This window comes from Deltaproteobacteria bacterium, from assembly GCA_016933965.1.
In the GTDB taxonomy this organism is placed as follows: domain Bacteria; phylum Desulfobacterota; class Syntrophia; order Syntrophales; family UBA2210; genus JAFGTS01.
Genome location: JAFGTS010000013.1, coordinates 57,672 through 115,342, shown reverse-complemented (window position 1 = coordinate 115,342; position 57,671 = coordinate 57,672). Strand labels below are relative to the sequence as shown.

The following is a 57,671-nucleotide window of genomic DNA, read 5'->3' as shown; positions in this document are numbered from 1 at the left end:
TCACGCATGACGCAGGTTCCACTGAAGTAGCGGACCGAATCGCCAAGTTTGTAAGCCGCCGGCCGTTTCATCTTCTGTGCGTCCTCTGCCGAAACCACCACCATGGCACATCCACCGTCACCCAGCACGTTGCTTTCCCGCTTGTGCAGCGGTGTATTGAGCAGATCGGAGGAGAGCACTTTTTCGACGGAGGGCACATCCTTTTTATAGAAGAACGAATTGGGGTCCCGTGATGCCCAGCTTCTGAGCGCCGTGACCACCGAAGCCATCTGTTCCGGCGTGCAGCCCGATTCATGCATGAACCGGTTTGCCATGAGGCCCATGATGATGTTGTACGTCGTGCCGTAGGGATATTCCCACTGGAGATCCACTCCCGCCTTGGCGAAAAAATTGATCTGATCCGCCAGGGGTATGGTGGAATGGACGGTCACGTGCTGTACCAGCACCGCTTTGGCTATACCGCTGTGAATCCACTGTTCGGCCATGCGCAGACAGTTCGAGGTTGAAGCCCCGCCTGCATTACAGCTCACCGTATCTTTGCACCCCTTGAGACCGAGTTCCTCGGGCAGCTTGCCGAAGGAAAGCTCCGCGGTTATCTTCGGCTGGGCCTGCGGCGAAACACTGACCACGCCTTCGATGTCGTTCTTGTGCAGTCCCGCATCTTTCACCGCCTCCATGCAGGTGTCGTAAATAATGTCCCAGTGAGTGCGTGTTGGCATATTGGCCGTTGGAACTTCGCCAATCCCGACAATGGCTATTTTCCCCTTGCTCATATGCAGACAACCTCCTTTGATCTCTGAATTGTTTTCATTGTATCGCGATAGATGCCCCGATATGACAGGATAGTTCTGTACTATATACAGTACTTGGTTGTCAATAATTATTTGCATGTTCTTATATTAATATTATTATCAGTATGTTACTGATATCTTCTTAATAGTGAGTATTAATTTTGTCACCATTATTAAAGAGTGTAACTGAATAGATGGGTACCGAAGAAAGGACTGGGTACATACGCATCTTCTGATACCGCAGTAAAAAGTCTTGACGGTCTTCAGCCTGAAATGAGAGGGGTTATGACGATATGGATGCACATCATTTATATAAGGAGGAATGACGGATGAAATCATACCGGGAGGAACTGTGGTTCAATATCCCCACGCGACGGGCCTTTGTCAATATCACCCCCCGGGTCGAGGAATGCCTGCGCTCGAGCGGCGTTCGGGAGGGCCTTGCCCTGGTGAACGCCATGCACATCACCGCCTCGGTCTTTATCAATGACGACGAATCCGGTCTTCATCAGGACTATGAACGATGGTTGGAAGAGCTGGCGCCTCACGAACCGATAGCACGCTACCGTCACAACCGGACCGGCGAGGACAACGGAGACGCCCATCTGAAACGGCAGGTCATGGGCAGGGAGGTCGTGGTGGCGATCACCGGAGGACGGCTCGATTTCGGTCCCTGGGAACAGATATTCTATGGAGAATTCGATGGGGGAAGGAGGAAACGGGTGCTGGTGAAGATCATCGGTGACTGACGTTTTGCAGTGAACCGCGGGTTTTCCCTTTCTGTCAGAGGATGGTACGCTTTCCGTTGTAGCGTTGCGTATCGTAATATTTCTCGACTTCAACGAGTCTCAGTTTGTCGACGACCTCCTTCAGGGGGACGGAGGTTATCTCTCCGTGTGAAAGGCTCACCATTCTGCCGTAATCCTCGTTCAGGATCATGTCAACGGCGGCGATCCCGAACCGGCGGGCCATCAGGCGGTCGCGGGCCGAGGGCACGCCCCCCCGCTGGAGATGGCTGAGAATGACGTACCGGGCCTCAAATCCGGTATTGCGTCCGATCTCATCGGCCACATAGGCCGCTATGCCGCCAAGTGAGCGGTGCCCGAAATCATCAAGTTTCGTGTCTTTCACAAACTCGCTCATCCCCTCGGGTTTCGCGCCTTCGGAAACGACAATGATACTGTACTGTATCTCCCTCCCTTCCCGTTCGCGAAGCAGGTCACAGACACGTTCCATGTTGAAGGGATGTTCGGGGATCAGAATGATGTACGCGCCGCTTGCCTCCCCGCCGTACAGTGCCAGCCACCCCGCATGGCGTCCCATCGTCTCAACCACGAATATCCTGCCGTGCGAACCCGCCGTGGTTCTCAGACGGTCGATCTCCTCTGTGATGATATTGACGGCAGAATCGAAACCAAGGGAATACTCGGTCCCCTCGAGGTCGCCGTCGATCGTCTTGGGAATACCCACGGTCCTGATACCCTGCCGGTACAGCATGTGAGCCACCCCGAGGGTGTCCTCCCCTCCGATGGCGACGATCACATCGATGCCGAGCTTTTCGATGTTTTCAAGGACCTGTTGTGACCGGTCATTTTTCGGATTGAAGGGGTTCGTCCGCGTCGTCCCGAGATTCGTGCCGCCCTGGCGGTCCCAGGCCCTGACAATTTCCTCGGTCAGCACCTTCAGGTGACGGCGGCGGCTTTCCTCGCTTTCAGGGTCCACCTCGATGAGCCCCCTCCAGCCCCCCATGACGCCGAGCACTTCAAACTTCTCAGATCGGTCCTCCTCGAGATGGAGGTCAAGGGCTGTTTTCGTTACCCACTTTACGGCCCCGTTGAGACCGGGACAATCCCCTCCCCCTGTCAAGACGGCTATCTTCATAAAAACACGGACCTCCCTTCCTACTCGACAAAGTGATGATTATCCTTTTCCGAAAAGGAAAATCGCAGCTGGTCCTCCCGATAGGGAAGTGATTCCCTGATCTCATCGGGAATGGTTCCCCATTTCGATTCGAACTGTTCGAGAGCGAGCCGCCGGCCTTTCAGAAAATCCGATACCTTGCGCCTCAGAAGTTCACGGTCCCGGAACATGGGGGACGCGTTCATCAGGTCCATGTTCGAGCGGTCGCTCTTGATGGGATAATGATACCCCAGGTGGTCCGGCTCCGATCCTATACGCAGTTGCGTCCGCATCACATCGCTGTAAGTCGCCAGAGACTGCCGCAGGGAAACCTTCATCTCGTGCTCCCCGATGGTCCCCGTGTTCGCCAGGTAACATTTGATCCGGTTCCGCCTGAGGATCTCGTAAAACAGCATGGCATGCTCGAGACGGTCTCCCGTCAGAAAGGGATCCAGAAACACCACGCGCTTGAACGTCCCTGCTTCCTCAGGATTGCCCCCCGTGCTCTCGATCGATTCCCCGTATATGAACTGCATCGTCGCCTGCTCCGGTGTCATCTTCGATATGACGTTCGCCAGGGGATTGCGCGTCAGCATGATGATAAAGTCCAGGCGGTCCGCCCGCAGGCCCTTGCTCGCCAGTCCCAGGTTGTCCCGCCGGATGACGGCCCGGCCGTTTCCTGTCTTGCTCAGGTCCATGAAATCCGGCATGTAAGGATATTTCGATATGGCAACGTTTTCCAGGAACGTGTCGGCGCTCAGCGCCGCCCGCAGGATCTCAGGCTGGTTTTCATCAAGACCTTCCGTCTTGATGTACACGCCGCCCATTTCAAAGGCCGCATAACTCCCGTCGAACCCGAGCGTGCCGCCGTCATCCCCTATCATCTCCGATGTCTCCCGGGGTAGCTTCGCCAGCTTCCGGCAGAGCGTCGTCGTCTTGCCCGTCGCCGTCAGCCCGGCAACCCCGGTCACCCGCTCCTGCAACTCAGGCCTTTCCGTCTCCAGGTCGTATATCCACAGGTTGTCCCTCCGGGCTCCGCAGTGCAGAAATATTCCCTGCCTGTCTATGGCCTTTACCCGCCATCCCTCGAACTGGAACACCCCTTTTTTCGCCTCTCCCAGATAGGTGCTGTTCCGGCATATCTTCACCTGGTCACCCCGGCGTTCACCCATCCACAACCGGATCGTCACGTCCTTCTCCAGGAGCTTTCTGACCTTGTTCCGTTCAAAGGAGTCATCGCTGAAAAATATCAAGGTATAGGTGGGCTCCTCCACTACCCGCGGCGCCGGCGTGTCCTCGAACAACAGCTTTAATCCGTAAGCGATCTGTATATACTGCTCCGGCATCAGAAAACGCGCCGTTACCCCATCGCGCCCGTCACCGATGATCGTGTCCAGTGATACCACCCGATCTCTCCGCAAGCGCTCAATGGCCTGCTGGGCAAGCCGTTCCTCTTCCTCGCCGAAAATATGGTCAACATTGTTCTTCGTAAAGGGCGCCGAGCGTGACATGGGTTCCGAATCGGCCGCCACCGACCCCAGGTTCGTCTGGATCACCCCTTCCTGCCGCAGGGAGAGCTCCTTCAACTGGTCAAGCCCCAGCCCCTCGAGCAACCGGCCCCCTTCACGGGCCTCCCGATAGATCGTCACCGCCGCTTCCTTGAAATAGTTTCTCATAACCCCCTGTTCTCCTCGTGTGATGAAGTTTGTAACTTTATGAAATGTAAAGAACTATGTCAAGAGGAATGACTGCCAGGGTAAAGTGGCAAAGCGACAAAGCGACAAAGTGTGAAAAGCAAAAAGAGTAAAGAAAAGTAGTTGCCTGATTCATCGGGCGCTTTTTAAAAAACGCCGACAAATCGGCATACTACGAAACAGGCCAAAAGACGTACACGGTAAATAATCGTAATCCGTAATCCGGAATCCTTCTAATCCATAATCCCATTAATCCTCAGGCATTAAGCCTTTTTATTCCTTGACCCCCGCTTTTCTTTTGTCTATAGGTTCCTCATGCCGCCAGACCACTGGAAGATAATAAAAAGTAAACGGGATTCGTCCTTTCGCGTCTTCAGCCTCAGGACGGACCGGGCACGGTCGCCGAGGACCGGCAAGGAACACGATTTTTTCATCCTTGAATCATCCTCCTGGATCAACGTCATCCCCCTTACCCGGGAGAATGACGTGGTCATGATCCGCCAGTATCGTCACGGTATCAGAAACGTAACCCTTGAGATCCCCGGCGGACTTGTGGAACCGGGAGACACGCCGCTCGACGCGGCCCGGCGCGAGCTTCGCGAAGAAACGGGGTATGAAGGGGAGGAACTGATATCCCTCGGGTTCGTTCATCCGAATCCAGCCATACAGAACAACCGCTGTTACACCTACCTGGCGACAAATTGTGTTCCCGCCGGCACACAGGAGCTCGACGAAAAGGAAGATATCGAGGTGATCACCTGCCCGCTCGATATTATTCCCCGGTTGATCCGCGACGGTGTCATCACCCATTCCCTGGTCGTTGTCGCCTTCTATCGATTTTTCATGGAATACCGCCTTCATCATGGAAAGAAGTGACCTCTACCGGTTCTGCCCGCTCTGCGGGGGTTCACTCGAAAAAAAGCAGATAAAGAAAGGTGAACCAGAGCGCCTTGTGTGCTCCCGGTGTTCATTCGTGTTCTATATAGACCCGAAGATCGCGGCCTGCACAATAATGGAAGTCGACGGAAAGATCCTGCTGGTGAAACGGGCGATCTCACCTTCCGCCGGCAAATGGGTGCTTCCCGGTGGCTTTGTCGATGCCGGTGAAGAGGTAGGGGAAGCGGCCGTCCGGGAAGCCTGTGAAGAAACAGGACTCGATGTGGCGATCCGCTCTCTTGTCGGCGTTTATTCATACTCCGGTGAATCGGTAGTGATCGTCGTCTACATTGCGGACATCACGGGAGGGACCGCGGAAGCACGGGATGAAACCCTGGAAGTGAAATTCTTCGCCCCATCCGAAATACCCTGGAATGAGATCGCATTCAGAAGCACCCGCGACGCCCTGAAGGACTATCTGAGGGGCAGAGGGGATTAAAGATTAGAAGGATTACGAATTACGATTATTTACCGTGTACGTCTTTTGGCCTGTTTCGTAGTATGCCGATTTATCGGCGTTTTTTAAAAAGTGCCCGATGAATCGGGCAACTACTTTTCTTTACTCTTTTTGCTTTTCACACTCTGTCGCTCTGCCCCTCTGTCGCTTTGCCCCTTTATCAATATTTCCTGTCATTTGTTCGGCTTTTCCATTATAATTTTTAACCGTTTGAATTGTAACCACTTTTCCAGTCGTATCTGAAGCCCGGCGCAAGAGGAGGAATTCGCGAAACGGCACCCCCCATCATTCGCCGCCGGGGGAAAGGAGAAAGGTTATGATGGATATCCTGTTCAAAAGGGCTTCTGAAAAAGCGGGGCTCCCCCCCGGCACCATCGTTCACGTGGGAGAAAAGAAATCGGAAACGGTGGAAATATCCCTTATCGATTATGACGCGACCTCCCACCGCGAGATGGACGTTAAAAACATTGAAGATGTCCTTCCCTTCAAGGAAACACCCGCGGTCACCTGGGTCAATATCGACGGTCTCCATGATGTCGACATCATCGAGAAGGTAGGCGGATATTTCAACATACATCCCCTGGTCCTGGAAGATATCGTCCACACGGGCCAGCGGCCGAAGTTCGAGGAACTTGAAGAATACATTTTTGTCATCCTGCGAATGTTCTATTTTGGCACCGATGGCGAATCCATAGAGTCCGAACAGGTAAGCGTGATCCTGGGACCGAATTACGTCATATCCTTTCAGGAAAGAACAGGGGACATCTTCAACGCACTGAGGGAGCGGCTTCGCAACGGACGCGGCCGCATCCGCCGGATGGGGGCAGATTATCTGGCCTATTCACTCATGGATTCGATCGTCGACAACTATTTCGTCATCCTCGAGCGATACGGTGAGCAGGTGGAACTGATCGAGGAAGAGCTCGCGAAACAGCCCGATACCGGAACCATGGCGACGATACACCGCCTGAAAAAGGAAGTGGTCATGCTGCGGAAGTCCATCTGGCCGCTCCGGGAAATAGTAAGCGGCCTCGAGCGAAGCGAATCGGAGCTTGTGAAAGAATCAATGAGCATATTTCTCCGGGACCTGTACGATCATACGATACAGGTGATCGACGCCGTCGAGGCATACCAGGACGTGCTGTCGGGACTGCTCGACCTGTATCTTTCGAGTATCAGCAACCGCATGAACGAGGTCATGAAAGTGCTGACCATCTTCGCCACCATATTTATTCCCCTCACCTTCATAGCGGGTATTTACGGCATGAACTTCGAATACATGCCGGAATTGAAGTGGCATTGGGCATACCCGGTTTTCTGGATCGTCATTATTGCCGTATCAGCGGTCATGCTGATCTTTTTCCGCCGGAGAAAGTGGTTTTGATCCGACACCACTGTTGTGAACAGAGACTCCCATGAAACGATCCACTAACAGCAACAGCATGCCCGGGAACGCCGCCGCCAAACTGGGCACCTTTGGGGGCGTTTTCACGCCGAGCATCCTGACGATCCTCGGCATCATTCTCTTCCTGCGGCTTGGTTATGTCGTTGGGAGCGCGGGCCTTGGAAAGGCATTGCTCATCATCGCCCTCGCGAACACGATCTCTATCCTCACCAGTGTTTCCCTCTCGGCGATCGCCACAAATCTCAAGGTCAGGGGAGGCGGAGATTATTATCTCATCTCGCGGACGCTGGGTGTTGAGTTCGGCGGGGCCATCGGCGTTGTTCTCTTTCTTGCCCAGTCCGTATCGATCGCCTTCTACTGTATCGGTATGGGGGAAGCGGTGGCCGGCATGTTTTCCGAAACCCCGCGCTGGCTTCCACAGGTCCTCGCCGCGGCGGCCGTGGCCGTTCTCTTTGTGTTCGCCTGGCTGGGGGCCGACTGGGCGACCCGATTCCAGTATGTCATCATGATCATCATGACCGCCGCCATAATTTCATTCTATGCCGGCGCCCTGGGCAACGTCGACGGGTCGCTCCTGGTTCGGAACTTGACACAGCCCGAGGGCGGTCCACCCTTCTGGGTCATTTTCGCAATTTTTTTCCCGGCCGTGACAGGCTTTACCCAGGGAGTGAGCATGTCGGGTGATCTAAAGGACCCGGGAAAGAGCCTGCCCCTGGGGACGTTTGCCGCCGTCGGCATATCGATCGTCATTTACTTTACCGTGGCCCTTATATTTGCTGCGGTCCTTCCCCTGCAGGACCTGAGCGGCGATTATGGGGCAATGAAGCGCGTGGCCACCGCCGGGTGGCTCATCAATGCGGGAGTTATCGCGGCGACAGTCTCATCGGCCATGGCCTCATTTCTTGGAGCACCGAGGATCCTTCAATCCATGGCGAAGGACCGCATATTTTCCTTTCTCATCCCCTTTGCCGAGGGATGGGGTCCGATGGACAACCCCCGCCGGGGCGTCATCCTGTCCTGCATCATCGCCCTGGTCACCGTAGCACTGGGAAACCTGAACATGATCGCACCCGTGGTCTCCATGTTCTTTCTCATTTCCTACGGGCTCCTCAACTATGCCACCTACTATGAATCGCGGGCCGGCAGTCCCTCCTTCCGCCCCACCTTCCGGTGGTTCGACCAGCGCCTGAGCCTTCTGGGGGCGCTTGCCTGCCTGGGCGTCATGCTGTCCGTCAATTTTATCGCCGGGTGCATTGCCGGCGGCGTTCTCTTCGGCATCTACCAGTACCTGCAGCGAACCGCGGGACCGGCACGATGGGCCGACAGCAAGAACGCCTACCACTTCAAGCTCATGAGGGACCACCTCCTCGCCATCCCTGAAACGATAGAACATCCCCGGGACTGGCGGCCGCAGATACTTGCCTTCTCCGACGACCCGGAGCGGAGGAAATGCCTGCTGCGGTTCGCGTCCTGGGTGGAAGGAAAAAGCGGTATCACGACGGCGGTCAAGATACTTGAAGGCCGGGGCAAAAAGATGGAGGAACGGAGGGCCGCGGCGGAAGAAGAACTCCGTGCCGATATCGTCGCCGAGGGCATCGACGCCTTCGTGAAGGTCATCACGGCAGCCGATTTCCGGACAGGGGCGGAATTGCTCGTTCAGTCCTTCGGGATCGGGCCCGTCAAACCCAACACGATCCTGCTGAACGGCCCCGAACAGCTCAGAAGTGTCAAGGAACAAAAACTTTACGGCAGGTACCTCACTGAAGCCATCCGCATGGGCTGCAACGTCCTGGTCCTTCATGTCGATGACCCGACCTGCGGTTCTGAAATCCATGAACCATCAAAACCCCGGCATATCGATGTCTGGTGGCGTGACGACGCCACGGGCAGGCTGATGCTTCTCCTGGCCTATCTCATGACCAGGACGGAAGACTGGGAGACGGCGCGGATCCGCCTGCACGTGGCGAGTTCCCCCGAAGAAGCCGGGGAAAACAAGAAACGGATCGGCGTCTTTCTCGACGATGTAAGGATCGCAGCCCGCATCATGATCGTGGAAAAGGCCACCATAGACAGGGTCGTGGAAGATTCCACCGGGGCGTCGATGGTATTTCTGCCCCTGGCGATCGGTAAAAAAGGGCCGGCGGGGCCATACGGCGTTCACCTGGAAACCATATTCTCAAAGCTTTCCACCGTGGTCCTTGTGACCGCCGCTGAAGATATCGATCTCGAAGCGCTCCCGGAAGAGGGTCCGAAGGCTGATCTCGCCGCCGCCCGCGACAGGGCGGCCGATGCCGAGAAAAAGGCCCGGGAGATGGAAAAACAGGCCTCTGAGGCGGTCGCTGAAGGAAAGGACCGCATCGCCGGCATCCGCACGCTGCTCGAAAGCGAGGAGGACACGGACAAGCGCAAAGAACTGGAAAAGGCTGTGAAGGATATTGAGGACCGCTTAAAGGAAGCGGAAAGTGTCGCCAGTGAAGCCCGCAGGGAGGCGGAGGAAGCAGCCGCGGCCCTTGAGGAACTGGACGGTCACCCCCCGGCGGAAAGTTCCCCGGGTGAGGCAAGGCCGAAGAACAGTTCATGACAGAAGAGGGAATGTCCTTTTGTCGACTGACATCTTCTATTTACTATCGGCGCTGTACCTGCCGGGAATTCGTTCATAACGGGGTGAATCCTCACCCCGTTTCAGTTTCCCGGCTGATTCCATGATCCCGGCGAAGCGCTTTTTCAACTCGTAGAACCCGTGCCACCAGGCGTAATCGGGCGCCATCATGGCGGCCCCCATGCGGGCCCGGCGCCCCTCGTGATGCCAGAACTCATAGAACTCCCATTCAAGTTCCTCATCGAAATAGAGCTCATCTGACAGAAGCCCGGCTTCATACAGTTCGTTCATAAGTAACCGGACGGGTCTGTAATATTCTTCATTGTAGTTTTCTACGACCCCATCCAGATTTCTGAAGTGATCATCGGCCCAGGTAACGGAATGGCACTGGAGGCAAACCCCTGTCATCTTTTTCCGCTCCTGCCACCAGTCCGTCCGCGCCGGGAACGGCCTGAACTCGGCAGGGCGGACGGTCAGGGGCGCCTGTGTCTCCCAGGACAAACGTTCCGTCACATTGTGGGACCGCTCCACGCCGGCGGCGGCCGACATGTGGCACGATGAGCAGGTGGGGGCACGGTAATCCCTGCCCGCCGTCCACGTGTTGTCCACCGGCGTCCATTCCCACAGATGACCCTCGGCATGATAGATGGTCCCATGCTTGGATTCATTGTAGATCTCTATCTGCGGATGATCGGGACCAAGGTGGCACTGATCGCAGGCCTCCGGTTTTCTCGCCTCGGCAATGGAAAACCTGTGTCGCGTGTGACAGCTTGAACAACATCCCCTGCTGCCGTCGGGATTGATTCTGCCGATGCCCACATTGGGCCAGGTGCCAGGAAGGGGCCTGCCATCTATGACTTCCACAAAGGTGCCATGACAGGTGTAACATCCGGTCGTCCGCTCAACGGCATTGTTCATGTCGTCATTCAACCAGGAATCGACGGTCCACATGATATCCCGCGTATGGGCATGCTTGCTTTTTTCGAACTGCGTTGCTTCCGCCGGGTGACAGCCGGCACAGCGTTTCGGTGAAACGACGATCGATATGGGGGACGTGCTGTTCTTCAGATGCTCCACGCTGATAAGATTCCTGTCGTTTCCTCCCCGGTGACAATCGTAACAGGTGACGCCGACGGCGGCGTGAACGCTCTTCTCCCAGTCGGCATACAAGGCGGGTTTGTTGGACTTGTGACAGGACAGACAGGTCTTTTCGGTTGTCACGGCGGCACCGGGCGCCGGCATGATATGCACCGGAACCCCCCACCGCCAGACGCTGATGCAGGCGGCGATGAGAAAAATGATAACCAGGTTCGTATAGGCCATGACCACGAAGACCTTGTGGGCCGTTCGCGATACCGCAGCGGGCCTGCCCTTCTCCGCCGCCAGTGTCCCCACGTATTTCACATTCTGGAATACTTCCGTCCCGTGAGGCGCTCCTTTCAGGGCCTCCGTCAGGTCGTTCCCCGCGGCGTGTTTGCCGAAATGACGGCCTCCCTTCCACTTTTCACTGCCCGACACATCATAAATGGCGTCTTCATGGACCACATAGGCGGCCCTTCCCTGAGTACCGTCGTAAAGTCGCAAGTCAGACGGCGTCACCGCTCCCGATGCCCGGGGAGCCGGGGCAGCAAAGACCTCGCGTTTCATTCCCCGGTGCACCACCGTTATCGCCGTGGCGGCTATCAGCACCATAATAAGGAAGAGAAGGATCTTTATGAACAGCATGAACCCGAATGTGTTATTGAAGAACTGTTCCCATCGGTCGATCCGGAACCAGGTCAGGTAGATGCCGGTGAGCGTGAGAGTAACCATGCAGGAAACACCGAGGATCCTCTCATATTTTGGTATGCCGCCCGTCAGCCGGGTGGGTCTGATAAAGATATGAATGTAGAAGATGGCGCCGAAGAATATGATCGCCGCCAGAAGGTGGATATAACCGATGACGAACCGGGCAAACCGGTGACCGGGAGATCGAAAGTGTTCGGACCTTTCCAGTACCTTTTCCGATATCGGGTACTCGTATCCGTTCCGTATATAGGCGAACCCGACAGAGGTGAGAGGACCGCCGAGGGCATCCTGATGGCAGTACGCGCACCCCTTTCCCGTCCGGGCGGCATATTCCTCCTTCGCAACGGCAGACTCCGTTCCCAGCCAGAGGACCGTAATAGATACCGCCACAATGAAAGACAGGAACCGACAGGATGTTTTCTTCATAACCCCAACCCTGAGCCGGTGCATGTTTTCTGAGGATATTGGAGGTCATCATACCGGCTCCCGCAGGATAAATCAACGATTATTGAACGTTACAACTAATTCTCAGACGGCCCATATGCTTGGTCCGGTATCAGTATCCGTCGTTGCGACATGATACCAGAGGCAGGCCCAGAGAACGGATCAGAGATCGGTTATTGTCACATGCGACAACTATGTGTCCCTCTGCAGCTTTTCCTGTATTGATGAACCTCTTTCTATGATATGTAGAGTCACAGTCCCGGGAAAGCAGTGGAATCATGGAGATCACGCCCCTTTCGAAAAACATGGAAAAATGGATACGGAAGCTTCATCAGAAGAAGTACCGTGATGAACAGGAAACCTTCATGGCAGAGGGAATGAATGCCCTTGCAGGAGCCCGCGAGGGGTCCCTCTACGAGGTGATGTCCATCGTCCTGGAACATGCCATGATCGACGAACTTGGAGAGGCGCTGCCCGGTGGGATTCCCCTCTACTCCTGTACCAGGAAGACCATGGAAACCCTCTCAACGGAAAAGACATCACAGGGGATCGTTTTGGTATGCCGGCTCCGACGTTTCTCTCTGGACGTTCTCAGCACCGGGGTCCCGCGGGTCCTCATGTACTGTGACCGCGTTTCGGACCCCGGTAATCTCGGAACCATCGTCAGAACCGCCCGGTGGTTCGGTCTTCGACAGATCATACTGAGTCCCTTCTGCGTCGACCACTATAATCCCAAGGTCATTCGATCGACAGCGGGAACGTTCTTCCAGACGGCCTTCATCGCACCCGTCGATCACACCGAACTTTCCCGATTCGCCCGGGAAAACGGCTACCACCTGGCAGCTTCCGTTCCCCGCGGCGGTGAGCCGCTTCAGTCCCTGAAAAAAGACGGCAAGTATATTTTTATGATGGGAAACGAATCGGAAGGACTTCCGCAAACCCTCATCAGAGAGGCTGCTGTCCGTATCTCGATCAACGGCGGAGATGATACTGAATCCCTGAATCTCGGCGTTGCGGCTTCCATCATCCTCTATGAACTGCTGGGCTGAAGGGATGTGCACCCCTTGAAACCTCGACCCCTTGACCCCTTTTCCGAAACTAAATGGCAGAAGAACCTGAAAATAGAAAATAACACTTGTCCCTCGATGATACTTTTGCTATATATTCGTTACTTGTAACGTTACTTGCTACGGAGAGGCACTCCATGAGCAGGGAAAAGGAACGACAGCGCCGTTGGCGCGAGAAGAAAAAAGCTGAGGGAAAAAAGTCAATAACCGTAATGGTTTCAGGACGTGCCCTGGAAATCCTGAACGCCGAGAAAGAGGCGTCTCAGGCAACGACCACGGCGGTCATTGAAAAGGCCCTTTTGAACCTCGCAAAGAAACCGGTGATTCCCGTTACACGTAACGAACCGGTCCAAGACGCCGGTTCGACCCCACATAAAAAACCCCTTATCGATGACGAGTTCCTGTCACGGGGGGAACTCAGCGGCGGCTACGGAAGTATCATCATGCAGGAAGGCGGCCCGCCACGGCAGGGTTTCCTTCCCCGTCTCTTCAAATCCCGCAAGAAGATGTACGGTTCAAAGACGAAGTTATGAAACGGGATTAGAGGATTACGGGTTACGGATTATATTATGGACTCGGCCCCATGTATCGGGCGCTTTTCAAAGAGTGACAAAGTGACATAAACATGAAACGTATGTGAAATGTACTTGCCTGATTCATCAGGCGCTTTTTAAAACGCCGATAAATCGGCGCACTACAAAAAAAGACCAAACGAGGTACCCATAAGAATAATCCGTAATCCGTAATCCCGCAACTCATCGGTACACTACAAAACCAGTATGTCATTGCAGATGCGCCGCAACCGGATTCGGCAATAACCCTCCTATCCTTTCATGACCACACCCTTCGGTTCTTCCTCAACACGATCCTCAGGTGAAGGAACACCCGCAATAGAGGAAATTTCCGAGAGTATCATGCCCGCCACGATCAGGGCGGCCCCGGCATAGCCGCGTGACCCGAAAGCCTCACCAAGCATTATGTGAGCGCAGAGCGCGCCGAAAACGGGTTCCATGCAGAATATGATCGCCGTGTGGGTTGGACTCGTGTATCGCTGCATGGAGGTCTGAACAAGAAAGGCGAATATGGTGGCAAAAATGACACAGATGATAAGTGCCGGAAGTATCTCGGGGTACCAGGAAAAAACCGCTTCTCGCTGGATGCCCGCCACAGCCGTGCTGAGAAACGCCACCGTCCCGATCTGCACCGTGGTCAGCCAGTAAACGTCACTGGACATCGCATATTCACCGGTCATGACCACATGCCCGGCGACGGACAGGGCACAAAAAAAGGCAAGCACCTCGCCCCGGCCAAAATGACCGTCACCGTTCGTACAGAGAAAGTACATCCCCATAGCCGCGATAATCACGCCTACCTTCATGCTCCATGTAACATGCTGCCGGAAGAGCAGAGAACCGACGATGGGCACGAAAACCACGTTCAGTCCCGTCAGGAAAGCTGTATTGGATGCCGTCGTGTATCGAAGAGCCATCGTCTGCAGGGCGAATGCGCCGAAAAGAAGCGCGCCGAGGACGATCCCCTGCCGCAGTGCCCGCATTGAGAAGGTGCGTCGCGCGGCAAAGCTGAGTACCAGGAGGATCGCGAAGGCCAGAAGGAACCGCTGGGAAAGGAAAAGAAACACCCCCACCCTGCTGATCGCCTCTTTGACGATGACAAAGGTCAACCCCCAGAAAAAGCTGGTCAGGAGAAGGAGAACATCCGCCCCGATCCTCTGTGTTCTGTGTACCATCATAGGAATCCACCCATGCCCCGTGGCAACAGGAAGCCCTATATATCCGAACGCGGCGGAAAAGCAACGAAATTATAACGGATTCATTTCAGCCGACGGTGGCGAATCCATAAATTCTGATGACCCCTAAGAAGTCGTAAAGCCTGAGTACGGGGTTCGGCTTCGTAAAAAGCTCCAGAGGCACGGCGTACGAATCCTGAGAAATGAGGCGTACTTAAGCGTACGTCGCAATGACGAAGGATGAAGCTGGGCACAGCATAGGGACCTTTTACGAAGTCGTCAATTCTGCATAATAGTCATATTATTGTCTTGACAGTGAATATCCTTAAATAGTAGTTGTTTCACCATTATACCTATAAGGAGGAAGATATGAGGGTTCATCGAATTATCATTGCGTTGCTGGTCGTGGCCGGCTTTATCATCTCTCCGATGATTGTCGGTCCTGTGTGCGCGGCGGAAAAAGTCATCACCGTTGCAACCGATGCCACCTGGCCGCCCATGGAGATGGTCGATGCGAACAAGGAGATCATCGGGTTCGACATTGACTTCATGAACGCAGTCGCGAAGGAAGGGGGATTTGCGGTCAAGTATCAGAATACCGCCTGGGACGGGATTTTCGCCGGGATCGCCGTGGGGAAATATGACGCCATTATCTCTTCAGTCACCATCACCGATGAACGACAGAAAACGATGGATTTCTCAATTCCTTATATCAATGCGGGCCAGGTGCTGATCGTTCCCAAGGACTCGAAGGCGGTCGTTCTTGCCGACATGAAGGGACAGAAAGTGGGCGCGCAGCTCGGCACGACAGGGGCTTTTGAAGTGAAGAAAAATGATGGCGTGGAGCTGAAGACCTACGATGAGATCGGTCTCGCCTTTGAAGACATGGCAGCGGGGCGCATCAACGGCGTTGTCTGTGACACGCCCGTCGCGGCCGACTTCGCTCTCCAGAAAGCGGAGTACAAGGAAAAATTCAAAATCGTCGGCACTCCCTTTACGGAAGAATATTACGGCATCGTCGTTCAGAAGGGGAATACGGAACTGCTCGATATGATCAACACCGGGATCAAGGCTGTCCAGGCTAAAGGAATCGACAAACAGTTAGAGGCGAAGTGGCTCAAGTAAAGAGAAAGACCGGCAAGAAGGAAGAACCGAAAAAAACAGTTATTGCAATCGGCGACGGCGCGGCGATCCCCAAGAGAGAGGACGTAGGGCTGTTCACCGCGTGGAGAGTATCATTCGCCGGTGCAATACTCATCGTCGCATATCTTGCTCTGACAAAACCGGACCCCTATCTGGCAATTCTCAAATTTTTGCCGGATGGGGTCCTGGTTACATTCGAGGTAACCGTTGAAGCGATCCTGCTCGCCCTGGTGCTGGGCCTTTTTACCGGCCTCGGGCGCATATCGAGCAACCGGATCATCAATGGTATCGCTTCGGTGTATGTCGAGGTCATCCGGGGCATTCCCCTCCTGGTCCAGCTTTTCTACATCTATTTCGCCCTGGGCAGGGTCGTGAACCTGCCCGCTACGGTCAGTGCCGTCATCGCCATGGGTGTCTGCTACGGCGCCTACATGGGCGAGATATTCAGGGCGGGGATCGAATCGATCCCCAAGGGACAGATGGAGGCCGCCCGATCACTGGGAATGAATTACTCGCAGGCCATGCGACACGTCATCCTGCCCCAGGCGTTCAAAACCATTCTGCCCCCCGTGGGCAACGAGTTCGTGGCCCTTCTCAAGGATTCATCGCTCGTATCGATCCTCGCCGTATCGGACCTCCTGAGGCGTGGTCGTGAATTCGCCTCTGAATCGTTCACCTATTTCGAGACCTATACCATGGTGGCCCTGATCTACCTCATCATCACCCTCTTTCTGTCAAAACTCGTCAGTATCATGGAGGAACGGATCGATGTCGGCAAATGACCGCAATGTCATGGTCAAGATACGGAACGTGTACAAGTTCTTCGGAAACCTGAAGGCGCTTGACAATGTTTCGCTTGACATCTACGACGGCGAAAAGATGGTCATAATCGGACCGAGCGGTTCCGGCAAGAGCACTCTGCTCCGTTCCATCAACAAGCTTGAGACCATCGACGGTGGACATATCATCGTGGATGGTGCCGATATCAGTGATCCTAAAACGGAGATCAACAGGGTCCGTGAAGAGATCGGCATGGTCTTCCAGCAGTTCAATGTCTTTCCTCACAAAACCGTCCTGGAGAACATCAATCTCGCACAGCTCGTCGTTCGGAAACGCTCAAAAAAGGAAGCCACTGAAATTTCGGTTGAGTTACTCAAGAAGGTCGGCATCCTGGAAAAGGCGAACGAATATCCCGGCAAGCTTTCGGGCGGACAGCAGCAACGGGTAGCGATCGCCCGCGCCCTGGCAATGAAACCGAAATTGATGCTGTTCGACGAACCCACCTCGGCACTCGACCCCGAAATGATCGGTGAGGTCCTTGATGTTATGAAGACCCTCGCGCGGGAAGGAATGACCATGATCGTGGTGACCCACGAAATGGGGTTCGCCCGCGAAGTGGCTGATCGTGTTCTCTTCATGGACTACGGCGCCGTCATCGAAGAGGGGACTCCCGAACACTTCTTCAAAAATCCCACCCAGGACCGGACAAAGCTGTTTCTGGACCAGATCCTGTAAGAGCGTTTTTCTTCTTTACGCGTAAAGCACAAACATTATTGGAAATTTATAGGAATCTTCAGTATAGTGCCCACAAGGTCTCCAGCGGTTCGCTTTCGGAAGTGAACCATATCGGCAATGCACCCTTACGCGTTTCGCTTCAAAAAGGTCGGTCATGGTGCAGAGTATCTTCGTGTTTGCAGCCGGTATCACCCTGTTCCTGCTGGGAATGGTCTGGCTCACCAACACGGTCCAGAAGAATTTCACCAGCAAACGCATTCGGGAGTATTTTGCCCTTTCCGTAAAGAGACCCGTCTACGGGATTATCACGGGGGCCCTGACGACGATACTCTTTCAGAGCAGTTCGGCCACATCGGTCCTGGCCGTGGGTCTGGTCGGCGCCGGCCTCATCAGCTTCTATCATTCGCTGGGGATCATTCTCGGCGCCGATATCGGAACGACGCTCACCGTCCAGCTCGTGGTATGGAAGATCACCGATATCTCGCCTCTCTTCATTGTTATCGGGAGCGGCATCCGATTCGCCGGCACGGGAAAATGGAAGCCGGCCGGCGAGGCCCTTCTCTACTTCGGGCTTATCTTTTTCGGCCTGAGCCTTGTCTCCCACGCGACGGAACCGCTCAAGAGCAGCGATTCCTTCATCTCTTTTCTCAGGAATATCGAGCACCCACTCTATGGCCTTCTCATCGGTTTCGCCGTGACGGCCGTCATTCAGTCGTCGGCGATCACCATTTCCGTTCTGGCCATTCTGGCATTCCATACCATGATAACCATTGACGCGGCGCTTCCCATTATCTTCGGCGCCAACATCGGCACGGCCGCCACGGCGCTTCTGGCAAGCATCACGGCCAACATTGAAGGGAAAAAATGCGCCGTCGCCCACCTTCTGTTCAAGCTGCTCGGGGCCGCGCTCTGTTTCGCCCTGTATCCCCTGTTCCTCGAAGCGGTGAAAGCGCTCTCTTCACAGACGGCGCAGCAGATAGCCTGCGGTCATATCCTTTTCAACATCATCATCGTGATCGTCTTCACTCCATTTTTGAAGCCCATTTCCATTCTTGTTGAAAAACTGATGCCGGGCAAAGGTGATCTGCTCCCTCTCTGGCCCGAGTTTCTCGATGAACGGCAGCTTCCCGACACCACCGCCGCCCTGGAATGCGCGCGAAAAGAACTGGAACGCGAGATCGTCCTGGCCCAGCGGATGAGCGGCATGGCGATCAGGCTTATCGACCGGTACAACGCGAACGACAGGAAGAGCATCAACCACATTGAATCCGTCATCGACAATCTTCGCCATGAGGTCGGTGATTATCTCTGCAAGATCCCCCTGGAGTCGTTGTCGATAGACGTATCACGGAAACTCTTTTCCTACTCAGCCATTACCGACGACACGGAACGCATCGCCGATCACGCCCTGACGCTGGCCGAGCTGGCCCAGAGGAAACAGCGGCGGCACATCTCCTTTACTGGCGAGGCCATGAATGACCTGCACGATATAGAAGCCCTCGTCCTGGAAAACATTGCAGACACGGTCTCGCTCATCCGGAAGAAGAAAAGCGAAATGATCGAAAGCATTTTCAAACGGGAAGACAGGATAGACGACCTGGTAAAGGACGCCCGGGCGCGCCACCTGGAACGGCACTACAAGCGCATCTGCGAGCCGGAAGCGGGGCCCATCTTTGTCGATATTCTCATACACCTGGAGCGCATCTCGGACCACTGTGAAAACATCGCCGAGAACATCGACGAGATCGAATGATCTTGATCATCCGGATACAGGGCACACAAACCTTGATCCCCGACTCCTTCAGTGTACGTCGCAGTGACAAGGGAGCATCAGGTCAGACGTCTCATGCAGTTGTCTTGTATCAGTGTTTCGACATGAGATAGGTCACGGCCTTGTCCAGGCCGTCCAGGGTCAGCTCGAACATGGGCAGGACCTCACGGATGGCTTCGATCGTCCATGTCGTGTGCCAGGCATGCTCGCTCCGGGGATTGAGCCACAAGGTATGGCTGAAGGTATCGGCGAGGAACTGGAGGTATTCGATGCTGGGTTTCCTGCGGCTCTTCTCTTCGAAATAGATGGAACCACCTGAATACATCAGCTCATAAGGGGCCATGCTGGCATCACCCACGATGACGATGCGCGTTTCCGGGTCCTTTCTGATGAACTCGAGCGTGTTCAACGGCTTGCGGTACCTGGCCGGGTCTTCCCAGACCTTGTCGTAGATCGTGTTGTGGAAGAAATATGTTTTCAGGTCCTTGAACTGGTTCCGGGCATAATCGAAGAGCGTCTGGACGACTTCGACGTAGGGGTCCATGGACCAGCCGCCGTTGTCGATCATGAGGATCACCTTGAGACGGTCCTTCAAACGCTTGTCAAAGATAATTTCTATCTCGCCGGCATTTTTCATCGTTTCATATATGGTCTTGTCGACATTGACCACGTCCCGGGGACCCGACGGGACCATCCTGCGCAGGCGCTTCAGGGCCTCGCCGATCTGTGACTGCGTCAGGGGCCCCTGCTGGGAATAATCCTTGTACCGCCGATCCATGGCGACCATGATGGCCGACTTGTTCCGTGAAACACCGCCGACCCGCATGCCGCCGGGATGAAATCCGGAATGCCCGACGGGAGAGGTGCCGCCCGTCCCGATCCACCGGTCTCCGCCGTGGTGGGCCTCGGTCTGCTCCTTGAGGCGGTCCATGAAATATTTTCTCAATTCTTCGGGCGTGAGCTTTTTGAGCGTTTCCTCGTCGATCCCCAAGGCAGCCGCCACATCGGCAGGATTTTTCAGCCATTCTTCCAGAAGTGCTTTGGCGATCTTGTCGAGCTCGTAATCCTCGGGGTCGACCATTTCGATGCCGCGAAAGTGATGGGCGAAGACCTGGTCATAGATGTCGAAGTAGCGTTCACTCTTGACGAGCAGCGACCGGGCGATGACATAGAAATCCTTGATCGACCGGATAAGCCCCATGCTGAGGGCCTTCTGCAGCCTGAGGAAGGCAGTCGGTGTTACGGGGACACCGTAATCTCTGAGACTGTAGAAAAAATCCGCGAACACGGTTGATTTCCTTAATAACGGCCGCGGGAAATCGCCTGCGCCGCCATTTGCAGATCCGGGCTCTTTTTAAAAAGAACCCCGAGATAGGGGACCTTGCCCTTTTCAAGTTCCGAAAGCCGGAAGTCGGGATCGGCGCTGAGAGCTCGTATCCAGTTGATGAGTTCCCTCGTCGCCGGTTTTTTCTCAATGCTGTCGATGCTGCGGAGCCGGTAGAAGAGGTTGATGCAGGCATCGGCGACGCGCCTGGTCAGATCGGGGAAGTGAACGCCCACGATCTGCCGCATCATTTCATGATCGGGGAAGGCGATATGGTGGAAGTTGCAGCGCCCCAGGAAAGGATCTGAAAGATCCTTCTTCGCGTTCGAGGTAATGACGATGACCGGACGGTTCCTGGCAGTGATGGTCTTGTCGATCTCAATGATATCGAACTGCATCTGGTCCAGGACGTCCAGCATGTCGTCCTGAAAATCCGTATCGGCCTTGTCGATCTCATCGATGAGAAGAACGGTTCGCCTGTCCGATACGAAGGCCTGCCCGATTTTCCCCATTTTGATATATTCCTCGATATTGCTCACATCACGGCTCGAATCGCCGAAACGGCTGTCGTTCAGGCGGGTCAGCGTGTCGTACTGGTACAGGGCATCGATCAGTTTCATGCTTGACTTGACGTTCAGAACGATCAGAGGCATGGCGAGGTTCTCGGCAATGGCATGGGCAAGCATGGTCTTTCCCGTTCCCGGTTCCCCTTTCAGGAGAAGGGGCATCTCCAGTGCCATGGATACATTGACGATCTCCGCCAGTTCATCATCAAGAACGTATTTCGACGCACCCTGAAACTTGTGAATCGCCGTCGTATAACTCATGCTCATCATCCTCACTCCGTGGTTTTTATCGTGGCGGAGGGGACAGGGTCTCTTCCGCCACGGTCATTAAACGAGTATTTATATCATTTCCATGACGGTCGCACAAGAGACACCGCCGCCGCCGCACAGCGTCGCGAGGCCGAGTGTTTTCCCTCGTTTCTTCATGGCGTACAGAAGCGATACCATGATACGGGCACCGGTGCAACCCACGGGATGTCCCAGGCCGATCCCCGAACCGTTCACGTTGGTGATCTCGCGGTTCAGCCCCAGTTCACGTTCACACCCGATGTACTGAGCGGCAAAGGCCTCGTTCAGCTCTATCAATTCGAAGTCTTCGAGCGAGAGATCGGGATTTCTCTTCAAAAGGTCTCTCACCGCCGGTACAGGGCTCAATCCCATGACCGAGGGATGGCAGGCGCCCCGGCCGGAGGCACGGATCTTCGCGATGGGTTTGAGTCCCAGTTCGCTCGCCTTATCGGCGGACATGATGACCATGGCGGCCGCCCCGTCATTGATCCCCGAAGAGTTTCCCGCCGTTACCTTTCCGATTTTCGGGATGAAGGCGGGCGGCAGTTTCTGAAGCTGTTCCATCGTAAGGCCGGGCCTGAAATGTTCGTCCTTGTCGAAAACGATCGGTGGCTTTCCCTTTTTCTGGGGAATTTCGACGGGTACGATCTCTTCCCTGAAATCACCTTCCACGGTGGCCCGCTCGGCACCGTTGTGACTTCTCAGGGCAACCTCATCCATCTCTTCCCGGCTGATATTGTGAAGCTGGGCGATGAATTCCGCCGTGTGACCCATGATGTAAGGCTTCCCGATGAAGAGTTCCAAGGGCATGCCCTCCTTGAGCGGTCCTTCCTCGGGATGGGGAATGAGGTGGGAACCGCAATGCAGGGCGTGAATCAACATATCATCGAGAGACTTGTCCTGGAGCCGGCACCCCCACCGGGCGTCCTGGGTCACATAGGGCGCACCGGACATGTGCTCAACACCGCCTGCAAGGATGATATCCGCCATGTCCGCCTGGATCATGGCCGCACCGCTCAGGACCGCCTCCATGGCCGAAATGCAGACCCTGTTTATGGTAACGGCGGGGACGCTGTCGGGGATCCCCGCCATCAATGCCCCCACCCTGCTCACGTTCAGGGCGTCAACCGGTTCTATGCAACATCCGAACCGGACATCCTCAATCATCGCCGCGTCGATTCCCGCCCGCCTGATCGCTTCCTTCATGGCCACACTCGCAATGCGGGGAGCGTTCACATCCCGCAGGGAGCCGCCGAACACACCGATTGCCGTTCTGCATGCTGAAACAATAACAACATCTTTCACCGTACTACCCTCCTAATCCGATTTTTCATTGATGACATCTGACATGCGACGGGCACTACAACTGGCCTGCCGCGTCGCTTCATATCAGAAAAAGGGGGAAAAGAAAAATATTATCTCAGGTGCCTGAGTGCGGGACAACATTGAAGTCCCCCTTTGAAAAAGGGGGATTGAGGGGGATTTGTAAATATAAATCCCTCCCGGCCTCCCTTTGCGAAAGGGAGGAGCAAAACATGATCCCGGTTCCCGAATCCCCAGACTTAATTCTTGACGTTTAACGTGAAGCTTTATATTGTTGCCGCGTTTTTCCATAATTCATACTGTTCTCACAGTTCAGGAGGAAATGATGTCCCCCAATCCACTGCATGCGATCATGAATCCCTCTTCCATCGCCGTTGTCGGCGCGAGCAATACGATCACAAAGATGGGCGCCATCCAGTGCCTCAATCTCATAAAAAGCGGGTTCACCGGTGAGGTCATGCCGGTGAATCCCGATGAGGAAACGGTCCTGGGGAAGAAGGCCTATCCGTCGGTACTGGACCTTCCCCATGCTCCCGATATCGCCGTATTGGTCATCCCTTCCCGGCTTGTGCCGGAAATTCTGGAAAAGTTCGGAAAGATAGGGACCCGTTTCGCCGTCGTCGTGACCGCCGGGTTTAAGGAGACGGGAGATGCGGGCCGCGCGCGGGAAAAGGAAATCGTTTCGATCGCCCGACGTTTCGGTATGCGCTTCATCGGCCCGAATTGCCTCGGTATCCTCAACACGCATCTGCCCTTCAACATCACCGTCATGCCGACGAGGATGTCTAAGGGGTCCCTCGGTCTTGTGTCGCAGAGCGGCACGTACGTGGCCCAGACCCTCCCCTATCTCTCCGGCAGGGGTGTGCGGCTCAGCAAGGCGATCAGCGTCGGAAACGAAGCTGATATCGATATCGTGGACTGTCTCGAGTATCTGGGAGAGGATGACGACACGCGGGCCATCGGTCTTTACATTGAGGGAATCCGTCGTGCCGGCCGTTTCCTTGAAGTGGCCCGGGAAATTACGAAAACAAAACCCGTCGTCGCTCAGTACGTGGGCGGAACAGAAGCCGGTGCACGTTCCGGTTCGAGCCATACCGGAGCCATGGCCGGTCCCGATTATGTCTACGACGGGTTGTTCGAACAGGCCGGCGTCATTCGGGTCGACACCATAGAAGAAGTATACACGATAGGATGGGCGCTTGCGGCGCAACCAGCGCTGAAAGGACCCCGGATCGCCGTCCTGACGAATTCAGGCGGCCCCGGCACGGCCATTGCCAATACCCTCAACCGTGGCGGTCTCGACGTTCCGGTGTTCTCCGAGGATGTTCAGAAAGAGGTCAGCCGTTATTTGCCGGGCAGCCATGCCAGTGCGAAAAATCCCGTTGACCTGACCTTTCATGTCGGTATGGACGCGATCTCCGAAAAGATACCGCAGATACTCTTCAACAGTCATGATGTGGACGGCATCGTTCTTCACGGGATCATGGATACCGGCCTCTTTACCGAGGTCTCACCCCTGGTGAAGGACCTTTTCACATTCGATGAAGAGGAATTCATCGACATGTCGAAAGTGAACCTGGACAACCTGGTCAACATGCCGCGAAGACATGGAAAGCCCCTCCTCATATCATCCTTCTTCGGAAATGACGATCATGCCACCAGGACCTTCCGGGAGAACGGCATTCCCACGTTCGATTCCCCTGAAAAGGCGGCCCGGGCGATGAACGCCCTGTACCGGCATCTTCTGATCAGGAACAGGGCGAACGGCACGCCGGATGGAGAATGTCCCGTTCCGGCGGAAGCTCGAAACATCATTCAGAATGCGAAGCGGGGCGTCCTCGATGAATACCGCTGCAAGAGAGTTCTCGACGCATACGGCATATCCACGACCAGGGAAGTCCTCGTGGAAACGGCCGATGAGGCGGTCGAACAGGCCCGTTCGATCGGTTTCCCCGTGGTCCTGAAGGCATGTTCCACGGACATCCCCCACAAAACGGAGCGGGGGCTGGTCCATCTGAACCTGAAAAGTGATGAGGCGGTCAGACGCGCATACAATGCCGTGAAGGGAGCCGTTCCTCATTCTCCCATACTGATATCGGAGATGGTGCGGGGTGACAGGGAATTCATGGCCGGCGTCAGTTATCATCCCGGGTTTCCCCCTTGTATCATGTTCGGCCTCGGTGGGGTATTGACCGAGGCGCTTCACGACAATACGATCAGGATCGCTCCGCTCGGGACGGAAGATACCCGTTCCATGATGGAATCTCTTGCGGCAAAGGCCCTTCTCGGGGCGTACCGGGGGATGAAGCCCGTCGACCGGGAGTCCCTCTCATCACTGCTGATCGCCCTCGGCCGGCTGGCCATTCACTTCCCCGAAATAGGGGAGATCGACCTGAATCCGATCATCATCGCCGACGGGAAGCCGAAGGTAGTTGATGCCCTCTTCATCCTGGAATAAAAGAGCCGTCCCACGATGTAAGACGGGACGGCCCTTTTGTACGGTTCTTTCGGAAATCAGGAAAATTTTTTCGAATCAATCGAAGGCCATTTCGGTCTTCCATTCCTTCCAGACATTCCCCACCAGGTTAGGACCGGGCTTCAGGGTCTTTTTGCCGGGTTTCCACCCGGAGGGCGTCGCCTCGGTACCCTTGCTGGCACGTACCAACTGGAACGCCTGCACCTGGCGGAACGATTCATTGATGTTCCTCCCGACAGGCGGCGTGAGGACCTCGAACCCCTGTACAATGCCGTCGGGATCGATTATGAACCGTCCCCGGGTCTCGACTCCGGCATCCTCGTCATAGATGCCGTAAATGGTTCCAACCTTTCCGCCGGCATCGGAAAGCATGGGAAAGGGAACCTTCTTTTTTTTCACCATTTTCGACAACTCATGGTCCACCCACATCTTGTGAACGAAAACACTGTCAACGCTCATGGAAAGTATCTCGACACCAAGCTTCTGGAAGTCACTGAATTTTTCGGCAACTGCCGAAATCTCCGTTGCTCAGACGAAAGTAAAATCACCCGGATAGAAGCAGAGAAGTACCCACTTCCCCAGGTAATCAGACAGTTTTACAGAAACGAATTTGCCCTGATGGTACGCCGGGGCGACAAAATCAGGTGCTTTCCTGCCGACTTTGATCATCGTCTTTGACTCCTCCTTTCCTGGTGCCTTCATGTCAGTTTCGGTTTCCAGTTCAACTGATTCACCGACCGGTCCGCCTGTGGGTCTTGCACAGCCGACCTTTATCTCTTCCCCCATAGGTACCTCCTTTCTTTATTGTTATGCTGGATTCCTTTCCATCAAAACAAAAAAAGCATTACGTGAAAGGACCTCACCCCCTTCAACAGCGTATCTCATAACCGCTGTTCTTTGTTGTCACAGAATACCTGCACGTTATAAGCCTGTCAAGATGGATGTGAGATGGATGTAAGGTTGCGGGATCATTCCTCGGGGAACGGGATGGTCAGTTCGTATACACCGCAACGGACCATGGCCTTCATGGGAAAACCTGTCTTTTCAAAGACCTTCAGCATGGGCTTGTTGTCGGTGATGACGTCCGCCTTGAACCCGGGAATGCCCCGTTTCCGGGCGACCCCGATGAGCATCGCCAGCAGATAGGAGCCGATCCCGAGACCCTGGAGTTTTTCGTCCACGATAAAGGCGACATCGGCATAGGGCCCGTCCTTGAGTTTCATATAACGACCCTCTGCCACGACCCGCTCGACACCCGAATCATCAGTGACGACGCCCACAACGGACATGGTGCGCTTGAAATCCACATTCACATATTCCTGCATCTTCATGTGGGGCATGATCGATATGGGGCTGAAGTAGCGATAATAGATGCTTCTGTCGGAAAACCGGTAAAAGAGGCGCCGCATGCCATCCTCGTCGGATGGTTTGATGGCCCGGAACCGAATGGTGGCCGTGTTGTTGAACGTATGAGTGCTTGCCACGTCATCGGGATAGAGATGCCCCGATTCGATGATGTACATCTGGTCGGGATAGAGAATGTTCAGGTCCTTCGCTTTCTGGACCAGCAACCGGCGGTCATCGGGATGGGCGATATCTATCAGGGCCAGGCATCGCTCCCGCACGGTACGTCCCTTCAGCGACGCAATGCCGTACTCGGTGACAATGAGGTCGAGGGATTGCATGTTCGAGAACTGACCGGGCAGATCGCGCACGGAGGATATGATATTCGACTCACCGCGCAGGTTACGGCTCGGAAGGGCAAAGACGGACCTCCCCCCACGCGACAGTTCGACCCCGGAATATATCTCCATTACTTCGCCGGAATCGAGCGTAACGTTCCCCTTACCGAACTGAAGGGCGATGCCGCCGGTCAGGTCAACTTTGCGGGCCGGGAGGATCTTGATAAACCTGTCATTGTCGCCGATGACGGCCGGGTTCGTCACCACCTCTATACCCTGGAACTCGATGAGCGGGTTCCTGTCGAGCCAGGCATACAGTTCCGGTGTTCCCTGCGCGTAGCAGGTAACACTCTTGTTCCGGAAGATGCGCTTGTTCCTGTTTGTCACGGCGCCGCTCTTGATAAGGTCCATGAGGGCGTCGGTCATCATGATCGAATGAACGCCGAGGTTCTTCTTGTGGGCAAGGCATTTCCAGAGGGCGTCAAATATGGGGCCGATGGCGAAGGATATGCAGCTGCCGTCTTCAACAACGGTGGCGATGTGCGCGGCGATCCGTTCGTGCACCTCCGAAGGGGGGATGCGCGGGAAATAGAGGGGCGGTTCCGTGGATTGAACGAGATAATTGAGTTCATTGACATGCACGATGGTATCCCCCATGGTAAAGGGGATCGCTTCATTGATCTCACCCACTACCAGTGAAGCCCGTTCCATTGAACGCCGTGCCATGTCAACGGCAACGCCGATGCTGCAAAACCCCTTTTCGTCAGGCGGCGTGATCTGAACAAAGGCGGCATCAATATCGATGACACCAGTGCTCACCATGAGGGGGATCTTTGAAAAGTAGCCGGGGATGTAATCGATCCTGCCCGCCGCGATGGCCTCGCTGGCGACCCACCCCGAGAAAAAGGTCTTCAGCCGGTATTTATAGTTATAATCCCTGTCGGTCGGCAGCGCTTCGCCAAGGCTCAGAAGCTGTATCAGTTCCAGGTCTCTCAGGTTTGTCGATTTTGATTCTTTGAGGTGCCTGACCAGGGTACGCGGCTCGGCGGCGCCGGTACCGAGAAATATCTTCATACCCGGCCGTATCTTTTCTATTATTTTTTCAGGAGAGACTACCTTGCGTCTCCAATCCGAGGGGTCATAGGCTGACATAACACAACTCCCGATCTTACGGCACGTGGAGGATCTCACTCCCAACACCTTGATATTATATCGTTTTCAGAAATACCGGGTTCCCGAAGAAACCCTACATTAAATATGCAATTCCCATGCCATGATGACCGGCACGTTAACTGAACGGGAGGAAAACCTAAATTAATGGACATCTTACGCAGGACTCAAAAATAACTATAGGCAATAATGAGTTTTTTCTGTATCATTCCACACTTACCCACACAAAAAGGAGGACCGGCTTATGGACGTAAACACCATCATCCCACAACTCAAGGAGTGGGCCGCCTTTTACGGGCTCAACATCATCGCCGCGATCCTGATATTCGTGATCGGGCGCTGGGTCGCCAAGGTTCTCAGGAAGCTCATCAGAAAGCTCCTGGAGAAGTCAAAGGTAGATGCTTCCATCATACCCTTCGTCACCAATCTCGCCTATGTCCTGATGCTGACGGTAGTGGTTATAGCTGCCCTCAGTAAACTGGGCATTCAGACCGCTTCCCTTATCGCCATTATCGGTGCCGCCGGTCTCGCCGTCGCCCTGGCATTGCAGGGCTCACTGGCGAATTTCGCCGCGGGGGTCCTTGTTCTCATCTTCCGTCCTTTCAAGGTCGGTGATTATATCGAAGCCGCCGGCATTGCCGGGAGCGTTGAGAAGATCGAGATATTCACCACCACCCTCAAGACGCCCGACAACCGTGTCATCATCATTCCCAACGCGAAGCTTTCCGGTGATATCATCATCAACTACACCGCGGAAAAAACACGGCGGCTGGACCTTGTCTTCGGTGTCAGTTATGGAGACGACCTTCAGAAAGTGAAAAAGGTGCTTCTCGACATTCTCGCGGCCGAGCCCCGGGTACTGAAGGAACCCGCCCCCATGGTGGCGATCGTCGAGCTGGCGGACAGCAGCGTTAATTTTGCCGTTCGACCCTGGATCAAATCGGCTGATTACTGGGACCTGTTCTTTGCCCTGAGAGAAACAGTCAAGAAACGGTTCGACGAGGAAGGCATCACCATTCCCTTCCCGCAGCAGGATGTCCACATGTATGAAATGAAGAAGGAGGCTTCTTAAACAAACTTACACATATCCCGAAACACACCGCTTGGAAACAGCGGGTTTCAGAGTGTTTTGCAGTCGAAGTAATACCGGGCGGTTTCCATCTGGCAGAGCTGTTTCCCCCCTTCGAAGAGCTGAACGATCTTGAGGTCCCGCCAGTGTTTTTCTATGTCCCATTCGCTGTCGGCACCATAGGCGCTGAGTATTTCCATGGCCCGTTCACACTCACGAAGACAGGTGTCGGCCACAAACATCTTGCAGGCACGTGATCGGGCAATGATCTCGTCGCTCCACCGCGGGCCATGGCGGTCGGGACGGTCAAGCACCGAGGCCAGGTGAAAGGCGGCAGCCCGGCAGGTTTCAAGGGCGGTCACTATCTCGGACAGTTCTGCGGCCACGGCATCATGTTCTTTCAGGGGCACCCCCCGCAGTGTCTTCCGTGAGCAGAAGTCATTGAGGATCTCATAGACATTGATCATGACCCCCGTGCAGACCTGAGAGGCGAGGCCGCCGAAGGCCATGACCTCCTTGAAATAGAGCGCGTCCAGGCCCGGTCCCCAGGCCCGGTACCACAGCGGCACCCGAACATCTTCAAACCAGATATCGCTGTTACGGTCCGCCGCCATTCCCGCCTTCTCATAAGGCGCGCCCTGGGTAACACCGGGCAGGTCCGCCGGCACATAGATATAGGCGATATCCCTGTCATCGTCCGAACCGGGATTGGTGGTGCATACCACGCCGAAGAGGTCCGCCGTTCCCCCCGTGTTGCTCGGCCAGAGCTTATGGCCGGTTATGACCCACTCGTCACCGTCACGAAGGGCCGTCGTTCGGATCGTCCGTCCCCGAAGCAGACCGATATTCTCTATATCACACCCGCCCTGCGGTTCCGTCATGGCGATCGCGGCAAAGCGCGGTTTATCGGATTTGAAGAGCGGCGCGAATTCGGCACAGAGCCGCCGGTTTATGTGGGGCTTTACGGTTATCATGACCAGGGGCCAGAAGCACAGGACCAGTGACATGCAGATCCCGGAATCGGCCCGGGACACTTCTTCAAGGAGCCAGCCCGCGAAGGTGGCCGGGGAATCGCTCTGCCCCAGGTTCCACCCCCCGAATTCCGCGGGGAACAGGGCCTTCTGGAACCCCATATCGGCAATGAGCGATTTGATCGCCGGCTCGATGATCTCGTGTTCCTTCCAGTCCTCGTCAAAGAGTCTGCGCTGCGGAATGACGACACGGTCCGCCCAGTTCCGCACCAGGCGTCTGACGTGCGTCTCCGCCGGTGACGCCGTAATGTTCTTGAGGAATGGATTGCGGTATCTCATTTCCCCCCCCGACCCGATCCCTCGATCCTTCCACCGTTCCTCTTTCAGGCCTTAACGGGCATGATGCGGCATTTTCGTTCGGGATCACAGCTCAGCCAGTTCTCGATCTCCGGCTTCGCGTATCGGTATCCCGTTTCGGCGATATCCATGAGTGATTTCCATTCCAGAAGCGAAAACTGCTCGACCGGAGGCTGGAGATAGAGATCGGCGTCCTTCATGGTTGTATGGGCCCGGTTGATGCTGCCCAGAAGTGTCGTTTGTCCCAATATCTGCAACATGCCGGGAACGGGAGGAATCTTCTTGAAGGGGAATAACCGGTTAAAAAATATTTTCCATGGTGACGGAATTTCTTCCATATCAATGGTCATGCTCCGTTCCTTGCCGACATCCACGGCGATGACGAAACCGTTACAGAGTTCCCGCATGATGTCCGCCGGGACATTGTTGAGAACGCCGCCGTCCACAAGCAATTCATTACCATGAATAACGGGAACGGCGATTCCCGGCAGTGAGACACTTGAGCGAACGGCACGCCAGAGGGGCCCCCTTCGGGAAACCACCACCTCTGCCGTACTGAGATTGCTTGAAACGCTGAAGTAATTTATCCACAGATCCTCGATCTGTGTATCTCCAAAGGTATTTTTCAACTGGTTGTCAAGCATCCTGCTTCTCATGATCGAGACAATCGGCAGGGTGTAATCGTTCAACGGATTTATGTCTATGAAGGACCGTTTGCATTTTTCAAGGCAGGTTTCGTGGTTCCACTGCATGGCGGGAAAGGCCGCAATGATCGAGCCCATGCTGGTTCCGCACACCATGTCGATGGGTATTCCCAGTTCCCCGAATGCCTTTACAACCCCGAGATGAGCGAAACCGCGTGCGCCCCCCCCTCCCAGGACAAGGCCGACCGCATTCCCCGTGATGAACCGTGCCAATCGTTCAAAATCTTCATCATGATCCCATCGAACGTGGTGATGTTCTGCAAAATCTCCAATATCAAGCCAGCGTTTTGTTCCGGAAGGTAAGGTATTGCCGTTCGGGTACAGTAGGACCAGGGTCTGGTGGAACGATGCGTCATCCTCTTTGCGTTTCCTGAGCAATGCACCTGATTCACCCAGTGCCGGGGTGTCTGCTGACCGCGCAACGATCATGACCCTATCGGCCCGATGGATGCATCGATCCGTCCAGTTCGATGCCGAGCGGTCAGCTTCGTATATTACATAGCGGAATCGCGCATCCTGTTCGTCAAGCCATATTGAGAGCCTGATGTGGAACGGGTTGTCCTTTGCCGTGTCTGAGATCTCTTTTGTTTCAAAGACACTGTTCAGTCGTTCGCTGTTCAGATGCAGCGTATCACCGTATTTCGACATTGCAGTGGTAAGACGAAGAACGAAATCGGACAGGGGAACATCGGGACCGGCGGCGATCAGTGCGAGGTTGAGTCCCGTCGTTTCCGGCATGGCTGAGGTGATCGTTTTTCTCAAACGGTCGATAATGATCTTCGTGATCGCCAGCATCACCTGCGGATTTTTGGACAGAATTCTTTCCAGTGTTTCTCTTGTCAACCCGGCAAGTTCGCTCTCACGCATTGCGTACACGGTGGCCGATCGGGGCGTTTCAGCAAAAACGGCCATTTCACCGACGCTTTCTCCTCTGAGAATGTAGCCAACCGTTCGTTCCCTGCCCTCGCTGTCCTGAGCCACCGCTTTCAGGCGGCCGCTGACGACGATATAGAGACTGTCCCCCGCTTCGCCCTCCCTGAAAAGGCAGTCGCCCGGTTCAAGCCGGATCCACTCCATCTCGGATTCGATCAAACAGAGAATTTTTTCATTCATGTGACCGAACACCGCGGTAAGCATCATGGCAAGTTCGTTGCGTCGCAACCGCCGTCGGGTGAGCTGGATCATTTCATGAACGATCCGGGGATCCTTTGCAGTGATCTCATCGAAAGACTTTTGAGAAAGTTTCGCCAATCGAGTATCTGTGAGGGCACGTATGCCTGCCGTCCGTTTCCCTCCTGCCAGGATCTGCATTTCACCGACCGTGCAATGCTCTCCGATCTCTCCCAGCACCACCTCGACACCACCACGCCGGCTTGTGAATGCCTGTAACCGGCCGCTTTGTACAATATACATGCCATCAGAAGGGTCACCTTCCCGGAAGAGTATTTCTCCCTTTCTCAACGTCACCAATTCAACGGCCGCTGCAATTTGCTCGAGTGTTGCTTCGTCGGAATCCTTGAAGAGTTCGGTGGCTTTCAGACATGCTACCTTATCGTCACCAGTTGAAACGATATGGTTGTCTTGCATCGACGTATCTCCTTGACGGTTTAACCTGTTTTAAACAAGCAAGGACCTGGTAAAGACAGGTAGAGCAGTCATGAATCGACGGGTGACACCATAAAGGGTTCGAGGGTTCGAGGGTTCAAGGCTTCGAAAGCTGCTTTTTCGAAGATAAACCTAATTTTAATTCAAATTAATGATGAAATATTGTGGAGTATAAGGAAAACAATTCATTCTTTCAATGAAATAAAAGCGTCTCGACGTTCCCCGGGTTCTGACGGGTTGTTTTCCCGTAATACGTCCCTGCGAGAAAACAACCCGTGTATACGTGATCTCTTATAAAGTGGTGTCCCTGTTCACCCGGATAATCCCGGTCTATTACTTGAATCCCTGTTCGATCGTCCTTTTGGCCGCCCGCTCCAGGATCTGGACCCCCACAACCATCATCTCGAACCGTTTATCCGACGTCTGACCGTGGTAATACCGATAGTAAATCTGCTGGGCGATCACCGCCAGGCGGAACAATCCGAAACAGTAATAGAAGTTGATATCGTGGAATGATAAACCGGACTTCTTTTCGTAGAGATCGACCCGCTCTTTCCTGGTCAATGCAAACTCAATGGGCTCCGGCATGAAGCGCATCATTTTAAGGTCGGGCGGATCGGTTTCCTCGACCTGGTATGCCAGGATATTTCCGATATCCATGATCGGATCGCCGATGGTCGACATCTCCCAGTCCAGCACACCGACGATCCTGGTGGGATCATCAACGTCCACGACCATGTTATCAAGCTTGAAATCGTTATGGATGATGGCCGCGCGGCCCGAATCGGAAGGCATGTTCTCATGTATCCAGGTCATTATGTCCTCACAATCCGGAGCATCGGGGGTGCGGGCCTGCCGATAGCGTTCGCTCCAGCCTTCAACCTGGCGTTTTACATACCCGTCGGGTTTCCCGAAATTTCCCAGGCCGATCTTTTTATAATCGACGGAGTGCAACCGCACGTGAACATCTATCATGTTTTCGTTCAATGCGCGTGCCTGATCGGGGCTGAATGTGACTCCATCAGGAAGTTTTTTTCTGATCACCATCCCCTTGATACGCTCCATCAGATAGAAGGGGCAGCCCATTATGGATTCATCATCCGAGTACACCAGCGGGGTCGGGCACCAGGGAAACACATCGCGCAAAGCATTGAGGATCCTGTACTCACGATTCATGTCATGAGCGGTTTTGGCCTTTCTTCCGATCGGCGGTCTTCGAAGGATCAATTCCTCCTCTCCGATCCTGACGAGATAGGTCAGGTTTGAATGTCCACCGGGGAATTGTTTGAGGGAAACATCCCCCTTCATGGACGGCAGAGAGTCTTTCAAAAAGGTCTTCAGCTCGCCGATATCGAGTTCTTCTCCTTTTCGTGCAGATACTGCCTCGTCAGTCGTATTCATCCACATCTCCTTGTCTTTCGCCATGAATGGATTTCCTTTACCGTATCACATTTCCTTGAGTTCTTTCTTTATCAGTTTTCCACCCGGGTTCTTGGGAAGCATCTGATTGATGAAGACGACATAGTCAGGCACTTTATAATCAGCTATTCGCCCTCTGCAGAAATCTTTTATTTCCTCCTCGGTAACCTGTTCCCCCGGAATCGGAAAGATCACGGCTTTGATCTTTTCACCCAATACGTTGTCCGCTACGCCCACCACGCCGACTTCCAAAACCTTGCTGTGCTGGCTGATGAGATTCTCAAGTTCCACGCAATAGACATTCTCTCCGCCGCGGCATATCATGTCTTTTGCACGGTCCACCAGGAAGGTATACCCGTCGTCGTCAATATAGCCAAGATCTCCGGTACGGAACCATCTTCTTCCGTCATCCCCGGTAATGAAGCTCTTCGCCGTTTCTTCAGGCAGATTCCAGTAACCGGGGCTGATGCCGGGACTGGAAGCCAATATCTCACCGGTCTGCCCTCGAGGTACATCGTTCAGGTTTTCGTCCACGATCCTCAGAAGGCTGTTTCCTGCGACTCCTCCCACACTCCCCGCCTTTTTAATCAATGTATCCCAGTCTCCCGACAGGGACATGAACCATCCGAGCGATGCCCCTTCAGTAAAACCATATCCGTTCCCGATCGTCGCGTCTGGAAAATCCTTGAACAGTTCTTTAAACATTTCCGGAGGCATCGGAGATCCTCCCTGCAGAATATATTTTAGATTGTTGGCCTTTACCAGCTCCGCATATCGCGGCTGTAAACGGAAGATCCAGAACATCGCCGTCACGATCACCATGAAGTTTATCCCCTCGTCTATCACGAGGTCCAAGGCCTCTTTGGGTTTAAACGTGGATATCACGACCGAACTGGTGCCCATCAAGGTGAAATTGATCAATGTATGCAGCGTGGTCACGTGAAAGAAGGGAGTCACGACCAGTTGTCTCCATTCATCAGGATGTGCATGGAATACTCCTTCGGCGACACTCATCGAATTCATGGCATTATTAACCAATGCGCGGTGCAGGATTATTGTGCCCTTAGGTTTGCCCGTCGTGCCGGAAGTATAAATGATGCTGCATATGTCCCGCTCACTCACATCGACCAGCAGTTCTCTTGAGGCCTTCTTTTTCATCAATTCCACGAACGGTTTTGCCTGGCCGCGCGCCTCGTCTCCCGTTACGAACACATGTTTGATCTCCGGTGTGGAAGTGATCACCTTCTGGATGCTCTCCCAGAGACCTGTCTCTATGACGGCGGCGATACAGCCGGAATCCATAAACTGACGTTCCGCTTCTTCAGGCGCCAGCCGTGCATTGATTATCACCGAAATGGCTCCGATCTGCGATAACGCCAGATAGCTCACGAATGCCTCGGGAACATTCGTCATCATCAGGGCGACCCGGTCCCCTTTGCGGATGCCATAGTCATCGTTCAGACAACAGGCGACGTTATTCACAACTTCATCGAACTCATTGAAAGACCACCGAATGCCGAAATCCGGGAAATACCACATTTCTTTGTCACCGTATTTTGCGACCCCGGCCTTCATGATCTCGGTAAGATTCCCGTATCTGCACGCCCATGCATCCTGAATCTCACCCTCGTAATTCACCGTGATGACGCCTGATTTAGGCCATTGTAAAGGTGGTTTTACATTCATAGAACTCTTTTTCCCCGACATTTTTCCCCTCCTTTTTATGATTGTACATTACATCCATGCGAACACCTCCGCTCCGGTATGGACCGGCCACATCCAGCCGGTTGCTGAAGGTTCGCATCGAATCCCCTTTTAGATGATCAACCAAGCGACCAGCTGACCATTCCTCACAGTTGTGGTGAGATGTCAAAATTTTTACAGTTACTGTTTTCCTTGGATAAACTAAACGGCATCCCTTCGAAAGGCCAGCCGGTACAGACATCAGAAACAATCGCTTAAGAGCCAAATCAGAAACGATGAGACATGGTTTGTACTTCCACAATATCAAGATGTTATGCAATATTAATGTTTTTTTCCGGATTGAAGTAATGAGTAAAACCAGAGGCATCATACGCGGCAAATTTTCACGTGTCAATAAAAATATCGAACGTTCGCTCTATTTTTTATTTCATCAGGGGTTCGGTTTTGGTCAGTTATTGACCGTGATCCGCCCCCACGAAAATGGTCCAAGAATCGGGGAGCCCTCAAAATGAAAAACCCTAACCTAACATGTGGTTCAGGTATCGGGGACGATTCACTTGAATAATATGAAGAAATGCATTATGTACAATTATGTATGAGGTAGGTGAATGTCGATGGAATCGATGTATCGGCGTCAGGAACTTTATCGGCTGGTAAAAACGGTATTTGTCAGGCACATGGCTGACCTTTCCATCATCTTTTACACCTGCACACAGAATTCAGCCACTATCCGCGGTGTTCTCCGCAAACTCATAGGAAGCGACTTTACAGCCCAGGAAGTAAAAGCGATCCTCGCAGATCTCTCACGTCTGCCCCGTCTTAAGAAAATGCGATTCGATCTGGAAAACTGGGAAATCAGCGACCAAGGAATTTCATGGCACATCAAGCTGACATGCCCCGTCAAACAAAACGTTGATGACCAGGAAAAAATAATCGTATTGGAATATCCATTCAACGGTAATTGATAAGTCCCGTGTAAGAAAGTGGCAGCAAGTAAGAAAAGTACAAATAAGGTAAAGTATGTTTCAGAGGTTGGAAATATGGTTGGAATTTTTAAAAACGAAAGGGGCCAGCTTTTACCTTGCTAACCCCTTGTTTCTACTGGTAGTCCCACGGGGAATCGAACCCCGGTTTCCGGCGTGAGAGGCCAGCGTCCTAACCGCTAGACGATGGGACCATGTTTTTGGCTGGGGGACCAGGATTCGAACCTGGGTTGCAGATTCCAGAGACCTGAGTCCTACCGCTAGACGATCCCCCAATACGAAACCGTCAGATCGGTATATTATTAAAGCGTTACCGATAGTCAAAGAGCGAAGAAAAGTCAAGGGAATTTTGGCTTTGTCATACACGGACGCTCAGAGTGTCGTCGGGCTTCCTCATTCTGCTGCGGCCGGTCTTATTCCCTCACGGTCACCTTCAAAAAGGCGTCTCCCCGGCGGCCCTCCTCGTCCTTCCCCCCGGCGCCGGCGAGCCTGAGCGTGACACCGCTTGCGACACCGGGCGGGATCGATACGTTGAATATCCGGCGCTGAAAGCCGGCGGGAATATTGACCAGCTTCTTCGCTCCCCGCCGGGCCTCGGCGGGGGTAATGACGATCGTTCCATACACGTCAAGGCCGCCGTTCCCTCCTCTCGAAGGTCTGACGACATGCAGGCGCGGTGTCTTCCTCCGGGTAACGACCCGTCCCAGGGGATCCCCCTTCCATCCCCCTGAGCGCGCGCCGGAAAGCAGTATGAGAACGATACCGAAGACAAAGCCTCCCACGTGAGCCCACCAGGCAACGCCTCCTCCTCCCATGGCCCCGCCGAAAAAGGCGCTGACGAACTGTATGACGAACCAGAGGGCCAGGAAAAAGGCAGCCGGTATTTCGAAGAAATAGGGAATGATGATCAGCGGCACGAACGTGAGCACCCGTGACCGGGGATACAGGATGAAATAGGCACCCATGACGCCGGCGATGGCACCGCTCGCCCCGACGGTGGGAACCGTTGAGTGCAGGTTGAGAATCCCGTGCAGGAGCCCCGACGAGATCCCGCAGAGCAGGTAGAAACCCAGGTAGCGCAGAGGGCCGAGGCGGTCTTCGACGTTGTCGCCGAAGATATAGAGAAACCACATGTTCCCGAGAAGATGCCAGAACCCCCCGTGAACGAACATGAAGGAAAGGAGCGAGAACGCCTGCTGGAAAAAGGTGTATCGCTCCGCAATGGCTTCAACGGTGTAGCGGGCAGGCACCAGTCCGTAATGGAAGACGAATTCCTGAAGGTCCGCGAGACGGGACGGTTCCAGAAGAAAAACGACGACATTGATGACGATGAGGGTGACGTTGACAAGGGGGTAGTGTTTCGTGGGGACCGTGTCTCGAATGGGGATCATGAACTCAGCTCCATACCGGTGATGGGATATCCATTCTGCTCACAGGCAATATCCACCCCGGGAGATCCCCTCGGCGGCGAGAATGCCTGAAAGGGCCGCGCCGACGATCCCCCGGCTCTTTCCCGCCCCGTCACCGGCCACGAAAAGACCGGGACGGTTCGTTTCCAGAAAGCGGCTCGTCGGGTAACGGGTGTCGAAAAACTTGATCTCCGGCGCATAGAGAAGCGTCGACGGATGGAGAATGCCGGGGACGATCTTGTCGAGCGTTTTCAGTGATTCCCAGAGATTATCGATGATCCGGGCCGGCATGCCGAGGGTGATATCGCCGGGCACGGCCCTGTAAGTGGCACGGCAGACATTGAAGTGGCTTGTTTCACTGTCAAACCGGGACCGCGAGCTCCTCCTTCCCTCACGAAAATCACCGACACGCTGAACGATGGGCCGGCCCCCGCCCAGGAGGTGAAACTGGCGGGCTATCATCTGTCCGAATTCGGTGGTATCCGAAAAGGGCTTTGTGAGTGAAACCGTGTTCAAAAGGGCAAAATTCGTATTTTCCGTCTTGCGCTTCCAGAGCGCGTCTCCGTTGATCAGCCGGAAGTCACCGTAGAACTCATCGCGGACCCTGCCGCCGGGATTGGTGCAGAAGGTCCGTACTCGGTCGTCGTGACGCCGGGTACGGAACAGAAATTTCGGATCGTAGACCGCATCGGTCACGGCATCGTAGAATTTGCGGTTCAGTTCCAGGCGGACCCCCACGTCGATGGGACCGAACTGGATGTCTATGCCGATCCTTTTCGCCACGTCCCGGAACCAGTACGCGCCACCCCTTCCCGGCGCCGCCACCACCGCGGCTCCCCGGTACCGGATGATCTTCCCCTTGCGACGGCAGGCAAGAACGTACCGTCCGTCCTTGATCTCTATGTCCTCCACGTCTGTAGCGGTGAAAAGGCTGGTCTTTCCGAGGAGCCCCCGCAGATAATCAACAAGTTTTTTGCCGTTGTCGGTCCCCCAGTGCCATTGTTCCGGAGCGATAAAATCGACGCCGTTCTCCCCGGCCGTTTTCCTCAATGATTCTATCTTCCGGCCCCTGTCGGGAAAGGTGACCTGGCGGCACAGGGGAAAGGCCGTGAAGATCTGTTTTACGTCGTTCATCAGCCGCAGCGCCTCGTCCCGGTCGAGTTTGAGACCATCGATATCGATGCCCACCCGGTGATCGAAATTGAGCTTTCCGTCGTTCAGGAGACCGCCGGCAGGATAGCTGTTCCGATCAAAGACGGCGATACTGCCCGCCCCTTTCTTTTCCAGCTGCAGGGCCGCAAAGAGACCGGCGGGGCCGGACCCGATGATCAATACGTCGAAGTCATGCACGGTATTCCTCCCTGAACGTTCTTTACGGTCTTCGAGACACGGGTGTTTTCATTATCCGACAAAAAGGTATTTATGTGAACCGATAATTGGCGGCTTCGCAAAACATCCACATGCTCCGTTGTGCGTCATCCTTCGCTATTTGAGAGGTCGCCGGTACCGGCAAAGGATACGTCGCGTGTGACACGAATGGGGATCCCCTGTTCATGAAGGTAGGATTTTATCTCGCCGACCCGGTAGTGCCGGTAGTGCACCATGGAAGCAATCAGGGCCGCATCGGCACGGCCCCCGGTAAAGACATCCCTGAGATGTTCCGGTTTTCCGGCACCGCCGGAGGCAATGATGGGAATGGAAAGCGAGCTCGACATCAAGGCCGTCAGCGTGAGTTCATACCCCTCGTTGGTCCCGTCGGCATCGATCGAATTGAGGCAGACCTCGCCCGCTCCCGCTTCCTGGGCGTGTTTCGCCCAGGCAAGGGCATCGATACCCGTCGGGGTCCTTCCACCGTCGATCCAGATCTCATATCCCGAGGGGATCGCGCCGGTCCGCTCCACCTTTTTGGCGTCCATGCCGAGAACGATGCACTGGCTCCCGAAGATACGGGCACCCTCGGAGATAAGTTCCGGATTCTGAACAGCCGCCGTGTTCACACTGATCTTTTCGGCACCGGCGTCAAGGACGCGGTGCATGTCATCGAGGGTCCGCACCCCGCCGCCGACGGAAAAGGGAATGAATATGTTCCGCGCGACCTGCGCAACCACATCGATGAGGATATCCCGTTTGTCCGATGACGCCGTAATGTCGTAAAATACCAGCTCGTCAACGCCCTGCTCGTAATACTCGCGGGCCATGGCGACGGGATCACCGATATCGACATTGTCCTTGAACCTGATGCCTTTCGTCGTTCGTCCTTCCCGGACATCGAGGCAGATTATGATCCGTTTGCTCAACATCAGCCGGTCCTCCCATCCCACCCGGCAAAGTTCTTCAGCAGGCGCAGCCCGCAAGGGCCGCTCTTTTCCGGATGGAACTGTACGGCAATGATATTGTCTTTCCCGATAACGGAAGGAAACATGGTCCCGTATTCCGTATCGGCGATGACGAATGCCTCATCATCGGGGCTGGGATAAAAAGAATGGACGAAATAGAACTGCTCCTCTTCACCGAGTTCTGCAAGGACCGGGTGAGGTCTTCGAAGCGCGATGTCATTCCACCCCATATGAGGTATCTTCAGGTCTCCCGGCGGAAACCGCCGGACATTCCCCGGGATGAGGCCGAGGCAGGGGACCCGATCCTCCTCGCTGTAACCGAGGATGATCTGCGCCCCCAGGCAGATGCCGAGGAAGGGGACGGCACGGGACACCGCTTCGTGGATCACCCTGTCCAACCCCCGTGACGCGAGGACCTTCATGGCCGATCCGGCGGCCCCCACACCGGGGAAAATGAGCCGGTCCGCGGAAAAGATATCCAGGGGTCTGTCGGTGACCCGGCAGGGAACACCCAGGTGGTTCAGGGCCCGTTCAACGGACGGGAGATTCCCCGCACCGTAATCGATTATGGCTATCACGGTTTCCCTTCCCCCTTTGCATCCAGTCGTCCGAGGATATCCCCGGCCACCACATCCACACCCTCGCCAAGGAGAAATCCCACAGGGAGCGCATCAAGATAGGCATCACGCCACTCTATGTTGCATTCATTGATATAGTCCTTGATTCTTCCATATTTTTCACCAAGGGCGCTCCGTTTCTCCACCGCGGTCAGATCCTCCCTGAATGCCACGTGCAACAGCAGGATAGAGGTAACATTCCGGCCCTCTCCCAGAAGGGGGACGATAAGAACGGGCGCCTTGTCCGACTTGCCGAGACCCGCGTATATTTCGCCGTCCTTTACAAGGGTCTTTTTCGTCCCCATCAGCGGCGTCGGCTTTTCAGCGCGCGATCTCATCGTCGAGGAAACACCGCCCCGGTCGGCAATGACGATGGTTGACGCATCCGTGGGGGTTCCCGTTTCATCGATGCCGCTCACGTGATAGAGGGTGTATCCCCTGATCTCCGATATGGCCTCCTGCAACCTCCGCAGGGTGAATCCTTCTCTGGTGGTGAGATTTTCAAGAGAGAAACCGCGCGTTCGAAGGAAATCGAACAGGATACCACGCACCATTTCTCCTTTTCTGCTCGTTCCCACCGTAACGGTCTTCGCCTGGTGCCTGATAGCGTCGATCGGGCGGGCCAGCTCGTCTATGGCCTTCCCCAGGCAGATATCGAGCATGTCCAGGGGGGACGAGGAGGGACGCCTGTCCTCGAACTCGTCCCAGAAATCCTCGAGGAGCAGTTTGCCGGCCGCGTACTTGAGAAGCAGTGTCATGTCCGAAGCGGTATCGACGGACATGGAGGAAAATTCCCCGGCTTTCCGGCGCCCGTGAAAGGCGGCGGAGAATTCATTGATCATCCGACGCAGCTCCCGATCCGCGAACTTTTCGAAGAGCGAAAACCCCTCGCGGTCTATCTCGTTGAGCCTCCGCATCAGGCGGGCACGGAAATCTCGGAAGAACTCCGCGTCCTCGTTGATGCTGCACGCGGCGTAATATCCCCAGAGGTGCCCCGCCAGGGTGTTCAGGATCACCGTCGTCGGATAGGTGGAAACCGGTACGGGAATTACCGAATCGGCCACGGCGTCGAACCGTGTCTCACCATCGGCGGCGATCACCACGACGGAGCCCGCGTGGGCTTTGAATATGGCAACGTCCTTGACGATATCCTCCGTAACAGGCTCCGGATTGCCCGCGGCGCAGACGAGGATCAGCGGCTCTGCGGAGAGATCTATGTGTTTCTTGTCCTCCACTATGTCTGAGGATATCGTTTTATAACAGAGCTCACTGAGCTTTATCCTGATCTCGTCGGCGGCGACCTTGTTGGGACCGCTTCCCACGGCGGCCCAGTACACTTTTTTCTTCACGGCCTTCCACGCGGACTCCCGGATCACGTCACTGCGCGACAGAAGGACCATCATTTTCTCCGGCGCCACCTCAAGGTTCGAAAGTTCCCGGGCGATCCGTTCCTCGGACATGACACCCAGAATACAGGAGAAATTGAGCGCCATGATGTACCCGGCCACGATCTGCGCGTAAAAGGCCTTTGTCGACGCTACGGACATTTCGATATCCCTGCCGTCACTCGTGTAGAACACACCGTCGGCGACATGGGTTATGTCCGATTGGCGGCGGTTTACGATGGCGATGAGACGCGCCCGCCGCTCTTTCACCATGGCCGCGGCCCGGTTGGTATCCGTCGTTGTTCCCGACTGTGTTACGGCGATGACGAGGGTTTGTGAGAGATCGTCATCGAGGGAAAACCCGCTCAGTTCCGAGGATGTGCCGGCCTCAACGGTGATATCGAGCCCCCGCAGGTACCGCCGGAAGGAATCCGCGATCGCCGCCGCCGCGACGGCCGCCGTGCCCTGTCCGATGACACGGATGTTCTTGATCGTTCCCGCCCGCAATGCATCGACGAGATGCCTTGGCAGAATATCATCACCGAGGTTGAAGGATACCGATGCGGCACCCCGCCCGTCTCGCGATATGAGATATTTGCCCCGTAATGTCTTTCTCACCGACAGCGGCGATTCCATGATTTCCTTGAGCAGGTAGTGGGGATATTCTTTCCGGTCGATATCCCGGGTGGTGATCTCCGCCCGCTTTATCGTTTCCTCCGACAATTCGATGGGATGGCCGTCGTAACAGCAGGCCTGGATCGGCACCTCGCCATGCCCGGTGTCCCTTGACAGGATAAAGATCTGTCCTCTCGTTCTTTCGTCACCCGGTATGCGCTCCCGCTCACCGTCCATCTTGATGAATGATGATGTCAACTCCACCAGGCCGTACAGTTCGGACGCGAAGATGTATTGACCGGGTGACATCCCGACGTACAGGGATTGCCCGCTTCCGCGAAGCGCCAGGAACACCGAATCCGGCTCCAGGTTGCTTTCCACGGCGATGGCATGGGACCCTTCGAAGTCGTTCACGGCCCTGCGGAAGGCTTCGCGAAAATCGTGTCCCTTCAGGAGATAGCGTTCTATCCGCAAGGGGATGATCTTCGTGTCCGTCGTTATGTTCCTGCCGATGCTGTCGGGCTGCTCATGTTCCAGCTCTGCCCGAAGGTCGCTGTAATTATCAATATCGCCGTTCAGGACCGCATTGATCGTCCAGGCACCCTTTCCGTATCGCGGATATTCCCTGACCGCCGCTCCGGGACCGGCCGTCGCCGTTCCATTCCGTGGGGCAACATAATTGTTGATGGGGTGGCAGTTCTCCTCCGTGATAGAGCCCACCGAGGCCCACCGGGTGTGGCCCAGGTACCGGTCCGAAACGCGAGGGTCGTTCAGGAAGATACGGAGGATCTCATCGGAACCGATCCGCTCCCGCAGGTAACCTCCGTTCTCTCCAAGCCTTCCCGTTACCGCCGCCTTTTTATAGGTAAAACCGACGATCGCCGTCCGTGTCTCCCCGTTGCAGTCCGAAACGTGAATTGAGCCATCCTTCAGATCACCCGGCCGCGTTCGTTCATCCCACTGGGCACCGAGGCCTCTCTCGTGGATCATCTCGATTATCCCCGCGAGGATCGAGCCGTCTGGAACACCCAGGGTAAGCTGTACCCCGGCCGAGTCCCTGCCCCTCACTTCAAGCCGGTCCAGAGCGTTCAGGAGCAGATTGACATTACGGTATTTCCTGAAAGCGGCAGGCTTCATGTCACCGGCCTTCCGGGCGAGATGTCGAACCTGTTCCAAGCCGTCGAGAATATCCTTCTCCAGCCCCCAGGCGAAATCCTTCAGCATCATGAGCAAGCTGTTAATGCGCTCCATGTCGGCCGTGGAAAAGGTCCCTGCCTTCTCTTCGATACGCTTCTCTTCCTCCTGAAGAAAGATGCTCACACGGCGCGAAAGCCCCGCCAGCGTTTCTTCAGCGTCCGTCGAGAAGAAAATATCTTCCAGGGCACCGTTACGTTTCAGGGCCAGCACAACCCGTTCCAGGGAGAGAAGGACCGAACGTCCACCCAGGTATCCGTCACCGGCACGTTCACCCACTCCTTCCAGGCCGTTCGCGAAAACCTTCTCAAGGATGCGGTCGAGCTCGTTCAGAAGTGCCGTTCCTCCCGCGGCCGCCGTCCCTTTCACCGTCAGGATGCCAACCAGCCCGCAGGGGATCAGCTCCCGTTGCAGGGGGAATATTATAAGCGCCTTCGGCGGTAAGCGGACGGGGTCTCTTCCGAGGTGTATCGTCCACCCCGTCAGAAAGAGCCGCAGTCCATGCAGCCGGTTTCGGATCGCCTCTATCATGGTAATTGCCGCAATTCTCATGTCCTCTCGATCATCTCACTTTGCCGCGGACCGGGCATATGCAAGTGACGCCTCGATAAAACTGCGGAAAAGGGGATGGGGCTTTATTGGTTTTGACTTGAACTCGGGATGGAACTGGCACCCCAGGAACCAGGGTTGATCGGCAAGTTCAATGATTTCCACCAGGCGTCCGTCGGGAGATGAACCGCTGATGTGAAGCCCCTTCTCCACGAGCCTGCCCCGGTACTCGTTGTTAAATTCATATCGATGGCGGTGGCGTTCGCTGATCTTTCTCGTTCCATAGGCGTCAAAGGCAAAGGATTGTGTTTCCAGAAGGCACTCGTAGGCACCGAGACGCATGGTCCCGCCCTTGTCCGTTATCTTCTTCTGCTCCGGCAGGAGGTCAATGACGGGATAATCGGTCTGAGCGTCAAACTCCGAGCTGTTAGCCTTATCCATATCGCAGACCTTCCGGGCAAACTCGATGACGGCCATCTGCATTCCCAGGCAGATGCCGAAATAGGGCACCTTATTTTCGCGCGCGTACGTAATGGCCTGCACCATCCCCTCGATGCCCCGTTTCCCGAAACCGCCCGGCACGAGGATACCGCCGGCACCGGTGAACTGGTCCGTGATCCCTTCCCGCTCGATCTGCTCCGAATCGACGAAATGGAGTTTCACCTTGCAGTTGTTCGCAATACCCCCGTGTATAAGGGCCTCATTGAGGCTCTTGTATGAATCGGCCCAATCGACATATTTGCCGACGATCGCTATTGTCACCTCGTGGGAAGGATTCTTGATCCGCTCTACCAGGCGTTCCCAGGCCCCCAGGCGGGGCTGCCCCGTCCAGATGTTCAGGAGATCGACTATCTTCTGATCGACACCCTCCTGGTGATAAATGAGGGGGACCTCATAGATGCTTTCCACGTCCTTGGCTGTAAAGACGGCCTCCACCTCCACATTGCAGAAAAGCGATATCTTTTTCCTGATATCGAGGGAGAGAAAATCCTCCGTCCGGCAAAGGAGGATATCGGGCTGGATACCGATCTCGCGGAGGGCCTTCACGCTGTGCTGCGTCGGTTTCGTCTTTACCTCCCCGGCCGATTTTATATAGGGGACCCAGGTAAGGTGGATGAAGATGGCGTTCTGCCTGCCGATCTCATTCCTGAACTGGCGGATGGCCTCAAGAAAGGGAAGGCTCTCGATATCTCCGACGGTACCTCCGATCTCCACTATGGCAACGTCAAACCCCGTCGCGGCCTCCCGGATATAATCCTTTATCTCATTGGTGATATGGGGGATCACCTGGACGGTGCCGCCCAGGTACTCACCCCGCCGCTCTTTCGTTATAACGGAGAAATAGACCTGGCCCGTCGTCAGGTTGTTGCGATGGCTCATGGGCGTTTCCGTAAACCGCTCATAATGGCCCAGGTCGAGGTCCGTTTCAGCGCCGTCGTCGGTAACGAACACCTCGCCGTGCTGGAAGGGGTTCATCGTTCCCGGGTCGACATTTATGTAAGGATCGAGCTTCTGATTCGTCACGCGCAGGCCGCGGCATTCAAGAATGGCCCCGATCGATGCGCCGGCAAGCCCCTTGCCGAGTGAAGACAGAACACCACCGGTAATAAATATGAATTTTGTCCTCATGTCACGTTCCTTCCGCGGTTCTCCTGGGGCGGTCATCGAAACATCACCCGCCGTTCTCGGTTCCACCGGGAACCGCCGCCCACGTACATTCACGCGGCGGTATTCACGTAAAAAAGGGCTTCAGAAGCCCTTTTCCTGCTCACCTTCATCCAGGTATCCCGGCTGTATGGCGCCACGCGGGCATATACTCACACAGGTATAGCAAAGCGTGCACCGCGTTGAATCGATGGTGAATATCTCACCGTTTCGAGACAGCGCCTTCTGGGGACAGTTCTCTATACATTTATCGCAGAAAATGCAAGTGCCGCAGCTCATGCATCGATCGATCTCATCGGTCTCCCCGCCGAAATAGATGGTGTTGACCCGTCGTCGCGGCAGGGGCACCGAGGCGGGACACACAAAAGGTTCACCCCTGAGAAGGGCATGCACCTCCATGGCCGCGAGCCGGCCAGAACCGACCGCGTCCGTGATGAGACCCGGTTTCCGGATGTCCCCGCAGGCGAAGATTTTCGGGTCGCTGCTCTGAAACGACAGGCTTTCCGTCACAATATGCCCCCGGTCGTCGAGCATCACCGAATCGGGCAGATACGTCGCATCGGGGACCTCACCGATACTGAAGAACACCTCATCGGCCTCTATCGATGAACCATCGGCAAAATACATGTTTTTTTCATCAAGTTTTTCTATCCGCCGGGGCCAGAGGATCTCCGTACCACGGGCCTTTGCCTCCTCCAACTCCTTTCCGAAGGCCAGGGGCTTCTGAACATCCAGGGCCGTCACTTTTGCCGCACCGAGCCGCCAGGCCTCGCAGGCGATGTCCATACCCACGTTTCCCGCACCGATGACCACGACCGATGCACCCTTGAGGTCGAGGGGATTCCCCTCGTTGATATCCATGAGAAACCGGAGACCTGACCTGATCCTTTCTCCACCGGGATATTCGATGCGCTTGGAAAGATGGGCGCCCGTCGCCGTCACGACAATATCGCTCTGCCGGTGGATCAGGACGAAGGACTCCCTGTCGACCGTGCTTGCCGTGATAAATTCAATGGGGAGCGACCGGATTCGTGCGATATCGCGGTCGAGGACCTCGTCGGAAAGCCGCTCACGGGGAATTGCCCTGCGCACCTTTCCTCCCAGGTCGACCGCCGCATCATAGACCCTGACGCGGTATCCCCGGCGGGCAAGCTGCCAGGCCGCCGACAGGCCCGCGGGCCCCGCACCGATTATCGAAACCAATTCCTTTCTGGGCTCTTCCGGTGTGGCGGGGTTGAAGTCCGGATAGTAGCGCCGCGCCAGCTCCTGAAGCTCGAGGGGGCCGTCCAGGGCGTTCCGGCTGCACGCCTCCATGCACAACGCAGGACAGGCGGTCCCGCAGACCGACATCCGAAAAGGTGTATATTCGTCCATCAGTTGCTGGGCTTCCCGTACCTTCCCGTCCTTTATCAGATTCAGGAAAACGGGCGTCGGTATCCCGGTGGGGCAGCTGTTCGTGCAGGGAGGGGTGAGGTTGATATGGCGGGGGGCCTGCGTCTTGATGTTCATGCCGGGCGTGTAAAGACTCGCAAAGGGACGGTGCCCCTTTTTCGATATCTTGACGAAGTCGCCGGGAACGACCCCTGTAAGGTCAACATCCATGTCACGGCCGTATTCTTCAAGGACCCTTCTGAGGAATTCTTCGTCTTCACCGTTCATGTCGGTAAAGACGGCACCCGGGCCGAGTTGGTGGGACCGTACCGTTCCGCGGATGTAAATGGCACCGCCATGGATGCCGGTCCCCACACTGTGGCCGACGGGGGAGACATCTTTCCGTTCCTCAAGATTGAGTACCACCACCCTGCCGCCCGCCATGTACTCGCCGCAGTAATCCTTGGCGGTGCCGCCGATGACGAGCCAGGGAACGGCATCGAGATATTCCTTCATGTGGATCGCCGCGCGGTACTCCACATCTCCCTCTATGAATATCTTACCGCCCCGCATCGAATGACCGGGTATCTCGCCGGCCTTCCCGTGGATGACGATCTTGCCACGGTTCATCGTATTGCCCACGCCGTCCTGGGCATTTCCAAAGACGGTGAGGGTGGGACCGTTCATGAAGGCGCCCAGGTCCTGTCCCGGCGTTCCATACACAAGAAAAGTGGCGTCACCGCTCAGGCCGCCGCCGATGTACCGCTGTCCCAGGACGTTCTTCAGAACGATCTGCTTCTCGCCCCGTGCGATCGACTCCCTGATCTGGCGGTTCAGTGCCTTGTAATATAAGCCCTTTGCCTCGATGGTCAGCATGTCATGCTCCGGCGTGCTTCACGCCGAGTATTCTTAATTCTTCCTCGTTCAATCCCACACCGCGCAGCCGGTCGCGGTTGCCGCGCAGGGCCTCGATCGCGCTGATCCCCATAGACCCCATTAATTCCTTTATCTCCTCCCCCCATGCGTGAAGGAGGTTCTTCAGCGCCGCAGCGGCTTCCTCCGTATCGATCCGCTCGGCCAGTCCCGGCCGGTTCGTGGTGATTCCGTAAGGACACCTGCCGGTGAAACAGCGCTGGCACATGCCGCAGCCGAGGGCGATCAGCACGGGAGTCCCCACGTAAACGGCATCAGCGCCGAGGCAGATCGCCTTGAGAACATCCGACGACGTCTGTATCCCTCCCGACGCAACGAGGCTCACCGTATTGCGGATCCCTTCCTCGGTCAGCCGCCGGTCCGCGGCGGAGATCGCAAGTTCCACGGGAATTCCCGTGTTCTGGCGGATCTGGAGGGGCGTCGCCCCCGAACCGCCTCGAAAGCCGTCGATAACGATAATATCCGCGCCCGCCGTGGCGATGCCGGTCGCGATGGGGGCAACATTGTTGACGGCGGAGATCTTGACCGATACGGGAACCCGGTAGTCCGTCGCTTCCTTGATCGCGAAGATGAGCTGCCGCAGGTCCTCTATCGAATAGATATCGTGATGAGGGGCCGGTGAAAGGGCATCGGACCCTTCAGGGATCATCCTCGTTTTCGAGATGGCCTCGGACACCTTTTCTCCCGGCAGATGACCGCCGATCCCGGGTTTCGCGCCCTGGCCGATCTTGATCTCGACGGCCGCCGCCGATTTCAGGTAATCTTCACTGACCCCGAATCTGCCCGACGCCACCTGGACGATGGTATTGGCGCCGTACTTCCGCAATCCTTCGTAAAAACCGCCTTCACCGGTATTCCAGTAGGTCCCCACAGCCCGGGTGGCCATGGCTTCCGCCTCGTGGACCCGCAGATTCACCGCGCCGAAGCTCATGGCACCGAACATGATGGGAACCTCGAGCATGAGCTGGGGCCCCACCTCCCCGCCGAAGGAATCCGCCTTCCGCCCGAGGTACCGCCTGATCTCCATGGGTTCCCTGAGCGGGTCTATGGGAGGATTCGTCACCTGACAGGCATCGAACATGAGGCTGTCGAAATACCGTTTCTGGGGACCGGTGGCTCCCGTTCCCACAAGGAGAACGCCGCCGTCCGCTCCCGCCTGCCGCCAGATGTTGCCGACGTGAAAGGTGGTCCAGTACCCGTGGGATGAATGCATGGGTGCATGAGCGATGTGTATGGCGTTCTGGGGACACATCTTGGCGCACCGCTGGCAGGCATGGCAGGCGCTCAGGTTGGCCCAGGGACGGTACTGCACGGTGCCGTCTCTCCCCTTGACGGCCTTGAGGGAAATTTCACCGAAGGAGCACTCCTGCACGCAGAGGGAACAACCGTTCCTGTAATCACAACGGTCCAGATCGAATTCGGGGTGGTAGGACGGAATGATCTTCCAGTTGTTCTCCATGGTCTTCATATTCCGTCTCCCTCTTTTCCTCCGTTGCGCAGCTCGACGATGACCGGCTCTCCCCCCCGGGGCGACCAGACACGGTCGACCTCGGCCGAGAGAAGCCTGATACTGCACTCCTCGGAAGACGCGTAGAAGGTATCCCCCTTCACGGCGCAGACTACCGGACGGAGCTTGTTCCGGTCGTTCAGGACGATAGCCCCCTTCGCATGGGTCAGGACGATGCCGAAGGGACCGTTGACGATGGCCGGGCCGTAGATCTGCCGCAGGTATCGACGCTTCTTGTCATTCGTCCGGTCTATTTCCTCCCACAGCGGCGGCGCCATGACGAGACAGGCATCGCCGGCGCTGAGATGGTCCCTGCGCGTCAGCTTGTCGAAAATGTAGCTCACCACCTCCGTGTCAGTCTGAAGGCGGCAGTGGTAGCCGTACATCTCGAGCCACCGGACGTTGGTCCCGTAACTGGTTATCTCGCCGTTATGGACGACGGCCTTGTCGAGGATCGTAAAGGGATGGGCGCCTCCCCACCAGCCGGGTGTGTTGGTGGGAAACCGGTTATGGGCTATCCACATGTAGCCGCGGTAATCTTCGATCCTGAAGAAATCGGCGATATCTTCGGGGTAACCGACCCCTTTGAAAACACCCACGTTCTTGCCGGAGGACACTACGTAGACACCGCCCATGCCGTTGATGGCCATGACGATCTCGACGATGTAATCCTCTTCCGTCTGCTCCGGAGCAATGAATTCCTCGATCGGTTTCAGGAAATAGCGCTTGAAATAGGGCCCCCGGGGAACGCGGTCATTCGGGTAAACGGGGATCTCCTCCGACTGATAGATGTTCGTCTTTCTGCGAAGGTACTCTTCAACGGCGGGAACGGCCTGACTGGTCCGGTCGCCTTCATACATGACATGGAAGGCATAGGCGTCCTTGTGCTCCGGGTATGCGCCGTACACGGCAAACCCGCCGCCGAGGCCGTTTCCCCGCTCGCGCTGTATCCTGATGGCTTCCCGGATATGGCTTCCATCGATATATTCCCGGTTCCGGTTGATAATTCCAACGATTCCACACATAGCTCTCTTCCTTGCCGGCGGACATCAGACACCCGCGGCGATCCTGCCGGTCGGTGAACTTACCCGCCGCCGGATATCGGCGAGCCACAGAAAATTCGCGTACAGTGCCCGGGCAACCAGGGAAAATTCCCTTTCGATATTATCAAAGGTCCGCAGGACCTCGTCACGGTCGGGGTCCTGGTCCATCCACTCCGCGAGCATGTCGCGGGTCACCTCGACGTGAAACTGAAGGCCGTAAGCGTTGCGGTACCGGAAGGCCTGGTTCGGCAAATTCCGGGCCGTGGCGATGAGCACGCCCCCGGCAGGTACCTCGAACACGTCATCATGCCACTGAAAGACTCTGAACAGGGCGGGAACACCCTGGAGAAGGATATCCTTCCGGCCTTCATCGGTGACAAAGATGTTTTTCCATCCCTGTTCCTTCCCCGCTCCGCTTCGCACCGGCGCGTAACCTGCCCGGGCGATCAACTGGGCGCCCAGGCATATCCCCAGAACGGGAACATTCTCACTGATGGCCCTGCGCAGAAATTCCACCTCCCGGGCAAGGAACGGATAGCGCTCGTCGTCATGGACGTTCATGGGACCACCCATGGTAACGACCGCGTGATATTCGAGGGAACCGCCCGGCAGGGCCTGGCCGTCAAAGAGGCGCACCGTCTCGATCTCGAATCCGCGAGACATGAGAAAGTCACCCAGGGTCCCGGGGCCTTCCGAAGCCACGTGGGTGATGACAAGCACCTTTTCCATGACCCTCAAAGAATGGGAAGATATTTCTTCAGTTCATAGTTTGATACCTGCATGCGGTACTGATCCCACTCGAGCTTCTTGTTGGCGATGAACTTGGTGTATATATGGTCTCCCAGCGCTTCCCTGACGACCTCGCTCCGTTCCGTGTAATGTATCGCCTGTCCCAGGCTGCCCGGAAGGGAAGCGATACCCCGTTTTTCACGCGTTTCCGGTCCCATTTCGAATATATCTTCCTCAACAGGCTCGGGAAGTTCGTATTTTTCTTCGATTCCCTTGAGTCCCGCGGCCAGCATGACGGCAAAGGCCAGGTAGGGATTGCAGGCGGGATCGGGGCAGCGGAACTCGGCCCTCGTCGCCTTCGATTTTCCGGGTTTGTACATGGGAACGCGGATCAGGGCCGAGCGGTTCCTGCGCGCCCAGGAAATATAGACCGGGGCTTCATATCCGGGCACCAGGCGCTTGTACGAATTGACCCATTGGGCGACGATGGAGCATATCTCCTGCGAATGCCGGAGCAGCCCGGCGATGTAATGCTTCGCCACGCCGGACAGGTAATAGGTGTCATCGGCGTCAAAGAAGGCGTTTTCACTACCCGCGAACAGGGACTGATGGACGTGCATACCGCTGCCGTTCTGGCCGAACATGGGTTTCGGCATGAAGGTGGCGTAGACACCGTGCTTCATGGCGATCTCCTTCACCGTCATCCGGTAGGTCATGGCGGCGTCTGCCATGTGGAGCGCGTCCGTGTACTGCAGGTCTATCTCGTGCTGGCTCGGCGCAACCTCATGATGGCTGTACTCCACATTGATACCCATGCTTTCCAGCGCCAGGATCGTGTCCTTTCTCAGATCGCTGGCCATATCGAGGGGTGTCAGATCGAAGTAACCGCCGTGATCGAGGATCTGCGGCGTATCGGAGGCATCCTTGAAATAGAAATACTCGAGCTCGGGGCCCACATATAACGTATACCCCATATTGGTGGCCTTTTGGAGGTTCCGCTTCAGGGCATAACGCGGGTCCCCTTCGTAGGGTGCTCCGTCGGGCTTCAGAACGTCGCAGAACATCCGGGCCACGCTGATCCCGTTGTTACGCCATGGAAGCATGACGAAGGTTTCCGGGTCCGGTTTGGCGACCATATCGCTTTCCTCGATCCTGGCGAACCCTTCGATGGATGAACCGTCAAACCCCATACCCTCGTCAAAGGCCCCCTCAAGCTCACGGGGCGTGATGGTGAAACTCTTTAAAAAGCCGAGAACATCGGTGAACCAGAGCCGGATGAACTTGACATCCTGGTCCCTGACGATCCGCAAGATACTTTCCTTGTCTTTCATGTTTTTCTTTGCCATTATGCGCACTCCTGCTCATTTTGGTTTTCTCACATGTAAGCAACAATAGTGCCAGTTGCCGCCGGAAGTTTCGCTTCCTCATCATGTGTATGATATCACTGCATTATTACAAAACAATGACGGAGGGACCATCCGCTCCGCCATCGGCCGTACTACAAATTCGTAGGATTACAGGGACGCAACTACTGTTATGTACGAAATCGTTTCGGATCGATATTATACTTTGCAACCCGCAGCCCCATGATCCGCTCGCTCGTGCCGAGGATCTTCGCCGCCTGGGTCATATTCCCCCGGACCGTTTTCAGGGCGTCCATGATCAGGTCCCTCTCAAGACGGTCCATTTCGCCCTGCAGGGTACCGTAGGAAATCGTTCCCGAATAGGACGACGTCTGTAATGTGGGCGGCAGGTGATAGCCGTAAATGACTCCCTCGTTCGAGAGAAGGACGGCCCGTTCGATACAGTTTTCCAGTTCCCGCACGTTTCCCGGCCAGTGATAGCAGGTCAGCATATCGATGGCATGGGTGCAGATCCTCTGGATTCTCTTGTTGTTCATCTTCGCGTATCGTTCGATAAAAAAGTCGGCAAGGAGAAGGATATCCGACTTGCGCTCCCTCAGCGGCGGCACATAGACCGGGAACACGTTCAACCGGTAGTACAGGTCTTCCCTGAAGTCCCCCTTTTCCATCAGTTCTTCCAGGCTTCTGTTCGTGGCGGCTATAACGCGCACGTCGACCTTCGTCGTTTCAGTGGCACCGACCCGCTCAAATTCCCGCTCCTGGAGAACGCGCAGGAGGCGTATCTGCACCATGGGCGGCAGGTCCCCGATCTCGTCCAGGAAAATGGTGCCCCCGCTCGCCAGCTCGAACCTGCCTTTTCGCGTGTAGGTGGCTCCGGTGAAGGCACCCTTTTCATGGCCGAAGAGCTCGCTCTCCAGGACCGTCTCGGGAAGCGCCGCGCAGTTCACCTTCACCAGAGGCTTATTGGCACGCAGGCTGTTATAATGGATCGCGTTGGCGACCAGTTCCTTTCCCGTGCCGCTCTCGCCCCTGATGAGCACGGTGGCGTTGCTCTTTGAAACCTGAGCGACTAGTTGATAGACCTCCCGCATGCTCTTCGATTTTCCGATGATGTTGGCGGGATGAAATTTTTCCTTCAGTTCCGTCTGGAGGCGCAGATTTTCCTGGATCAGCATCTCCCGCTCTTCCTGCGTTTCCTGCCTGATACGGACCGCCTGGGCGATCATGGAGGCGATGATGGCCAGAAGCCGCACGTCCTCCTTCAGAGAGATCGATTCATCGAAGAGCCGGTCGGCGCTGAGCGTTCCGATCACCTCCGTCCCGATCTTAATGGGCACGCAGATGTAGGATATGTCATTCTTGTTCAGGTTCTTTCGCGAACCGGTACGGTCGAGGAAAAGGGGCTCGTCAGAAATATGGGGGACGATTGCCGGCTGGCCCGTCTCGACCACCCTGCCGATGACACCTTCACCCAGTTGGTACCGCCCCCGTTTTCTCTGAACCTCCGAAAGGCCGTGGGCCGCCTCGATATACATTTCCCCCGTCTTCCGGTTCAGGAGCGCCAGCATTCCCCGGGTCATGCCCATCCCTTCCGCCAGGGCGTTGAGGACGGGACCGACCACTTCCCGTATGTCCATGCTCCGGCCGAGGGTCTGGCTGACCTCGTAAAGCAGGGAAAGCTCCCTGACCTCCCGGTTCTCTCTTTTTCCATCACCTGCCGCAACTGTCATTTGTATCCGTCCCTTTCCTGCTCCCCGAACCGTCGCACACCTTCAGGGGGTACGCGGGGCTTACCGGGGTTCTGTAAAAAACAGCCACACAATATTACATTATTGTCATTTAATGCAAGACAAAATACGCGGCCGTAGGATAATTATCCGGCACAACAGAGAATAATTAAAGTTATTTCTACATATATTTTATGTAGTTAACAACAATACCCCCAAACTGGCATGATATTTGATGGATACCGAGCCGTAGGATTTAACCAAGGAGGTAACAGCATGAGTTCAGGTGATACCGCATGGGTAATGCTCTGTGCCGCGCTGGTGTTCATCATGACGCCCGGTGTAGCCCTTTTCTACGGGGGTCTCGCGCGGAGAAAAAACATTCTTTCCATTCTGATGCAGTGCTTTTTTATCATGTGCCTGGTGAGCCTGCAGTGGGTGCTTCTCGGATATTCACTGGCCTTTTCGCCGGACCTCGGCCACGGCATTATCGGCGGGCTCGATTGGGTCGGCCTGAATAACGTGGGAATGGAACCGAACGCCGATTACGCCGCTTCGATCCCCCATCTGTCATTCATGATCTTTCAGGCCATGTTCGCCATTATCACACCGGCCCTTATCGTGGGAGCATTTGCCGAGCGCATGAAGTTCTCGGCCTTCGTCGTGCTGATGCTCCTGTGGACCACCTTCGTCTATGATCCCATCGCCCACTGGGTCTGGGGTACGGGCGGCTGGCTGCGGGACATGGGCGCCCTCGATTTCGCCGGCGGCATTGTCGTTCACGTCAGCTCCGGCGCATCGGCACTGTTGATGGCGATCCTGATCGGCCGTCGCGTCGGGTACGAGAACCAGTCCTACAAGCCCCATAATCTTCCCCTGACCGTGCTCGGCGGCGCGCTCCTCTGGTTCGGGTGGTTCGGATTCAACGCGGGAAGCGCCCTTGAAGCGGGAGGGGTCGCCGCAAACGCCTTCGTCACGACCAATACGGCGACGGCGGCTGCCGGGCTGACCTGGGCTCTCATAGAATGGCAACGTCACGGCGCGCCCACCGTGCTGGGTATCGTCACGGGCGCCCTTACCGGGCTTGTAGCGATCACACCGGCCTGCGGTTTCGTCAGCCCGCTGTCATCCGTCATCATCGGCCTTCTGGCGGGGGTGTTCTGTTACATGGCGGTTACCGCCTTAAAGCCGAAATTCGGCTATGACGATGCTCTCGATGTCTTCGGTGTTCATGGTGTCGGAGGGATCTGGGGAACCATCGCGACGGGCATATTCGCGAATACGGCCGTCAACGCAGCCGGGGCCGACGGGCTGCTTTTCGGCAATGTCAAGCTTTTCCTGGTCCAGGGAGTGTACCTTCTGACCTGTGTCACCTTCGCCCTTGTCATGACGTGGATCCTCTTCAAGTTCGTCGATGCCCTCTTCGGCGTGCGGGTTGAAAAAGAGGATGAACTCATGGGTCTCGATCTTACGCAACACCGCGAATCGGCATATACCGTACTGGAATAGGAGGAATAGAATGAAATACATCATCGCCATCATCCAACCGCACAAGTTTGAGGAAGTCAAAAAGGAACTGGAGAACGTTGAAGTGCACCTGATCACGGTTTCAAACGTGCTGGGACGGGGACGCCAGAAGGGATTCTCGGAAGTCTACCGGGGCGTCGAGGAGATCGGGCTTCTGAAAAAGATAAAGCTCGAGATCGCCGTCAACGAGGATTTTCTCGAACCGACCGTCGCGGCGATCACAAAGGGCGCTCACACGGGACATCCCGGCGACGGGAAGATCTTCGTCTGCGACCTCCACGAAGTGGTCAGGATCGGCACGGGTGAGCGTGGCGGAAAGGCGATCGGATAGGAGGTCCGGCATGGGTTCAAAAGAGTTGAAGAAGGTCGCGAAAGAAAAGAACCTGGAGTTCATCGATCTCAAGTTCACCGACATTCCGGGATTATGGCAGCACATAACGATCCCCATCGACGACCTGGAGGAAAGTCTGTTCATAGAAGGAATCGGGTTCGACGGCTCAAGCATCAGGGGATTTCAGCCGATCAACGAAAGCGATATGCTGATAAAACCAGACTCCCAGACGGCGTTCATCGATCCCTTTACGGCTGATCCGACGCTCAGCATGATCTGCAATGTTTCGGACCCCCTCACCCACGTGCCCTACTCGAGGGACCCCCGGAATATCGCCCGCAAGGCCGAGCGCTATCTTTCCTCCTGCGGCATCGCCGACCAGGCCTTTTTCGGCCCCGAACCGGAATTCTATGTCTTTGACGATGTCCGGTTCGACCAGACGCAGCATTCCGGGTTCTATGCCATCGATTCA

The 57,671-nt window shown here is 55.5% G+C and carries 45 protein-coding genes and 2 tRNA genes (2 of these 47 cut by a window edge); 17 read left to right on the top strand and 30 right to left on the bottom strand.

What is annotated here, in order from left to right; genetic code table 11:
• Positions 1–773: the 5' portion of a thiolase family protein gene (locus JXO48_03040; GenBank protein MBN2282844.1), read on the bottom strand. It extends 409 nt beyond the left edge of the window; only the first 773 of its 1,182 coding nucleotides appear in the window; its start codon is at positions 771–773; the stop codon falls past the left edge of the window.
• Positions 774–1,120: 347 nt separating this feature from the next.
• On the opposite strand from JXO48_03040, the gene JXO48_03035 reads away from it, so the two are divergent.
• Positions 1,121–1,540 carry a YjbQ family protein gene (locus tag JXO48_03035; protein ID MBN2282843.1) on the top strand — a complete coding sequence of 140 codons (420 nt, stop codon included), beginning with the start codon at positions 1,121–1,123 and terminating at the stop codon, positions 1,538–1,540.
• Positions 1,541–1,574: 34 nt separating this feature from the next.
• Here the strand turns inward: JXO48_03035 and JXO48_03030 are convergent, their stop codons facing one another.
• On the bottom strand, positions 1,575–2,672 hold the full coding sequence (locus JXO48_03030; GenBank protein ID MBN2282842.1) for an ATP-dependent 6-phosphofructokinase: 1,098 nt from the start codon (positions 2,670–2,672) through the stop codon (positions 1,575–1,577).
• Between the two features lie 20 nt (positions 2,673–2,692).
• Positions 2,693–4,366 carry a phosphoenolpyruvate carboxykinase gene (locus JXO48_03025; GenBank protein ID MBN2282841.1) on the bottom strand — a complete coding sequence of 558 codons (1,674 nt, stop codon included), beginning with the start codon at positions 4,364–4,366 and terminating at the stop codon, positions 2,693–2,695.
• A 333-nt stretch (positions 4,367–4,699) separates the two neighbouring features.
• Here JXO48_03025 and JXO48_03020 point away from each other — a divergent pair, with 333 nt between their 5' ends.
• The 4 genes from JXO48_03020 to JXO48_03005 all read left to right on the top strand — a co-directional run bounded on the left by JXO48_03020 (position 4,700) and on the right by JXO48_03005 (position 9,763).
• A complete protein-coding gene (locus JXO48_03020) occupies positions 4,700–5,260 on the top strand; it encodes an NUDIX hydrolase (GenBank protein ID MBN2282840.1) in 561 nt (186 codons plus the stop codon).
• Positions 5,247–5,759: an NUDIX hydrolase gene (locus JXO48_03015; protein ID MBN2282839.1), complete on the top strand. Its 513-nt coding sequence runs from the start codon at positions 5,247–5,249 to the stop codon at positions 5,757–5,759. Before JXO48_03020 ends, JXO48_03015 begins: the two co-directional genes overlap by 14 nt.
• 337 nt (positions 5,760–6,096) lie before the next feature.
• Positions 6,097–7,161: a magnesium/cobalt transporter CorA gene (gene corA, locus JXO48_03010; GenBank protein ID MBN2282838.1), complete on the top strand. Its 1,065-nt coding sequence runs from the start codon at positions 6,097–6,099 to the stop codon at positions 7,159–7,161.
• 31 nt (positions 7,162–7,192) lie between these two features.
• A complete protein-coding gene (locus JXO48_03005) occupies positions 7,193–9,763 on the top strand; it encodes an amino acid permease (GenBank protein ID MBN2282837.1) in 2,571 nt (856 codons plus the stop codon).
• Positions 9,764–9,799: 36 nt separating this feature from the next.
• On the opposite strand, the gene JXO48_03000 is transcribed toward JXO48_03005, so the two are convergent.
• Entirely contained in the window at positions 9,800–11,995 is a 2,196-nt protein-coding gene (locus JXO48_03000) for a CopD family protein (protein ID MBN2282836.1), read from the bottom strand.
• A 296-nt stretch (positions 11,996–12,291) separates the two neighbouring features.
• Between JXO48_03000 and JXO48_02995 the strand changes: the two genes are divergently transcribed.
• Together JXO48_02995 and JXO48_02990 are read left to right on the top strand one after the other, a co-directional pair.
• A complete protein-coding gene (locus JXO48_02995) occupies positions 12,292–13,062 on the top strand; it encodes an RNA methyltransferase (protein ID MBN2282835.1) in 771 nt (256 codons plus the stop codon).
• Positions 13,063–13,217: 155 nt separating this feature from the next.
• On the top strand, positions 13,218–13,613 hold the full coding sequence (locus JXO48_02990) for a hypothetical protein (GenBank protein MBN2282834.1): 396 nt from the start codon (positions 13,218–13,220) through the stop codon (positions 13,611–13,613).
• 290 nt (positions 13,614–13,903) lie between these two features.
• Here JXO48_02990 and JXO48_02985 read toward each other — a convergent pair whose 3' ends face one another.
• A complete protein-coding gene (locus JXO48_02985) occupies positions 13,904–14,827 on the bottom strand; it encodes a DMT family transporter (GenBank protein MBN2282833.1) in 924 nt (307 codons plus the stop codon).
• Positions 14,828–15,196: 369 nt separating this feature from the next.
• On the opposite strand from JXO48_02985, the gene JXO48_02980 reads away from it, so the two are divergent.
• The 4 genes from JXO48_02980 to JXO48_02965 all read left to right on the top strand — a co-directional run bounded on the left by JXO48_02980 (position 15,197) and on the right by JXO48_02965 (position 19,238).
• Positions 15,197–15,952, top strand: a complete 756-nt coding sequence (locus JXO48_02980; protein ID MBN2282832.1) for a basic amino acid ABC transporter substrate-binding protein — start codon at positions 15,197–15,199, stop codon at positions 15,950–15,952.
• The gene (locus JXO48_02975; GenBank protein ID MBN2282831.1) at positions 15,940–16,752 is read left to right on the top strand and encodes an amino acid ABC transporter permease; all 813 of its coding nucleotides are present in this window, start codon (positions 15,940–15,942) and stop codon (positions 16,750–16,752) included. Before JXO48_02980 ends, JXO48_02975 begins: the two co-directional genes overlap by 13 nt.
• 10 nt (positions 16,753–16,762) lie before the next feature.
• Complete coding sequence (locus JXO48_02970; protein MBN2282830.1) at positions 16,763–17,485, top strand: amino acid ABC transporter ATP-binding protein; 723 nt, start codon at positions 16,763–16,765, stop codon at positions 17,483–17,485.
• A 154-nt stretch (positions 17,486–17,639) separates the two neighbouring features.
• Positions 17,640–19,238 (top strand): Na/Pi cotransporter family protein, encoded by a 1,599-nt coding sequence (locus JXO48_02965; protein ID MBN2282829.1) that lies wholly within the window; start codon positions 17,640–17,642, stop codon positions 19,236–19,238.
• A gap of 109 nt (positions 19,239–19,347) precedes the next feature.
• On the opposite strand, the gene JXO48_02960 is transcribed toward JXO48_02965, so the two are convergent.
• The 3 genes from JXO48_02960 to JXO48_02950 all read right to left on the bottom strand — a co-directional run bounded on the left by JXO48_02960 (position 19,348) and on the right by JXO48_02950 (position 22,739).
• Positions 19,348–20,544 (bottom strand): hypothetical protein, encoded by a 1,197-nt coding sequence (locus JXO48_02960; GenBank protein ID MBN2282828.1) that lies wholly within the window; start codon positions 20,542–20,544, stop codon positions 19,348–19,350.
• Positions 20,545–20,555: 11 nt separating this feature from the next.
• Positions 20,556–21,407: a MoxR family ATPase gene (locus JXO48_02955; GenBank protein ID MBN2282827.1), complete on the bottom strand. Its 852-nt coding sequence runs from the start codon at positions 21,405–21,407 to the stop codon at positions 20,556–20,558.
• A 78-nt stretch (positions 21,408–21,485) separates the two neighbouring features.
• Positions 21,486–22,739 (bottom strand): thiolase family protein, encoded by a 1,254-nt coding sequence (locus tag JXO48_02950; protein MBN2282826.1) that lies wholly within the window; start codon positions 22,737–22,739, stop codon positions 21,486–21,488.
• Between the two features lie 343 nt (positions 22,740–23,082).
• On the opposite strand from JXO48_02950, the gene JXO48_02945 reads away from it, so the two are divergent.
• Positions 23,083–25,215, top strand: a complete 2,133-nt coding sequence (locus JXO48_02945; protein MBN2282825.1) for an acetate--CoA ligase family protein — start codon at positions 23,083–23,085, stop codon at positions 25,213–25,215.
• Between the two features lie 75 nt (positions 25,216–25,290).
• Here JXO48_02945 and JXO48_02940 read toward each other — a convergent pair whose 3' ends face one another.
• The 3 genes from JXO48_02940 to JXO48_02930 all read right to left on the bottom strand — a co-directional run bounded on the left by JXO48_02940 (position 25,291) and on the right by JXO48_02930 (position 28,067).
• Positions 25,291–25,752 (bottom strand): redoxin domain-containing protein, encoded by a 462-nt coding sequence (locus tag JXO48_02940; protein MBN2282824.1) that lies wholly within the window; start codon positions 25,750–25,752, stop codon positions 25,291–25,293.
• A gap of 9 nt (positions 25,753–25,761) precedes the next feature.
• The gene (locus JXO48_02935) at positions 25,762–26,019 is read right to left on the bottom strand and encodes a redoxin domain-containing protein (GenBank protein MBN2282823.1); all 258 of its coding nucleotides are present in this window, start codon (positions 26,017–26,019) and stop codon (positions 25,762–25,764) included.
• Positions 26,020–26,201: 182 nt separating this feature from the next.
• On the bottom strand, positions 26,202–28,067 hold the full coding sequence (locus JXO48_02930) for a GNAT family N-acetyltransferase (protein MBN2282822.1): 1,866 nt from the start codon (positions 28,065–28,067) through the stop codon (positions 26,202–26,204).
• Positions 28,068–28,329: 262 nt separating this feature from the next.
• Here JXO48_02930 and JXO48_02925 point away from each other — a divergent pair, with 262 nt between their 5' ends.
• A complete protein-coding gene (locus tag JXO48_02925) occupies positions 28,330–29,157 on the top strand; it encodes a mechanosensitive ion channel (protein MBN2282821.1) in 828 nt (275 codons plus the stop codon).
• 47 nt (positions 29,158–29,204) lie between these two features.
• Here the strand turns inward: JXO48_02925 and JXO48_02920 are convergent, their stop codons facing one another.
• The 5 genes from JXO48_02920 to JXO48_02900 form a co-directional block, all read right to left on the bottom strand.
• Positions 29,205–30,464 (bottom strand): acyl-CoA/acyl-ACP dehydrogenase, encoded by a 1,260-nt coding sequence (locus tag JXO48_02920; protein MBN2282820.1) that lies wholly within the window; start codon positions 30,462–30,464, stop codon positions 29,205–29,207.
• 44 nt (positions 30,465–30,508) lie between these two features.
• A complete protein-coding gene (locus JXO48_02915) occupies positions 30,509–32,773 on the bottom strand; it encodes a cyclic nucleotide-binding domain-containing protein (protein ID MBN2282819.1) in 2,265 nt (754 codons plus the stop codon).
• A gap of 351 nt (positions 32,774–33,124) precedes the next feature.
• Positions 33,125–34,192, bottom strand: coding sequence for a phosphotransferase family protein (locus JXO48_02910; protein MBN2282818.1), 1,068 nt, complete (start codon positions 34,190–34,192; stop codon positions 33,125–33,127).
• A gap of 45 nt (positions 34,193–34,237) precedes the next feature.
• Positions 34,238–35,848, bottom strand: coding sequence for an AMP-binding protein (locus JXO48_02905; GenBank protein ID MBN2282817.1), 1,611 nt, complete (start codon positions 35,846–35,848; stop codon positions 34,238–34,240).
• Positions 35,849–35,864: 16 nt separating this feature from the next.
• On the bottom strand, positions 35,865–36,014 hold the full coding sequence (locus JXO48_02900) for a hypothetical protein (protein MBN2282816.1): 150 nt from the start codon (positions 36,012–36,014) through the stop codon (positions 35,865–35,867).
• A 508-nt stretch (positions 36,015–36,522) separates the two neighbouring features.
• Here JXO48_02900 and JXO48_02895 point away from each other — a divergent pair.
• On the top strand, positions 36,523–36,879 hold the full coding sequence (locus JXO48_02895; GenBank protein MBN2282815.1) for a hypothetical protein: 357 nt from the start codon (positions 36,523–36,525) through the stop codon (positions 36,877–36,879).
• Between the two features lie 137 nt (positions 36,880–37,016).
• Here the strand turns inward: JXO48_02895 and JXO48_02890 are convergent.
• From JXO48_02890 to nifA, 14 genes are all read right to left on the bottom strand, one after another.
• Positions 37,017–37,091 (bottom strand) — tRNA-Glu (locus JXO48_02890).
• A 7-nt stretch (positions 37,092–37,098) separates the two neighbouring features.
• Positions 37,099–37,172, bottom strand: a tRNA-Gln gene (locus tag JXO48_02885).
• Positions 37,173–37,310: 138 nt separating this feature from the next.
• A complete protein-coding gene (locus JXO48_02880) occupies positions 37,311–38,288 on the bottom strand; it encodes a rhomboid family intramembrane serine protease (protein MBN2282814.1) in 978 nt (325 codons plus the stop codon).
• A gap of 39 nt (positions 38,289–38,327) precedes the next feature.
• Positions 38,328–39,656 (bottom strand): FAD-binding protein, encoded by a 1,329-nt coding sequence (locus JXO48_02875; protein MBN2282813.1) that lies wholly within the window; start codon positions 39,654–39,656, stop codon positions 38,328–38,330.
• A 125-nt stretch (positions 39,657–39,781) separates the two neighbouring features.
• Positions 39,782–40,606: an imidazole glycerol phosphate synthase subunit HisF gene (gene hisF, locus JXO48_02870; protein ID MBN2282812.1), complete on the bottom strand. Its 825-nt coding sequence runs from the start codon at positions 40,604–40,606 to the stop codon at positions 39,782–39,784.
• On the bottom strand, positions 40,606–41,220 hold the full coding sequence (hisH, locus tag JXO48_02865) for an imidazole glycerol phosphate synthase subunit HisH (GenBank protein ID MBN2282811.1): 615 nt from the start codon (positions 41,218–41,220) through the stop codon (positions 40,606–40,608). Before hisH ends, hisF begins: the two co-directional genes overlap by 1 nt.
• A complete protein-coding gene (locus JXO48_02860) occupies positions 41,217–45,005 on the bottom strand; it encodes an SIS domain-containing protein (GenBank protein MBN2282810.1) in 3,789 nt (1,262 codons plus the stop codon). Before JXO48_02860 ends, hisH begins: the two co-directional genes overlap by 4 nt.
• A gap of 15 nt (positions 45,006–45,020) precedes the next feature.
• Positions 45,021–46,631: a CTP synthase gene (locus tag JXO48_02855; protein ID MBN2282809.1), complete on the bottom strand. Its 1,611-nt coding sequence runs from the start codon at positions 46,629–46,631 to the stop codon at positions 45,021–45,023.
• 120 nt (positions 46,632–46,751) lie between these two features.
• On the bottom strand, positions 46,752–48,914 hold the full coding sequence (locus JXO48_02850; protein ID MBN2282808.1) for an FAD-dependent oxidoreductase: 2,163 nt from the start codon (positions 48,912–48,914) through the stop codon (positions 46,752–46,754).
• A 1-nt stretch (position 48,915) separates the two neighbouring features.
• Positions 48,916–50,430 carry an alpha-hydroxy-acid oxidizing protein gene (locus JXO48_02845; protein MBN2282807.1) on the bottom strand — a complete coding sequence of 505 codons (1,515 nt, stop codon included), beginning with the start codon at positions 50,428–50,430 and terminating at the stop codon, positions 48,916–48,918.
• Between the two features lie 5 nt (positions 50,431–50,435).
• The gene (locus tag JXO48_02840; GenBank protein ID MBN2282806.1) at positions 50,436–51,503 is read right to left on the bottom strand and encodes a glutamine amidotransferase family protein; all 1,068 of its coding nucleotides are present in this window, start codon (positions 51,501–51,503) and stop codon (positions 50,436–50,438) included.
• Between the two features lie 24 nt (positions 51,504–51,527).
• Positions 51,528–52,250 (bottom strand): type 1 glutamine amidotransferase, encoded by a 723-nt coding sequence (locus JXO48_02835; GenBank protein MBN2282805.1) that lies wholly within the window; start codon positions 52,248–52,250, stop codon positions 51,528–51,530.
• Between the two features lie 5 nt (positions 52,251–52,255).
• Positions 52,256–53,581 carry a glutamine synthetase gene (locus JXO48_02830; protein ID MBN2282804.1) on the bottom strand — a complete coding sequence of 442 codons (1,326 nt, stop codon included), beginning with the start codon at positions 53,579–53,581 and terminating at the stop codon, positions 52,256–52,258.
• 203 nt (positions 53,582–53,784) lie between these two features.
• Positions 53,785–55,344 carry a nif-specific transcriptional activator NifA gene (nifA, locus tag JXO48_02825; protein ID MBN2282803.1) on the bottom strand — a complete coding sequence of 520 codons (1,560 nt, stop codon included), beginning with the start codon at positions 55,342–55,344 and terminating at the stop codon, positions 53,785–53,787.
• Positions 55,345–55,617: 273 nt separating this feature from the next.
• Here nifA and JXO48_02820 point away from each other — a divergent pair, with 273 nt between their 5' ends.
• The 3 genes in view from JXO48_02820 to glnA are tightly spaced (at most 10 nt apart) and all read left to right on the top strand, a layout consistent with a single transcriptional unit that may run on beyond the window.
• Positions 55,618–56,850, top strand: a complete 1,233-nt coding sequence (locus JXO48_02820; GenBank protein ID MBN2282802.1) for an ammonium transporter — start codon at positions 55,618–55,620, stop codon at positions 56,848–56,850.
• A gap of 10 nt (positions 56,851–56,860) precedes the next feature.
• On the top strand, positions 56,861–57,199 hold the full coding sequence (locus JXO48_02815; protein ID MBN2282801.1) for a P-II family nitrogen regulator: 339 nt from the start codon (positions 56,861–56,863) through the stop codon (positions 57,197–57,199).
• 10 nt (positions 57,200–57,209) lie between these two features.
• Positions 57,210–57,671 carry the beginning of a type I glutamate--ammonia ligase gene (glnA, locus tag JXO48_02810; protein ID MBN2282800.1) on the top strand. Its footprint extends 954 nt past the window's final position, so the window shows 462 of its 1,416 coding nt (coding positions 1–462); the start codon lies at positions 57,210–57,212; the stop codon falls past the right edge of the window.

Bases quoted from the DNA above. Each gene is read 5' to 3' on its own strand.
- JXO48_03035 (MBN2282843.1), top strand. From the start codon at position 1,121: ATGAAATCATACCGGGAGGAACTGTGGTTCAATATCCCCACGCGACGG.
- JXO48_03030 (MBN2282842.1), bottom strand. From the start codon at position 2,672: ATGAAGATAGCCGTCTTGACAGGGGGAGGGGATTGTCCCGGTCTCAAC.
- JXO48_03025 (MBN2282841.1), bottom strand. From the start codon at position 4,366: ATGAGAAACTATTTCAAGGAAGCGGCGGTGACGATCTATCGGGAGGCC.
- JXO48_03020 (MBN2282840.1), top strand. From the start codon at position 4,700: ATGCCGCCAGACCACTGGAAGATAATAAAAAGTAAACGGGATTCGTCC.
- JXO48_03015 (MBN2282839.1), top strand. From the start codon at position 5,247: ATGGAAAGAAGTGACCTCTACCGGTTCTGCCCGCTCTGCGGGGGTTCA.
- corA (MBN2282838.1), top strand. From the start codon at position 6,097: ATGGATATCCTGTTCAAAAGGGCTTCTGAAAAAGCGGGGCTCCCCCCC.
- JXO48_03005 (MBN2282837.1), top strand. From the start codon at position 7,193: ATGAAACGATCCACTAACAGCAACAGCATGCCCGGGAACGCCGCCGCC.
- JXO48_03000 (MBN2282836.1), bottom strand. From the start codon at position 11,995: ATGAAGAAAACATCCTGTCGGTTCCTGTCTTTCATTGTGGCGGTATCT.
- JXO48_02995 (MBN2282835.1), top strand. From the start codon at position 12,292: ATGGAGATCACGCCCCTTTCGAAAAACATGGAAAAATGGATACGGAAG.
- JXO48_02990 (MBN2282834.1), top strand. From the start codon at position 13,218: ATGAGCAGGGAAAAGGAACGACAGCGCCGTTGGCGCGAGAAGAAAAAA.
- JXO48_02985 (MBN2282833.1), bottom strand. From the start codon at position 14,827: ATGGTACACAGAACACAGAGGATCGGGGCGGATGTTCTCCTTCTCCTG.
- JXO48_02980 (MBN2282832.1), top strand. From the start codon at position 15,197: ATGAGGGTTCATCGAATTATCATTGCGTTGCTGGTCGTGGCCGGCTTT.
- JXO48_02970 (MBN2282830.1), top strand. From the start codon at position 16,763: ATGGTCAAGATACGGAACGTGTACAAGTTCTTCGGAAACCTGAAGGCG.
- JXO48_02965 (MBN2282829.1), top strand. From the start codon at position 17,640: ATGGTGCAGAGTATCTTCGTGTTTGCAGCCGGTATCACCCTGTTCCTG.
- JXO48_02955 (MBN2282827.1), bottom strand. From the start codon at position 21,407: ATGAGTTATACGACGGCGATTCACAAGTTTCAGGGTGCGTCGAAATAC.
- JXO48_02945 (MBN2282825.1), top strand. From the start codon at position 23,083: ATGTCCCCCAATCCACTGCATGCGATCATGAATCCCTCTTCCATCGCC.
- JXO48_02935 (MBN2282823.1), bottom strand. From the start codon at position 26,019: ATGGGGGAAGAGATAAAGGTCGGCTGTGCAAGACCCACAGGCGGACCG.
- JXO48_02930 (MBN2282822.1), bottom strand. From the start codon at position 28,067: ATGTCAGCCTATGACCCCTCGGATTGGAGACGCAAGGTAGTCTCTCCT.
- JXO48_02925 (MBN2282821.1), top strand. From the start codon at position 28,330: ATGGACGTAAACACCATCATCCCACAACTCAAGGAGTGGGCCGCCTTT.
- JXO48_02920 (MBN2282820.1), bottom strand. From the start codon at position 30,464: ATGAGATACCGCAATCCATTCCTCAAGAACATTACGGCGTCACCGGCG.
- JXO48_02915 (MBN2282819.1), bottom strand. From the start codon at position 32,773: ATGCAAGACAACCATATCGTTTCAACTGGTGACGATAAGGTAGCATGT.
- JXO48_02910 (MBN2282818.1), bottom strand. From the start codon at position 34,192: ATGAATACGACTGACGAGGCAGTATCTGCACGAAAAGGAGAAGAACTC.
- JXO48_02900 (MBN2282816.1), bottom strand. From the start codon at position 36,014: ATGCGAACCTTCAGCAACCGGCTGGATGTGGCCGGTCCATACCGGAGC.
- JXO48_02895 (MBN2282815.1), top strand. From the start codon at position 36,523: ATGTCGATGGAATCGATGTATCGGCGTCAGGAACTTTATCGGCTGGTA.
- JXO48_02880 (MBN2282814.1), bottom strand. From the start codon at position 38,288: ATGATCCCCATTCGAGACACGGTCCCCACGAAACACTACCCCCTTGTC.
- hisF (MBN2282812.1), bottom strand. From the start codon at position 40,606: ATGTTGAGCAAACGGATCATAATCTGCCTCGATGTCCGGGAAGGACGA.
- JXO48_02860 (MBN2282810.1), bottom strand. From the start codon at position 45,005: ATGAGAATTGCGGCAATTACCATGATAGAGGCGATCCGAAACCGGCTG.
- JXO48_02855 (MBN2282809.1), bottom strand. From the start codon at position 46,631: ATGAGGACAAAATTCATATTTATTACCGGTGGTGTTCTGTCTTCACTC.
- JXO48_02850 (MBN2282808.1), bottom strand. From the start codon at position 48,914: ATGCTGACCATCGAGGCAAAGGGCTTATATTACAAGGCACTGAACCGC.
- JXO48_02845 (MBN2282807.1), bottom strand. From the start codon at position 50,430: ATGGAGAACAACTGGAAGATCATTCCGTCCTACCACCCCGAATTCGAT.
- JXO48_02840 (MBN2282806.1), bottom strand. From the start codon at position 51,503: ATGTGTGGAATCGTTGGAATTATCAACCGGAACCGGGAATATATCGAT.
- JXO48_02835 (MBN2282805.1), bottom strand. From the start codon at position 52,250: ATGGAAAAGGTGCTTGTCATCACCCACGTGGCTTCGGAAGGCCCCGGG.
- JXO48_02830 (MBN2282804.1), bottom strand. From the start codon at position 53,581: ATGAAAGACAAGGAAAGTATCTTGCGGATCGTCAGGGACCAGGATGTC.
- nifA (MBN2282803.1), bottom strand. From the start codon at position 55,344: ATGACAGTTGCGGCAGGTGATGGAAAAAGAGAGAACCGGGAGGTCAGG.
- JXO48_02820 (MBN2282802.1), top strand. From the start codon at position 55,618: ATGAGTTCAGGTGATACCGCATGGGTAATGCTCTGTGCCGCGCTGGTG.
- JXO48_02815 (MBN2282801.1), top strand. From the start codon at position 56,861: ATGAAATACATCATCGCCATCATCCAACCGCACAAGTTTGAGGAAGTC.